Here is a 56,929-nt window from a genome sequence, read left to right on the forward strand (position 1 = left end):
TCGGACTCGGATTCCAGCACGCGCGTCTGCAACTGCAGAAGGTCACCGTCGCCGACGAGATCATGGCGGCCGGTGGTGAGAAGGTGGGCACCGCCGAGGTCGCCCGGGTCCTCGAACTCGTCGGGTTGCCGCGCCGGATGGCGGTCACCAAGGTCGACGCGCTGTCGGGCGGACAGATGCGACGCGTCGTGCTGGCCGGTCTCATCGCGCGCCATCCCGACCTGCTGGTCCTGGACGAGCCGCTGGCCGGTCTCGATCCGCCGGCACGCGAGGAGATCGTCGCACTGCTGGCCCGGCTCCGCGCCGACGGGATGACCATCGTGATCATCTCGCACGACTTCGAGTCGTTGGAGTCGGTGTGCACCCGGCGGGTCCGACTGGTCGACGGGCGTCTCCTGCCCGATTCGCAGCAGATGATCGACCAGGCTCACGGCTGGGACGGAGGAACCCGATGACGATGCGTACCGTCCCGCTGCGGCAGGTGCCCGGCGACTCGTTCGTGCACCGGCTGTGGGCGGGGACCAAACTCGTGATCGTGCTGATCCTCGGGATCATGACCTGGGTGCTGCCGTCGTGGCCGGCGCTGGGCATGGTCGCCGCGGTGGTGGTGATCACCGCCCTCGTCGCGGGAATCCCGTTGGGCGCCATACCTCGTCCGCCGTGGTGGTTCTGGGGTCTGATCGGCATCGGCGTCGCGTTCAACGTGTCGTTCGCCGGCATCCCCGGCGCCCTGGTCTTCCTGCGCGCGATCACCCTGGCACTCGTCCTCGTCGCCAGTTCGATCCTCGTCATCTGGACCACCCCCATGGCCGACGTGGCGCCGGCGCTGGCGCGGCTGATGCGCCCGCTGCGGTGGCTCCGGCTGCCCGTCGACGAGTGGGCGGTCGCGATCGCGTTGTGCCTCAGGGTCTTCCGCTGCTCATCGAGGAGTTGCGCATGCTGCGTGCGGCGCATCGCCTCCGGCCGACGGCCAAGGGCCGCAGCGACCATCCGTCGGCGGAGATGGGGATCATGGATCTGATCACCGCGGCGATGTCGTCGGCGCTCCGACGCAGCGCCGAGATGTCCGAGGCGATCACCGCCCGTGGCGGCACCGGCCGCCTGACCGCCCATCAGGCCGGCCCCGGGCGCGCAGATGTGGTGGCGCTCATCGTGATCGGCCTGGCCTGCGCGGTTGCCATCACGGTCACGCTCGTCCTGTGATCGGGAGTGGGCGTCAGCGTCCCTCGTTCACGCGCCCCGCTCCCTGAGGAGTGAGGAGCGATAGCGACGAGAGGGTCCTATAGCTTGTCAAGTGCTCCGAGGTCAGTGGTGAGGTCGCGGAACACTTCGCGGGCGATGTAGCGCTTGAGGCAGCGGAGGATGTCTTTCTTCGTTTTGTGTTCGGCGGAACGTCGCTCGACGTAGGCGCGGGTGGGGGCGTGGGATTTCATGCGTCCGACCGCGATCATGTGCAGAGCACTGTTGGCTTGCCGGTCCCCGCCCCGGTTGAGTCGGTGACGGCTGGTTTTGCCTGAGGATGCCGGTAACGGGGCGGCGCCGACGAGTTTGGCGAACCGTGCCTCGGTGCCCATCCGCTCGACGTTGTCACCGGCGGTGATCACCAGGCGGGCGGCGGTGATCGGCCCGATCTGCGGGCGCGAGAGCAGGGTGGGTACCAGCTTGCTCAGCAGTCGTGTGAGTTCGCGGGCCAAAGACCGGGCTTGTTGTTGGGCGAGTCGGTGTCGGTCGAGCAGCGACCGCGCAGCGCGCACGAACGCCGCGGCCGGCCCGGACAGATCAGCTTTCTCGGCTGGTACCGGCAAGTCTTTGATGAATGCTGCCCGCTTGGCGATGGTGCGGGCCTGGCGCGCTTGATCGGCGTACTCGGCTGGTGCGGTGGTACACAGGTCACGGATCTGGTTACCGATGCGGGTGGCTTCCTCGACGGCCGAAGCCCTTGCCACGGTGAGCATCCGAACAGATTCGACCGCGCCGCGGGTGTCTTTGGCCACCGCGGTCGCGCGGCCGGTGATGACTGCCATCGCTGCGGCGTAGGCATCGAGTTGATCGGTCTTACCGTGGGCGTAGCGGCGCGGCAGATCGGGGGTGTTGACCTCGATCACTCGCACCCCTTCGGCGGTGAGCATCCGGGTCAACCCGGCCCCGTAGGAGGCGCTCGATTCCACTGCGGCATCCTCGACGCGGCCGAAGCCACACGCCCACTGCCACAACTGGGTGTAGCCGGCGGTGGTGGTCGGGAACTCGCGATCGGCCAGCGGGCGGCCGTCGATGGCGACGATCGCGGCGTGGTGGGTCTGTTGATGGGTGTCGACTCCGAGTACGACCACTTGCGTGGTCACTGCTGTCTCAGCCATTCTGGCGGTGTCTCCTTCACTGCGGTGGTGGATGACCTCACCGGGGCGGGTGGACAGGACAGTGAAGAGTCACGGCCTACCAGCCAGACAGGGTCCTAATCAGGTCACACCCGCCCCGGTCCTCACAGGTCACTTGGTGCAGGTGATCGACCGGAGTTCCGGGCCGACACATCTCGCCCATGACAGCACCGTCAGCCACGAAGTAAGTCAGACCCAAACCCGGTCAACCACCCACACCCATTCTCACTGCCACGAAGGGCTGGCGAGGCACGTCACTGGGCCCTTCGTGGCTCGCTTCGCTCGCACCTCAGGGAGCAAGCGTTCAGCTTCGGGCGCTCCTCAGCTCACGGAGCAAGGGTTCAGCTTCGGGCGCTCCTCGGCTCAGTGAGCAAGGGTTCGGCTCCGAGCGCTCCTCAGGGGGCAATGGGGGTCGCTTCGCGTCGCGCAAAACAAACGGCGCCGGTCACCCGAAGGTGACCGGCGCTGTTGAGGTTCGGCGAACCGGGATCAGGCCGGGACGACCAGGCCGCTGCCCTGGCTCTTCGCGCGGGCGAGACGCTCGTTGGCGTCGGCCCAGTTCACGACGTTCCACCACGCCTTGACGTAGTCGGGCTTGACGTTCTGGTAGTCGAGGTAGAAGGCGTGCTCCCACATGTCCAGCATGACGACCGGGATGATGGCGGCGGGGATGTTGCCGCTCTGGTCGGTCAGCTGCAGGATGACGAGCTTGCCGCCGATGGTGTCGTAACCCAGGATCGCCCAGCCCGAACCCTGCAGGGTGGTGGCGGCGGCGGTGAAGTGGGCCTTGAACTTGTCGAAGCCACCGAACTGTTCGGTGAGGGCGGCCGCGAGGTCGCCGTCGGGCTCGCCACCGCCGTTGGGCGACAGGTTCTTCCAGAAGATGGAGTGGTTGGTGTGACCGCCCAGGTGGAACGACAGGGTGGCGGAGAGTCCGTAGACCTTGCCGGCGATGCTGTCGTCGTCGCGGGCCGCGGCCAGCTTCTCCAGGGTGTCGTTGGCGCCCTTGACGTAGGTGGCGTGGTGCTTGCTGTGATGGAGCTCCATGATCCTGCCGGAGATGTGCGGTTCCAGTGCCGCGTAGTCGTAATCGAGATCCGGCAAGGTGTATTCAGCCACGATGTTCCTCTCTGAGGTGCTACTCGTTTCCCTGTCCACGCATGGCCCCGACGACTCGGCCGGGCGCCACGCGAATGCTTCCAGCCTTCCCCAGAGCATGGGTGATTGCAACAATCCCGCGCCAAGAAACATCAAGTGCGGTTGAGATGTCAACGACGCGAGAGTGCGTCGGCTGAGAGCTGACCAGGCCGCATCGAGTCGGCTGGGTTCAGATGAGGACGAGCAGGATGAAGACCGCGATGAGCGCGAGAATGGTCAGGGCGCTTGTGCGGCAACTCCTCGCGACGTCGTAGTTGGCGCGTGGAGCGGTCCGACCGAGCCCGGGGGCGCGTCGGAGATCTCCGGTCGCGTGCGTCGCCATCGTCGCCTCTCGTCCCTGGAACGGCTGCACATCCCTGCCGGCGGACGGCCCGCGATGGCGTTCAAGTGATCGGTATCACAGTGCCACGGATGTGACCGCCATCATAAACAGACTCGAACGGTCAGCTCAACTCGTCGTCGCCGGGCCGTACCCCACCGCGCGTAGACTTGGCGCATGTCATGGCTCGACCAGCTCTTCGCCGCCGGTTCACGCAAACAGGATCTCGTCGCCGCCGACGCTGCACTGCCCGGCCGCTCGTCCGAGATCACGGTCCCGGGCGAGCACCTCGTTCTCGGAACGCCCATGCGCGGTCGGGCCGAGTCCGACGGCTCCCACGTACACGGCATCGGACGCTTCGACGACGGCCTCCACGCGATCGTCCTGGCCGGTGGCTGCTTCTGGGGGATCGAGGAGATCTTCTGGCAGGTCCCCGGTGTGTACACGACCGCGGTCGGATACGCGGGCGGGTACACGCCGAATCCGACCTACGAGGAGACCTGCACCGCGCGGACCGGTCACACCGAGTCGGCGCTGGTGGTCTTCGATCCGGCCGTCGTCGATCTCGAAGGCCTGCTGAAGGTCTTCTGGGAGTCGCATGACCCGACGCAGGAGATGCGTCAGGGCAACGACATCGGCACCCAGTACCGGTCAGCCGTGTACGCCCTGACCGACGCGGACCTTGACGTCGTCCGCAGCACCGCCGCAACCTTCCAGACCGCACTCGACGCTGCGGGCGAGGGTGCGATCGCCACCGAGATCAAGCCGCTGGCGCAGGCGGGCGACGGACGGTTCTACTACGCCGAGGACTACCACCAGCAGTATCTGGCGAAGAACCCGCATGGATACCGCTGCCATGCCGCGACCGGTGTCGCCTACCCCGCCTGACGTCGCGGTGCGCGGTCGTACCCATCGGTCGCAGACCCGACGAGACACGCGGTGACCGAACGGATCTCGCTGCGGCAGTGGAATCGCACCCTGCTGCAGCGCCAGCACCTGCTCACCCGCGTCGCGGAGGACGCCATCGAGGTCCTGGACCGCTGCGTCGGACTGCAGTCCCAGGACCCGCGGGCGGCGTTCTTCGGATTGTGGTCGCGGATCGCGGATTTCGATCCCCTCGAGCTGGACGATCTGTTGACCGACCGCGAGGTCGTGCGCATGACGCTGCTGCGCGCGACGATCTTCCTGATCGACGCCGAGGACGCACGCTGGATTCGTCCACTCGCCGAGCCCGCGCTGCGGCGTGGACTCACCGACATCCACGCCCAGCGACTGGTGGACGCCGACCCGACGCACGTCGTGCGGTCCGCCGCCGAGATTCTCGCGGGTCGCGAACTCGCCGTCGCCGACCTCGGGAGCGAACTGGTTGCCCGCCATCCGGCGGAAGATGCGTCGACCCTGACCGCCATCGCACGGTGCGGGCTGCCACTGGTCCAGGTCCCCCCTCGTGGTTTGTGGCGCGGGCGGGGCGCTCCGACCTACCGTCTGTTTGACGAGTGGGCCGGCCCGGGCGAGCCGGCCGTCGTCGACGACGAAGCCCGTGCCGATCTCGTCCGGATGTATCTGCGCGGGTTCGGCCCGGCCACCGTGAAGGCCATCCAGACGTGGTCCGGGCTCACCCGGTTGCGACCCCTCGTCGAAAAGCTGGAGGCGGACTGGGAGCTCGTCCGGCTCGACGGTCCGAACGGCGAGGTTCTCTACGACCTCGACGGTCTCGCCCTCGCCGACCCGGATGCGCCGGCGCCGGCGCGGCTGATCACCCCCTTCGACCACGTGATCGGCGCCCAGGCCGACCGAATCCGGGTCGCCGACCCGGAGATGTACCGGCGCACCGTGACTCCCAATGGCCGGTCGCCCGGATTCGTGTTCCTCGACGGATTCCTCGCGGGGACATGGTCTCTCGATGCCGAGGACGTTCCGGCGGTCGAGTACCTGCGTCCGGTGACCGCCGCCGAACGGCGCGAGGTCGACGCCGAGGTCGATCGGCTCCGTGAATCCCTGGTCGATACCTGAAGCTCGTCGCGACGGGGCCCGGCAGATGCCGCACATCGTGGCGCCGAGCGCAACGACACACTACGTCTGCGGACCGGATCGAAGGAGCCCGCGACTCAATCGCCGGTGCGCGGGTTCCGCGAGGTGATGCAGTAGCGGCGACCGACCGGATCCGCCATCGTCGTCCAGTGCGGGAAGTGCTCGATCGCGCGGGCGCCCCAGTCCTCGTGTCGTGCGACCTCGTCGGGGACGGAATTCGTGGCGATGTCGAGGTGCGCGGTTGCCACATCGCTGTCCGGCGACTCATTCTGCTTGCGCTGCAACAGGATTCCGAGGGTCACCGCGGGGTCGCGGCGAAGCGCGACCAGCTCGGGCCGACCCCGGGGCTTCGTGGGCCAGCCGGTGAACCCGGTCCAGAAGTCGACCTCGGCGTCGAACATGCCAGGGGGGATGTCGATGCACAGCTGGTCGATGATGCTGATGGCGTCGCCGGGCCAACGGATGGGTCGCGACCGCTTCGATTCGCCTTCCCACGGCACGAGGCAGAACACGAAACCGGCGGGTGACCGGAGGGTGAGGTGAGTCCCGGCGTCGACGACGAGGGTCGCACCGAGTGCCTGTGCCTCGGCGGTGGCGGCGTGCGGGTCGTCGGTGTGGATGTCGAGGTGCACTCCGCCCGGTCCGTCGTCGATGCGCTGGACTCGCAGATGCGGGTCGCCGTAGAAGGGCTCCAGCGAGGCGAACTCGCGGTGCTCACCCCGCGGCGGGGAGACCGTGCTGCCCGAGATCGCGCGCCAGAAGGTCACCTCGCTGCCGAACACCTCGGCGGGGAAGTCGAGGAATGCGCTGAGCCACCGCACCTGCACCCGGCAGATTCTACGGTGCGTCCCACGTCGCGGACTGTCGCGGCGCGTGGGAAAACAGCAGGCGGGTCGCCGTCGTTACACTCGGACAGATGACTGCAGGACCGCTGGGGGCGGTGGGGAAGAAATTCTCGAAGGCGCGGACCGAGCAGGTCGCCGTCGTCCGTCTCGACGGCCCGATCGGGATCGCGGGGATGGGCAAGCACGGCGTCAACACCGAGTCCGTCGAGCCGGTTCTGAAGAAGGCGTTCGCCACGGAGCGGTTGCGGGCCGTCGTGGTCGTCATCAACTCGCCCGGTGGCTCGCCTGCGCAGTCGGAGTACATCGCCGAACGCATCCGCCAGCTGTCGGCGGAGAAGGGCGTGCCGGTCCTCGCGTTCTGTGAGGACGTCGCGGCCTCCGGTGGCTACTGGATCGCCTGCGCGGCCGACGAGATCTTCGCCGCCCACACCTCCATCGTCGGCTCGATCGGGGTCGTGTCGTCGGGCTTCGGTTTCTCGGCCGTGCTCGACCGCTTCGGTGTACAGCGCAGGCTGTACACGACCGGTGAGAACAAGGCGCGACTCGACACCTTCTCGCCCGAACAGCCCGAGGACGTCGAATGGCTGAAGGAATTGCAGGGCCAGCTGCACGAGGCGTTCATCGCGTGGGTCCGGCAGCGCCGCGGGAAAAAGCTGACCGCTTCCGACGCGGAACTCTTCAACGGCGACGTGTGGATCGGTCACCGCGCCGCGGAACTCGGGGTCGTCGACGGGATCGGCGTGATGCGCTCGGTCGTCGCCGAGCGGTACCCCGACGCGGAGATCACCGTCGTGGAGACGCCGAAGCCGCTGCTCATGAGACTCGTGGGAAGCCAGACATCGGTTGCCGGATTTGCGGAGAGCGTGACGACCGGCGTTCTGGCGGCATTCGACCGCGCCCCGTCGTTGCGGCTGTCGCTGCTCCACCGGGACTGAAAGGCCCGATCACAGCCCGTTCACATGGTTTTGCTTGTGAATTGTCCCCACGTTATCCACAGGTGCTGTTCATCGAAGGAAGAGTTCACGACGTTCCGGCGTGTGCACTTTCGTGAATTTCCTACGCGCACATTCGGCTAAACGAGTGATCGCGGTCACAAGTCGCGGGCCGGTGGCCAGCGTTTTTCCACAATTCCACAGTCTCATCCCCAAGTAGACGGTCAGTGCGCGAACGAGGGACAAATGTCCAGGACGTACATGTGGATAAATTTATGTAGGTCTACATAGCGCCTTGCTCCACACCCGTCTCGGTGATGACAGCGGGGCGCGCGGGCAGTGGTCCGGTCGAGCTGCCGCCGCGCCCGGCCGTCTCTGTGCCACCATGGAAAACGTGAGCATGGGCGACATCACTCAGGTGCCGGTGACCGACCTTCCGGACGACTTCACCGGGCAGACCGACGCGGTGATGCTCGACGTCCGTGAGGACGACGAATGGGCGTCCGGTCACATCCGGGGCGCCGTGCACATCCCGCTGGCCGAGGTGCCCGGCCGCCTTGCCGAACTCGACCCCGATCACGATCTGTACGTGGTCTGCCACTCCAGCGGCCGATCGATGCGCGTGCTGCAGTACCTCGCCCAGGTCGGTTACGACGGGATCTGCGTCCGCGGCGGCATGCTCGCCTGGCAGGAACACGGCAAGCCCGTCGAGATCGGTGATACGCGACCCGAGGGCGACGCCGGCCGATGATCGACCTGTGCCCGCGGTGTCGAATCCAGGCACCGCACCGTCCCGGCCGTGAACACTGCCCCCGATGCGGCGGACCGCTCAGCGTCGTCGAGGATGCCGCGCGGGCGCTGGCCGCCCGGCAGACGCCGGCACGATCGTCGGCGCCCGGCGCGGTTCGCCCTTCGCACGTACCGTCTCGTCCCGGCCCGGCCCCGGTGTCCGCCGGACGTCTCTACCGCAGTCGCAACGTCCGGTGGGTGGCCCGCCGCCCACCCGAGGCGATTCCTGCCCGCCGCGGCCCCTCGGGTCGACGTGGCCCCCGACTAATTCCCCGGTACGTCTACATACCCACCTGGGGTCTCCACGACGAACCGGCGGAGGTCGACACCGCGCACCAGAAACTCGAGAGTTCGCGTGTCCGACTGCAGTTCGCCCTGAACGTGGCGGGCTCTGCGCTGGCCGCGTCCGCACTGGTCCATCTCGTGCGCTACCTCCTGCTGGTCGTCAACCGTGACCGTCCGCTGCCCGAATTCCTCATCGTCGCGTCCGACTGGCTGACCGTCTTCGTCGGTGTCGTCGCATTCCTCGGATTCGTCCTGGCGACGCTGGCTTTCATGCGCTGGGTCCTGGAGTTGCGCGCGGACACCTACGCCGCGGCCGGTCTCGTCGACCCGCGCCGGCCCGGTTGGGTCGCCGCGCTCGCCGGCCTGCCGCTGGTCAACCTCATCGGTGCGCCGCTGGTGGTGCAGGAGGTCGCCGTGCATCGGGTCGGCCAGGACCCCGCGCTCGATGCCGACCTCGTCGGCCGACGACTCCGCAAGTTGTGGGTCGCCTGGGTGGTGGTGAATGCGGCGGCCGGTGCGGCGATCATCGCCCGGCTCGTCGCGTGGCGCTCGGACTCGCTGCAGACCGGGGCGAACGCGATGGTGATGGTCATCGTCAGCGCAGCGGTCTCGGCTGCCTTCGCCTTCTGGATGGCACGCCGGGTGCGGACACTGTTCGACGCCGCCGCGGCGGCCCCGGTCCCGACGAGACGGTGGGTGGCGGTCGGATGAACTCAGGGGTGAACGTGGGCGCGGCCGAGAAGGTCTCCCGATCGGGCAAGCCGGCGGTGGTGGCGCACCGCGGGGCGTCGGGCGACTGTCCGGAACACACCCTGGCCGCCTACGAGCTGGCTCTCGCACAGGGTGCGGACGGCCTCGAGTGCGATGTCCGGTTGACCGCCGACCACGAACTCGTGTGCGTGCACGACCGGACCGTCGACCGGACGTCCGACGGCTCGGGGATCGTCAGCGAGATGACGCTCGCCGAACTGCGCGAGCTCGACTTCGGGAGCTGGCATGCGGCTGGTGGACCCGCGTCGATCCTGACGCTGCGGGAGCTGCTCACGCTGACCCTGGACTGGCGCCGACCCGTCCGCCTGTTCATCGAGACCAAGCATCCGGTGCGGTTCGGCAGTCTCGTCGAGCAGAAGCTCCTCGAGATGCTGCACGAGTTCGGGGTGGCGACGCCGCCGTCGGCCGATCACAGCCGCGCCGTGGTCATCTCGTTCTCGTCGGCCGGGGTCTGGCGGATCCGACGCCACGCCCCGATGCTGCCGACGATCCTCCTCGGTGACACCGCCCGGGTCCTGGGTGGGGGCGCCGCGACCGCCGTCGGGGCGACCGGCATCGGGCCGTCGGTGATGACCCTGCGGCAGTACCCGGACCTGGTCGATCGCGCCGCCGCAGCCGGTCGGGTCACCTACTGCTGGACCGTCGACGAGCAGGTCGACGTCCAGCTGTGTGCCGATCTCGGTGTGCGATGGCTGGCCACCAACCACCCGGCGAAGGTGCGCGACTGGCTGGTCACCGTCGACTGAGCTGCCGCCCGCACGACCTGTCGGGCGCCGCGGGCCGACGTGAGAGAGTGGACCGATGGGCAAGAAGAGCAAACGGGGTAGTGGACCACGTCCGGGAAGCAATCGCGCCGAGCGCGTCGCAGCACGTAAGGCACGCCAGGCCGCAGCTCTGGCGCCGCCGCCCCGGCCCTTCGCCGGGTTCGCGTCCGAATGCGATTTCGTCGCGCTGCGGACCTTCGTCGCCTCGGCGACTGCGCGGTTGGAGCTCACCGAGCCGGCCGGTTCCCGCAACGACGTCTCGATCGTGACGATCCTGCCGGGCGCGGTGCCTGCTCTCGCGCGCGACCTCGACGGTGCGACAGAGGGTTTCGTGGGTCTACAGACCGACCCCGATCGCTCGGCGCTGACCGTCGAACTCGCCGCGGCCATCGCGTGGGCCGCTCACGCCGACGCCGGCAGTGAGTTCGACCTCGAAGCTGCCGACGAGGCCCCCAGCCTCGACGAGGTCGTGAGAACCGACGCCACCCTGGACATCACGGTGCACCAGGACTTCGGCTGGTGGTTCGTGGAGGGCACCGAGGTCCCGGCGGAGATCACGGCCATGTTCGAGCGCGCCAACGACTCGGTGCTGCCGACCGCGCGGCTCGTGGTCGACAGCGGCGCCGGTGCGCCCTGGTGGGTCGATGCGGGCGAACGTGCGCACCTGCGCTGGATTCGACCCGAGCCGGAGGACGACCTGATGTCGGCGATGGCCCGGCTCCACGCGGCCGGTCATCTGACGATGGGTGAGGGTTCGCGGTTCGCCGGATCGTTCCGCACCCACGGATTGCTCGTCCCGGTCTTCGACCTCGACAACGAGATGCACCACGAAGAGTGGTACGCCGGTCTCAACGAGCTCGATCGCCGCCTCGGCGAAGCGCTCGCCGACACCTCGCCGCTGACGATCGAACAACGCAGCTCCCGCAACGGCATTCGCGGTCGCCAGGTCACGCTGCGCTGACCGGCGTGGTCCGTAACCGCGCTGTTTCTGCTCCCTGAGAGCCTTCTTCTGCTCCCTGAGGTGCGAGCGAAGCGAACCTTCTTCAGCTCCCTGAGGTGCGAGCGAAGCGAGCCACGAAGGGCGTGGTGACGTCCGTCGCCAGCCCTTCGTGGCTCGTCGCTTGCGCTCCTCGCACCTCAGGGAGCGAGGGTTATGTCGTTCTCTCGGATCTGGAGCGGGGGTTTCGCGGCTCTTTCGGATTGGGGCGGATGGAACTCCGTCAGATGTTCCCGCCGGCCGCGACCGGTGCGGTGGCGTCGGATGTCTTCTCGCCGTTGAACTCTCGCTCGACGAAGTTCTCCAGGTCGAAGAGGTTCCCGTTGCAGCGTTCGGCGATGGTCTGCAGGGTCGTCATGGTCGCGACCTCCTCGACCTGTTCCTTGAGGAACCACTGCACGAACTGCTCGCCGAGGTAGTCGCCGGTGTCGCGGGCCGACTTCGCCAGGTCGACGACCTGCTGGGTCACCGTCTTCTCCTGTGCGAGAGCGAGATCGATGGGCGCACGGTAGTCCTCGAACCGGTTGTTCGGTGCCGGGATGCCGGGGATCTCGACCTCCATGTCGCGGTCGAGGAAGTACTGCACGATCATCATCGCGTGATTGCGCTCTTCGACGGCCTGGCGGTAGAAGAGCTTTGCCAGCTGGGGCATGTCGTGGTTGTCGAAATAGGTGGCGACCGCGATGTACTGCTGCGAGGCGTAGAACTCGTTGCTGATCTGGTCGTGCAGCAGCTGATGGAACTTCGTGTGTTCGGACATGCGGCCCATCGTAGAGCCGAAAAATGGCTCTCACCAGCAAGTTCAGGCTAAGTAAGGCAAGTCTGGCCTGCGTTTGGCGACCCTTTCACGACGGCCCGCCGGTGTCGACGAGAAGCTCGTCGGGGACGGGCTGACCTGCGCGGAGGTAGCCGAAGAACTCCTCGGTCTGCTCGGTGACGGGCAACGCCAGTCCTTCGTCGGTGAAGGTGCCCTCGCCGGCCGGCGTCGTCGTCGTGATGGGGTCGCGCAGCGCGAACATGAGGGACGCGAGGTTCCAGATGTGATCTCGCTCGTCGACGGTGAGCGCGTCGATGGCGCCGCCGACGAACCCGAAGAGTCGGAACGGGTTGAGCAGGACCGACGGACTGGTCGCGCGAGACACGAGTGCGGCGAGGAACTTCCGCTGATTGACCACGCGCTCGAGGTCGGCGCGCGGGAATGCGCGGGTCCGGACCAGCCCGAGAGCCTGCCGACCGTCGAGACGATGACAGCCTTTCGCCAGGCGCAGACCGGCTTTGGGGTCGTTGAGCGGTTGGTCGAGACACATGTCGACGCCGCCGACCGAGTCGACGAGGGTGTCGAATCCGCCGAAGCCGATCTCGGCGTAGTGGTCGATGCGGATGCCGGTCAGGTTCTCGACGGTCTGCACGAGCAGCGCCGGACCGCCGATGCTGAACGAGGCGTTGATCTTCAGGCTGCCGTGGCCCGGCACCTCCACATACAGGTCGCGCGGGATGCTCACCACGATCGCCTTGCCGCCACCGGGTGGGTTGTGGACGAGCATGATCGTGTCGGTGCGGGAGCCGTCGGCGTCACCGGTGGCCAGCGCCCGGCGTTGTTCCTCGGTGAGATCGGATCGCGAGTCGGTGCCGACGATGAGCCAGTTGGTGCCGGGGGTGTCCGACGGGCGTCCGGCGTAGGCCGGCAGGGCGTCGATCCGGTCCAGTCTCGTGTCGTAGTAGAACAGCAGTCCCACACTGCCGAGGACGACGACGAGCAGCAGGATCATCAGGATCTTGCCCACCCGGACCGCGCGGCGCCCCGTGCGCCGGGGCCGGGGAGGACCGGCCGGCCGCGGGGGCGCGGGCGGACGTCCGACGGCCCGGTCGCGGTCGCGACGGTCGCCACGCGGCGGATGAGGTCCACGAGACCGATCGTCGGGGATCGGCTCCGGCTTCTGGGTGGGCGCATACCCGCCGGGAGCGGGCCGCGCCGACGGTGGCGGCCGATCGGCCGGGGACGGGTGCGGGGGCCGGCCGGTGGGACCGGGGCCCGGCGCCCGGCGCGGGTCGGGACCGCGTGCAGGGATCCGCGGCATGGCCTGCGGATGAGCGGACGGACCGACGGCACCGGGAGGCGGGCGGTGGCCTTGTCCGGGTGGCGGCCCCGGGCGCGGAGACGGGCCCGCTGGCCGCCCGGGCGGCATCGGCGGTCCGGGGCGACCTCGCCGGAGGATCGGCGGGTCCTGCTCGTTCATCCCAACCAATGTACGCATGGGCGGTGGCCACGGATGTCGGTCGGTTGGTTGCCGACGTGGGGTCGAACCGCCCACATGAGGTCTCGTTCCGGACCGAACGGGGTACAGGACACGCCATGACCGACAAACACGTCGCCGACGCGTCGCAGGACTCCGGGAACGATGACGCCCGGACCGACGGCGGGCACACCCCGCTGAATCGCGCCATCACCGGCAAACTCCTGTTCCTGTTCATCCTGGGCGACGTCCTCGGTGCGGGCATCTATGCCCTCGTCGGGGAGGTCGCCGGTGAGGTCGGGGGAGCGATCTGGGTGCCGTTGGCGCTCGCCCTCGCGCTGGCGATGCTGACCGCGGCGTCGTATGCGGAGCTCGTCACCAAGTACCCGCGGGCCGGCGGCGCGGCGGTGTTCGCGCGGCACGCCTACCGCCATCCGCTCATCTCGTTCCTGGTGGGATTCTGCATGCTGGCGGCCGGAGTGACGAGTGCCGCCGGGCTGGCGCTCGCCTTCGCGGGTGACTACCTGCAGGTCTTTCTCGACGTGCCCACCACCGCGGCGGCGCTGGTGTTCCTGCTCGCCGTCGCGGCGCTGAACGCCCGCGGGATCACCGAGTCCCTGCGGGCCAACGTGGTGATGACGATCGTGGAGGTCTCCGGACTCGTGCTCGTCGTCGTGCTGGCCGGGATAGTGCTGGGTCGCGGTGACGGTGAGCCGCAGCGGGTGCTGGAGTTCACCGACGAGACCACTCCGGCTCTCGCCGTGCTGGGCGCGGCGTTGCTGGCCTACTACTCGTTCGTCGGGTTCGAGACCTCCGCGAACATGGCCGAAGAGGTCCGTGACGTGCGGCGGGTCTACCCGAAGGCGCTGTTCGGTGCGCTGCTCGCCGCCGGCGTCGTATATGTCCTCGTCGGTCTCGCCGTGTCGGTCGTCGCGCCACCCGAGCGCCTGGTGGAGTCGTCGGGCCCGCTGCTCGAGGTCGTCTCGATCGCCGATGTCGGAATACCCGACCAGCTGTTCTCCCTGATCGCGCTGATCGCCGTCGCGAACGGCGCGCTGCTCACGATGATCATGGCGTCGCGCCTGACCTTCGGCATGGCCCGCGACGGGCTGCTGCCGGGTGCGCTGGCGAAGGTGCTGCCCGGTCGTCGGACGCCGTGGACGGCGATCGTGGCCACCACCGCCGTCGCGATGATCCTCTCGGCAACCGGGACCGTCGCGGCACTCGCCGAGACGGTGGTGCTCCTACTGCTGTTCGTGTTCGTCAGCACCAACGTCGCTGTCCTCGTCCTGCGCCGCGACCGCACGGACACCGACCACTTCCGGGCGCCGACGATCCTGCCCGTGCTCGCGGTGATCTCCTGCATTGTCCTGATGACGCAGCAGAGCGCGTCGACCTGGGTGCGCGCGGGCATCCTGATCGTCGTCGGACTCGTGCTCTATCTCCTCGCGCGCGTGACCGGGTCGGGTGGGCGCCGGGTCGACGACGACATCGACGACGATGACATCGACGACGACATCGACGACGGCGATCGCTCCGGACGCCTCACCTGACGCGGATGTTGTTAGCGCGGTAGTCGTATCCGTCCTGACTCGCTCGCTCGTATTGGAATTCGACGGTCTGCCCCGGCACCAGGTCCCGGAAACCGGTACCGACGATCTCGCTGTAGAACGCCCACGCCCCGCCCGGGGTGGCGCCGGAATCGATTACGCCCCATCCCTCTTCGCCGTTCCACGACCGAACGGTCCCGGTGGTGTTCGGGCTGCTGAGGGCAGTTGGTGGCGGTGACGTCGGTGTGTCGGTGAGGGCGGTCTCCTCGATCGTCGTGAGTCCGTCCGGTCCGGCGTCACCGACGCTGTGCCACAGGGCAGTTCGGAACACGCCATTGTGCTTCGGATCCGGCCGGGCCACCTCGGTCGGCCAGACCGAGAGCGCCACATATCGGCATCCGCTTTCCGGTGGCACAGCTATCGCATGGTCGAAGTCGACGACGGTCCCCGGACGCAAGCCCGGCAGGGACAGCTCGTCGAGATTCTGAACGGCCCGAACACGGACGACGAAGGTGGACGCGTGAACGGTGCCGGACAACGCCGGTGACTCGATGACACCCCAGCCCTCGCCGTGGTGCCATTCTCGGATCGTCCCGGTCGTCGACATCGGTCCACCGTAGGCGCCGGACCCGTGGCGCGACAGTGAATTACCGTTGGGGCACTTCGCCTCCGGGCGGGCCGACATGCTGCAACGTCGGGGAATCAGGCCTGCCAGATCCGTATGACTTCGAGCCCGGAATCCGGGCACGTCGTCATACGGCTTCTCAACGCTCGGCGAGTGATCCGATCTCGGGGGCGTCGGGGCCGAAGTGGCGGAAGAGTGCGCGGCGTCGGGAACGGGCGCCGGTCCATTCCAGATAGCGCGGACCGGCCGGTGTTCGTGCGATGACCTGGTAGACAACAGTGTTGCGGACCCACGCGAGACCGAACGCCCACGGCACCGCGGGGCGGAGACCGAGGTCGCGCATGCCGCGCACCCCGAGAAAGCCCTGCAGCATGCTCAGCAGGCGGGCGCGGGTGTAGCGCGCGGCAAGGCGGGGGAACAACCGGTAGTGCACGCGGCTCTGGGCGTCGACGATCGCCGTCGTGAGGGCCGCGCCGGCGTCGGTCACGTCGTGCTGCGCGAGTAAGACCGCATAACTCAGCTGATGCTGGTCGCGTTCGGAGTCGAAGAGCCAGTCGTCGTCGACGCCGATCAGCCACCCGACGTACTTCCAGAGGTGCATGAGGGCGCGGGAGTCGTCACGGCTCACCGGGACGCCCAGGGCGCGGACCCCCATCATCAGTGCGCCGCTGAAGAGGTTCAGCGTCGCGGCGAGGTCGGACTGGTTGATCGGCAGACCCCACTGGTCGATGTCCCAGCGGCCGTTGTGCTCGTACCGCTCGTTGACCAGGGCGTGCATGAGGCGCACATGGACGGTGAGTCGCCAGCCGTCGCCGACGCGTGCCATCCCACCCGGTTCGCCGACCGCGATGGCCCAGGTCTGCGTCTCGCCGAGTCGTCGGATGACCGTGTTCCCGGTGAGGCCGCCGGTCGCGACCAGCAGGTCGGCGGGCCCGCCGAAGCGGTAACCGCCGATCAGGGAGAGCTGGAGCAGGACGTCGTTGGCGTTCTGGCCGAACCGCCGATAGACGGCGGCCCCGCGGTCGCAGAGAGCGGGATCGACCCAGTCCGGTGTCTTCTCGACGAGTGCGAAGAAGTCGCGCAGGGCGTCGGGCGCATCGGAGGGCATGTCACCGCCAAGTGCCTGCTCGAACTGGCGCATCGTGACACGGCCGTCGGCGTCCCGCGGGAGGCGCATGGCCCGGACCAGCGCCGCGGCGGGTTCGTCCCGTGTGCGCAGCCGACGCCCGAGCTCCGCGAGCTCGTCGTCGCCGGGTTCACGGAGGTGGTTGTAGACCTTGAGCAGTCTGCCGATGCGTCGGCCGCGGGACTCGGCGGCTCGATGGCGTCGCGGGAATGGGAGGCTCGCCAGGTCGGCGGTCGGGTCGGACGGCGCATCGACGGTCATGAGACGAATCTAGCGAATCATCTCACCCCGTTCAACGGTGGCGGTAGGGGCGCACGGTCGGAGTGCACAGTCGACGGGAAAGGCCGCAGGGTCGACGATGTCTCGGTTCTCAGCCGACCCAGGACAGATGGTCGCGGAGCAGTCCGTAGCCGACGAAGGCGACCACATCGATGACCGCGTGGGCGATCACGAGGGGCCAGACGCGGCCGGTGACCTGGAAGAAGCGCCCGTAGACCACGCCCATGACCAGATTCCCGAGTCCGCCGCCGAAGCCCTGGTACAGGTGATAACCGCCGCGGAGGATCGCGCTGGCGGCGAGCGACGCGTTGTCGGACACGCCGAGTTGTCGCAACCGGGTGATGAAGTACGCGACCACCACGATCTCCTCGGCGGCGGCGTTGCCGATCGCGATGAGCACCAGAACCGGCCACTCCCACCAGGTGTCGGCCTGGCTGGGCACCAGGCTTGCGTTGAGGCCCAGGGCCCGGGCCACGGCGACGAGTCCCAGGCCGGGCAGACCGATGACGGCGGCGAGAACCAGTCCCGAGGGGATGTCGCGGCGCGGGGTCCACCGACCCAGACCGACGCGCGACAGTCCGATCCCGCTGCGCCACAACAGATATATCCCCAAGGCGGCGATGGCGAACAGTCGGAGGCTGCCCATGATCTGCCGGACGGCGTCGATGAGACCGAGGTCGGAACGGCTGGGATTGAGTGCGACCGTCGTCTCGCCGATACCGCCGGCGAGCTGCGCCTCCAGCAGTGCGAGTGCCGCGGACAGCGCAGAGAACGCGAATGTGAGGACGCCGACGATGACCAGTTCGACGATGATGCCGCGTCGTTCGGTCCGGTCGGTGACGACCGGGATGCCGTGGGGCGACGGTGTGAGGTACTCGCGCAAGGCCATGCCGGTCAGCCTAGGACCCCGCGATCCGTGGTGCGGATGCGTGATCCGCGGGCGGCGTTGCTACGGAAGCCGGGTCAGTCGGGCATCGAGTTCAGGAACGGGCAGCCCGCGAGATTCCGCAGCGCGCGGGACAGTTCGAACACGTCGGAGACCGGCCGCGCGAACGGGAGGCGGACGTCGGAGTCGCTGTCGAGTCCCTCGATGCGGAACCGGATGCCGAAGCGATCGAGGCCGAGCGGCCGCACCCGTCCGGTGCGCAGCTCTACGGGAAGCTTGCGGACCAGTTGTCCGACGATGTCGGCGTGGTCGCTGTCGAGATGTTCGAGCCAGCTGCCCTCGTGCTCCCAGAAGGGGTCGGGGTCGGCGTCGGCGAGCTCGGTGGCCGACACCGACGCCGCGCCGTCCGAGGACGCGATGACCGCGGTGTCGACCTGCAGACGCATCATCGACGCGCCGTGTCCGATGTCGAGGAGACCGTCGTCGGGGTGCTCGCCCGCGATCTCGATGGCCAGGTCGCGTTCCAGGTCGCGCGGGACCTCGTGCAACGTGCCGTTCAGCCAGATCACTGAACGCACGCGTTCACGCAGGTCGATGGGTGCCCAGTCGGTGACCTCGAGCATGGCGGGCACACCCTCGGCGCCGTCGACGGTCCGCATCGCATCGCCGTCGGTGGGGACGAGGACGAAGGCCTGGGACTCGAAGAGGTGCACGACGTCGATCGGGGTGGCGTCCGCGCCCTCGACAGCCAGGATGGCGGAACCGCCGCGACGACACGCCGTCTGGATCATCTCGGCATCCGTGGGGCGGTCGGTCGTCGTTCTCGTCATGACAGTCTCTCCGGTCGGCGTCGCGGGGCGCGGGTCGTATAGAAGGTAACCCTAACCTAAATACCCGGAGTGCACGCGTCAATGGTTTCGACACCCCTGCGTAGAGCCTGGGACACATGCGCGAAAGGGTCTCGGCAGGCCTGTTCCACTAGGCTCGTGTGGTGCCTGTGATCGCCTACTTCGGCCCGCCCGGAACCTTCACCGAGATGGCGCTCGACGCGGTCCTCGCCGAACAACAGTCCGCGGACGGCCTCGACCTGTCGGGCGGGGTCGACCGGGTCGCCGCGTCGAGTCCTGCCGCCACCATCGCCATGATCCGCGCCGGAGATGCCGACTACGGCTGTGTGCCGATCGAGAGTTCGTTGGAGGGTTCGGTGCCGGCGACGATGGACGCACTGGTGCCGCCCGCGGCCGACGCCGTCGACGGTCGGGTGCAGGCGTTCGCCGAGACGGTGCTCGACATCTCGTTCGCCATAGCCGCAGCCGCGCCGATGGCCGCGGCCGATGTCCGCACGATCGCCGCCTACCCGGTTGCCTCCGCGCAGGTGCGTCAGTCGATCGGTGGGCTCTTCCCGAACGCCGAGTTCGTGATCTCGAGCTCCAATGCCGCTGCCGCGCAAGATGTCGCGGCCGGGAGAGCGGATGCCGCGGTCACCACGGGGCTCGCGGCGCGTCTGTCCGGACTCGTCGTGCTCGCCGACGGTGTCGCCGACGCGCGGGAGGCGACCACGCGGTTCCTCTTGCTCGGCCGACCCGGGGTGCCGTTGCCCCGCACCGGCGCCGACCGCACCTCGGTCATCCTCGAGCTGTCGAACGAGCCGGGCAGTCTCATGGCGGCAATGAACGAATTCGCCTCGCGCGGAATCGACCTCACTCGTATCGAGTCGCGCCCGCAGCGTGACGAGGCCGAGGGTCGCAGCATCGCCGGCCGATACCGGTTCTTCCTGGACGCGGTCGGACACATCGACGACGCGGCCGTCGCCGAAGCCCTTGCCGCTCTTCACCGCCGGTGCGAGCGGGTGGTGTTCCTCGGCTCGTGGCCCGCGGTGCGCACCACCGGCTCCGCGCCACCGGACCACACCGAGTCGCTGGCCTGGGTCGACTCGATGCGTCGGGGAGGCAAGTGATGGCGCGCCTGCATCTGGTCCGTCACGGTGAGACCACCTCGAACGTCATGCGCCGCCTCGACACCGCTCTCCCCGGTGCCGCACTCACCGATTTCGGTGCGCGACAAGGTGTTCGGTTCGGTCTCGAGAACGTGCCGGAACAGCACGCGGTGCTGCTCAGTTCACGCGCGCTCCGCGCCCGGCAGACCGCCGAGCTGATCGGGTCGGTGTGGGATGTGGAGACCGCGGCGATCGACGGCGTGCACGAGGTCCAGGCCGGCGAGCTCGAGGACCGCTCCGACCGCGAATCGCATGAGGTCTTCCAGGACATCATGCACCGCTGGCACGACGGCGACCTCGACGCACGCATCCCCGGTGGCGAATCCCTCGCGATGGTCTACGACCGGTACCTGCCGACGGTCGAGGACCTCGCCGACATGTACCTCACCGGACCGGACCAGCGCGATGTGTTCCTGGTGAGTCACGGTGCGGCCATTCGCCTGATCGCCGCCCGGCTCGCCGGGATCGACTCCCGGTTCGCCGCGGCGACCCACCTCGGCAACACCGGTTCCATCGAACTCGAGTACTCCGACGGCATCTGGGTGTGTACGCGATGGGGCGCCTCGACGGCCCCGTTCGAGATCGCCGACGAGCCGCTGGTCGACGAACCGATGGGCTGACGGCGTCCCTCCGTTCCCTGAGGAGCGAGCTTGCGACGTCACCCCGTTCCCTGAGGAGCGAGCTTGCGAGCGTCACGAAGGGTTACTTGATGATGGCGTCGACCGTCTTCTTCAGCGCCGACGGTTGCGACGGGCGTCGGGGAGCCTTCTCCCGGCGACGCAGCATCTCCTCACCGATCTCCCGGAGTTCCTTGCGGCTCAGCGCCTCTCGGACCTTCGGGAACCACTCGTCCTCTTCCTCCTCGATGTGGTGCTCCACGTTCTCGATCAGGACGGTGGTCTTGGCGTCGAACCGCTCGTTGTCCGGCGAGAGAGCGGCCAACTCGACGACCAGTACGTCGGCGACGTGGTGCTCCTCGTAGGACTCGAGGATGTCGTCCTCGAGATCGGGGACCCGCTTGCGGATCTCGGGGTACATCACCTCGTTCTCGATGTAGGTGTGCACGGTGAGGGCCTCGATGATCTTGTCGACGATCTTGCCCTTGGTCTTCACGGCGTTGTCGCCCTGCGACCTGAAGTCGCGGAACAGTTTGCGGATCTCCTTGTGGTCGTCCCGGAGGATGACGATGGCGTCTGAGGACATGGACGTACTCCTGAGATAGAGGGCTGCTCGATCTGCTACCCCTCATACCGCGTTCCGCCGCAGGTCAAACATCGAGTCGGCGGCATCGGGGCGCCGGCCACACCACTAGCCCCAGCCGTTGGCGTGCAGCCACTCGTCGTCGATGCCGAAGTGGTGTGCGATCTCATGGACGACGGTGACCGCCACCTCGTGGACGACCTCCTCCCGCGAGTGGCACATCGCGAGGATGGGGTCGCGGTAGATGGTGATGGTGTCGGGCAGGAATCCGCCGTAGTCGGTGGTCCGCATCGTCAGTGCCACACCGTGATACAGCCCGAGGATGCCGGGTTCTTCCGGGTTGTGCGGTTCGACGAGGATCACGACGTTGTTCATCGCGTCGGTCAGTTCGCCGGGGATGGTGTCCAGCGCGTCGGACACCAGCCCGTCGAACTCGTCGTCGGACATGTACACGGCCATCGGGTCAACCCGCCGGGGCCGGTGCTTCGGCGGGGTTGGGCGCGATGCCCGGCGGGAGCGGCACCGGCGTCGGCAGGGCCCGGCCCGGGGGCGCTTCCGGAGGTGCGACCGGCGCGCGCCCGTTGATCAGCAGCGCGCCGCCCTTGGCGTCGCCCACCAGGGTCGCGAAGCCGCCGCGCTTGTCGGGTAGCCCGAGGTAGCACACCACCTTGCGGCTTCCGGCGAGCCAACTCGGCTCGCTGAGCACCGACCACTGGACGTTGAGCGTGGTCGCGTCGAGCTGCTTGCGCCCGCCCACGAACCGTTCGGCCTGGACCGGGCAGATCGAGCCGAGGTAGCTGTTCTGCGCGCCGGTCGGCGGCCACGGCCTGTTCGACATCCGGTCGCCGAAGCGGACCGACAGATCGACGATCCCGGTCGTCTGGAAGGCATGCGGCTCAGCACAACTCACCGCGAAACCGGTCGGGGTGCGGGTTTCGGGATCGATGCCGACGCAGGTGCCCTCGGGCCAGACGTACGACTGGTTCTGGTCGGCGACCCGGCCGGAGAACTGGACCGGGGCTCCGTCGGCGCCGTTCTCCTGGACCCCGCACCGCAGCTGACGTGCGCCCTTGTCCCACTGCACCTGGGAGGGGTACATCATCCCGACGGCGAAGCGTCCCTGCGGGTCGAGGCGCCCGGCGAGATACTGGTCCACCATCACCGGGCACTGTTCGTCGCGGATCGTCGCGAACCGCTCGGCGCCGGGCCAGAGGGCGTCTTCGCCGAACTCCGCGCCGGGGATCAATGCGGTGTCGATGGCTCCCGCGACCTCGAAGCGGTGTTTCTGCTCGCACGGCACATCGACCGGCTGGCCGGGGTTGCCGGCCGGCCAGTCCAGACAGTCGCCCGCGACCGACTTCGTGAAGGCGTTCTCGACCAACCGCTCACCCTCGCCGATGTTGCTGCCGCCGACGCTGCCGCTGTCGTCGAAGACCCCCGCAGCGAAGGCGATCCCGCCTGCCACGAGTGCGCCGACGACGATCGCGCCCAGGACCACGAAGACCGGGTTGCGGGCGAAAGCGCCTGGTCGGCGGGGTCCGCCGGCCGGTGCGTCGGCGTCGGCGGGGTGGCTGCGGTCGGGGTCGGGCGCGTTCATCGGGATCCATCATGCCTAACGGATCGGACGGGGCACACCCTCGTGCGCCGATGGCCGGACCGGGCCGATGCACCGCATGACCGCGCCGGTCGGGTTCGGAGACCCGGTTCCTCACTCCCCGTCGGGTGCCAGGTGCCGGGCGGTGAGTCCGGTGAGCTCGCTTCGAAAGCCCTCGTACCCCTCGCGGAGCCGATCCCCGGGCCAGGCGTCGGGGAGGAGTTCCGCGGGCAGAAGCGGGTCGCGGAGGATGTGCCGCACGATGGCGGCGGCGACCTCGAATCGATCGGCGACCGTCGCCGCGGCGGCGAGTGCGTCGAGCAATTCGTCCGCGGCCCCCGCCCAGGTCGACGGGGTGAACAGTCGTGCGGCCAGCTCGGTCGACGCCTCCTCGGGAGCCGCCCGGAAGAGACTCAGACGGCGGCGCAGTGCGGGCGGGAGCTCGATGTCGAGGTTGGCCGGGCGGGCCCAGACGCCCTCCCGGATCTCGCCGATCCGGGCCTTCCGCAGCGTGTCGCGCAGCAGGGCTCGTTCGGTCGAGCTCTCCGAACCGATCGTCACGACGGCGAGATCCCAGCTGCCGTCCCAGTCCCGTCGTGCGGGATGCAGGGCCCGGTCCTGGCGCTGCTGTCGTTCGACCAGGCGGGGCGAGAGTCGGCATCTGCCGTCGATGCGTTCCAGGTCTCCCGCCGCGACCAGTCGCGTCAGCGCCACCCGGACGGTCGATTCGCGGAGCCCGAGCTCGGTGGCCGTGGCCAGGAGCCCGTTGATCGACGCATCGGGGGAGTCGAGGCCGAGGAGGGCGCTGAGGATGACCGATCGCGCCGTGAGCTTGGGAATGTCCACGCGTCCGGGCACGGCGTCGATGCTATCGGGCGGGATCGGCTCGGCGGCGACGACGGGTATTACAAGGCTCTGGCGCACAGCAGAATCATGTAATACCGTGGATCACGACCTCCACCAGGAAGCGGGTTCCGCCATGTCCACCCACGTCGTCACCAATCAGGTCCCCGAACTCGTCGACTTCGACGCCGCGGACAATCCGGCCATCTCCGAGGCGGTTCACCGCGCGGGCGCCGACCACATGCTCGAGGACCTGCACCGGATCGGCCGTCTCGCCGGTGGTGCGGAAGCGCTCGGATGGGGCGACCTCGCCGAGTCCCACCCGCCGGAACTGCGGACCCACGACCGCTACGGCAACCGGGTGGACGAGGTCACCTACGACCCCGCCTATCACCACCTCATGCGGACGGGTATCGGTTTCGGTCTCGGTGGTACCGCATGGTCGGACCCGAGTCCGACGGCGCACTTCGAGCGTGCGGTGAAGTCGAGCGTGTGGGGTTCGGTGGACGCCGGGCACAGCTGCCCGTTGTCGATGACCTACGGGGTGGTGCCGGCACTGCGGGCCAACCCCGAACTCGCCGGGCTGTACGAGCCGCTGCTCGTCTCGACGACCTATGATCCCGGTCTCCGGGCGCCGCTGTCGAAAGCGGGGCTGACCGCCGGAATGTCGATGACCGAGAAGCAGGGCGGCTCCGACGTTCGCGCGAACACCACGACAGCCGTCGTCCAACCGGACGGGACGTACCGCATCACCGGCCACAAATGGTTCACCTCCGCACCCATGTGCGATGTGTTCCTGGTGCTGGCGCAGGCGCCGGGAGGTCTGTCGTGCTTCTTCGTGCCGCGGGTGCTGCCCGACGGATCCCGCAACACCTTTATGCTGCAGCGGCTGAAGGCCAAGCTGGGCAACCACTCCAACGCGAGCAGCGAAGTCGAGTACGACGACACGGTCGGGTGGCTCGTCGGTGACGAGGGCCGCGGGGTGGCGACGATCATCGAGATGGTGAACATGACCCGCCTGGACTGCACCCTCGGCTCGGCGACCGGCATGCGGGTCGGCGTCGCCCAGGCCGCCCATCACGCCACCCACCGCCGGGCCTTCGGCGCCGCGCTCGTCGACCAACCGCTGATGCGCAACGTGCTCGCCGATCTCGCGGTCGAGTCGGAAGGAGCCACGATGACGGCACTGTGGCTCGCGGAACTGACCGACAAGGCGACCGCAGGCGACACTCGGGCGGATGCGCTGCGGCGGATCTCGCTCGCGGTCAGCAAGTACTACGTGTGCAAACGCGCCCCGATCCATGCCGCCGAAGCGCTGGAGTGCCTGGGCGGCAACGGATATGTGGAGGAGTCACGGATGCCGCGGCTCTTCCGGGAGTCGCCGCTCATGTCGATCTGGGAGGGGTCGGGGAATGTGGCTGCGCTCGATGTGTTGCGGGCGATGGCCAAACAGCCCGACACGGTGACCGTGTTCCTCGACGAGATCGACAGTGCAGCAGGGGCGGACCGGCACCTCGACGCCGCGGCCGACGAACTCCGGCGCGAGCTGGGCGACCTCGACGCGATGCAGTACCGGGCCCGGCGGGTCGTCGGCCGGATGGCCCAGCTCCTCCAGGCCTCCCTGCTGGTGCGGTACGGGCATCCGGCGGTCGCCGACGCGTTCGCCGCGAGCCGGCTCGCCAACGACCGGGGCGACGTGTTCGGCACCCTGCCGTCGGGGATCGACACGGCATCGATCATCGAACGGGTGACGCCGAAGACCGTGCAGGACAACGCCCGTGGATGAGCCGTCCGGCTCGCGGCCGGCGGCGTGGCGCGACGACCTGCGCGGCGGTCCGGACTCGTTGTTCGCCGGCCGCGCCGGACGTGAACCGGATGTCGACTACCGCACGCTCACCTACGAGGTCACCGGCCGGATCGCCCGTATCACCTTCAACCGGCCCGATCAGGGCAACGCGATCACCGTCGACACCCCCGTCGAACTGTCGCACGCGGTGGAGCGCGCCGACCTCGACCCCGGTGTCCACGTGATCGTCGTATCCGGGCGGGGCAAGGGTTTCTGCGGCGGATACGACCTGTCGATCTTCGCCGAGAACGGCGGCGACCCGTCCGAGGCCGTCGATCCCCGGACCGGCACCGTCCTCGATCCCGTTGTGCAGGCACGTAATCACGACCCGGGCCGCACCTGGGATCCCATGATCGACTACGCGATGATGAGCAGGTTCAACCGCGGTTTCGCCAGCCTGCTCCACGCGAACAAGCCGACGGTCGCCAAGCTGCACGGGTTCGCCGTCGCCGGCGGCACGGACATCGCCCTCTACGCCGACCAGATCATCTGCGCCGACGACACCAAGATCGGCTATCCGCCGACCCGGGTGTGGGGCATCCCCGCCGCGGGGATGTGGGCTCATCGGCTCGGCGATCAGCGCGCCAAGCGACTGCTGTTCACCGGCGATTGCCTGTCGGGCACACAGGCGCACGAGTGGGGGCTGGCTGTCGAGGCGCCCCCGGCCGACGAGCTCGACGACCGGACGGAGGCATTGCTCGAGCGGATCGCCCGCATGCCGATCAATCAACTCGTGATGGCCAAACTGGCGCTCAACAGTGCGCTCCTGGCTCAGGGCGTCGCGAATTCGGGGATGATCAGCACGGTCTTCGACGGCATCTCCCGCCACACCCGCGAGGGCTACGCCTTCCAGCAGCGGGCCGCAACCGTCGGGTTCCGGGACGCCGTCCGCGAACGCGATGAGATCAACGGCGACTGGAAGCGTGCTCAATTCCGCGCGCCGACAGAGTGATCGACGCCGCACTGGCGTGAGCGAACTGCGCCCCCGCCCTGCTCCCTGAGCTGAGGAGCGTCCGGAGCTTGCGGAGGGCGCGGCCCCCACCGCCCCCTGAGGAGCGTCCGGAGCTTGCGGAGGGCGCGTCACGAAGGGCCCGGCGTCCGAGGCGGTGCCCCCCGGTGCACCCGTCCGGCGTCTGTGACTGGTGGGGTTTCTGTTCACCACAGTCCACCACAGTTCACCACTGGGGAGCGATTGACGGCGACTGCTGCGCAACAGGATTCGCGACAATGAGGGCTGTGGAGAAATCTCTTCGTCGAACGTGATTGGCTCTTCTGACGTCGAAGTGGGTTCCTTTTCGCGAGCCTAACGCACGCAACGCCCAGTCTCGCTTAGGTTTTGATTTGCGAAGAACAAGACCAAAGGAGTGGGCGTTGCGCACTGTCAGAGTACTGCAGAAGTTGCTCGGAATCGAGCGTGCCCGTGTTGTGGGTGTCAGGTTCGATGAGGATGACCGCGGGCAGATGGTGGTCGTGTCGCTGGAACTGCACAAGAACGCACGATCACGGTGCCCGCAATGTAAGAAGCGCTGCCCTGGTTACGATCAACCTGCGGCGCCGCGACGGTGGCGACATCTCGACATGGGCGGTTGGCGGTGCTTCCTCGAGTTGCCCGCCAAGCGTGTGCAGTGTCCTCGCCATGATGTGAAGACTGAGTTGGTTCCGTGGGCACGTCCGGAAGCGAAGATGACCAGGGCGTTCGACGACACCGTCGCATGGCTGTGCGCGCACGCCCCGATGACCGCGGTCAGTGCCTATCTGCGGGTCTCCTGGCGGACGGTATCTCGTATCGTCGAGCGCGTGGTCGACGACCATGTCGGACTCACTAAACGCTTGAACGGGTTGCGGCGCATCGGTATCGATGAGATCGCCTATCGCAAGGGCCGCCGGTACCTGGTTGTCGTGGTCAATCATGACACAGGTCAGTTGGTATGGGCGGGTGAGGGCGCCAAAAAGGAGACGATCGAGCGGTTCTTTGATGAACTGGGTGATGTGCGCGCACGCAGGATCACCCATATCAGTGCTGATGGCGCCGAGTACATCGGTGCGGTCCTCGCCGAGCAGGCGCCGGGGGCGTACTGGTGTATGGACCCATTTCATGTGCTGCAGTGGGTCAATCAGGCGTTGGACCGGTGCCGGTCTCGGGTGATGAGTCGGATAGCCGGCTTGTCGAAGGTGGAACGTGGCCGGTTGAGGTGGGCGTTGTTGAAGAATCCTGACAGCCTCACCGAGAACCAGGAGCGGTTGCAGTCCATCGTGGTCAGCGATGCCAACAGTGTGCTGGCCCGTGCGTATCAGATGAAAGAAGAGATACGGCACATACTTTCAGGTGCCTACTTGTCATGTTGGGCGCCGTTGCGGCGGTGGTTGAAGAAGGCGGAGGCTTGTGACATACCAGAGATTCGCACCCTGGCGCCGAGTATCCGTAAACGTGAGGTCCAGATCTTTAACGCGGTCGAGTGTCAGATGAGCAATGCGCGAGTCGAAGCAACGAACTGCCATCTGCGGTCATTGACAAAGCGGTCGTACGGATTTCACACTCCCGACGCTTTGATCGCGATGGCGAACCTCACCAGGGGCGGCGCATGCCCAGAACTCCCACATCGAAACTGACCGAAAACCGCCCACTTTCAGATCAGGAGATCCACGTGATTGCGAGTATCTTGATGTCATGCCCTCGATCATCGAACTCCGCGACACCCTCACCGTCCTGCAACCGCCGCCCGACGACGGCAGTGGCCGCGCGCTACACGAGAGGCTCGACGAACTACGGATGTTGCGCAACGTGCTCGATCACCAGATCGCCGTGCACACAGCACTATTCGACGACACAGGTGCGGCAGCGCGGGCGGGGTCGACCACACGAAACGCACTGATCGAGATGGGCATGCCACCCGCGGCCGCGTACCGCTATGTACGCACCGCCAGCGGGCTGAAGTCGGTGCCGAAGGTGTCCGACTGTGCCGCCGAGGGTTATCTGTCTGCCGAGTGTGTTGATGCGGTGATCCGTGGAATCACCATGGTGAACAAGCGGTCCGCGTCACCGCTGTCCGACGACGATCGCAGCGGATATGAGAGTGAGTTGCTTGCGCAGGCATTCTCCGGCGCCACCCCGACCGAGATCGACGACCACGCCCGCGGGATCGCCCAGCGGGTCGCCACCGACCCCAGCACCGTGGCGGCGGCCGATGACGCATCGCTGAACACCGTGCACACCAGGATCACCGAAGACGGGCGGGTCGCGATCGCCGGAGATGTGACCGCGGTGATCGGAGAGAAGTTCGTGTCCATGATCGACGAACGGTCCTGTCCGCGTCCTGAACCCGACGGCGCGACGGATCGTCGCGGTGCGGCCGAGCGGCGTGCCGATGCGCTGGAGCTGTTGTTGGATCAAGCTGCAATCGGCGCGGCGATGACCTCGGCCGGCGCACCACGCACCCAACTCCTGGTGACCATCCCCGCCGACGGGACTGATTCAGCGCGACTGCCCTGGGTCGGGGCGGTCTCAGAGTCGACGACGCGGCGGCTGTCGTGTGATGGTGGGGTGGCGGAGATCGTGCTCGACGACGAGGGCGTGCCGCTACAAATGGGAACCACGAAACGCCTGTTCCCGCACCATCTGCGGCAGGCGATCATCGTGCGCGACCAGTGTTGCGTGAAATGCGGTGCCCCCGCAGCGCATACCCAGGTACACCACCTCGTGCACTGGGCCGATGGTGGTCCCACCGATCTCGACAACGGGTGCCTACTCTGCCAGCGCTGTCACACCCAGGTGCACCACCACGGCTGGCAAGTGGTGATGGGTCCCGACCGGCACCCGTGGCTGATCCCACCCGCCGACATCGACCCGCGACGCCTACCCCGGCCGGCCTACAACCGACGCACCATGCGGCTCGACGACGCTCCCGTCTAGACAGTCCACAGACCAGACCCTCCGGCGTCGACCCGGCGCCACACGACCTTTGACAACTCCACAGTGTGAAACGGAATCACCGGGATCTCGTAGCAAGGACACGGCCTATGGCGCGCCTTTGCGCTACGAGATCCCGGAGAGGATCAGGGTGCGTCGGGCACGAGGTCCGTGTCGCCGGGGGCGGAGAGGGTGAGTACCGCCTCCGTGATCCGCGGGTCGCGCTCCAGCTCGTTCTCGAGTCGCCGGAGAGCGACGGCCACCGAGGACTCGGCGTCGTCACCCGTGAAATCGACGGCGGCGACGAGGAACAGCTGAACGGGCCCGGTGTACTCGACGTGCAGGTAGGTGACGCGCTCGATGTTGTTGTGCGCGAGCAGGTCCCGGAGGACGCGCTGCTGGACGGCGTCGTCGACCGCCTGCCCGAGCAGGAACCGCCTGTTCTGGTTGATCAGGACGATGGCGACGACTCCGAGGAGCACGCCCACCAGGATCGACCCGATCGCGTCGTAGGTGGCCGACCCGGTGACCTGGTGCAGGAGCACTCCGACGAAGGCGATGGCCAGACCGATGAGCGCGGCCGCGTCCTCGGCGAAGACGGCACGGAGAGTCGGGTCGGAGGTGCGGAAGACCTGTCGTAGCAGACCGATCCGACGCATGACCGCGCCGCGCTTCGCCTGTTGATACGACCGCACGAACGAGATGCCCTCGAGTACCGCGGCGATCGTCAGGACCGCATAGGCGATGCCGTAATCCGTCGCCGGCTCCGGTGACAGCAGTTCGGTGATGCCGTGCTGCACCGACACCGCGGCTCCGACCGCGAACAACCCGAACGCCGCGAACATCGACCAGATGTACGCCTCGCGTCCGTAGCCCTGTGGATGACGGGCATCCCGGGGCCGATGCGCGCGTCGTTCCGCGATCAGCAGCAGGATCTCGTTCCCGGTGTCGGCCCACGAGTGGGCCGCTTCGGCGACGAGCGACGCGGAGCCGGTGACCATCGCGGCGCCGGTCTTGGCGACGGCGATCAAGAGGTTCGACACGAACGCGATGACGACCGTCAGGAAACTCTCGCCGGGTCCGCCGGATTCGTGCTGCGCGTCGGGAGGAGTCACTGCGCCGAGTCTCCCACACGATGCGGTGCCCGCGGCCTCACCCAGATCGAGGGAGTGTCGGCCGCGCCTACACTCGCGGGAGTGGCAACCCATTCCGACGATGCATCCGAGGCCGGGCCCGGCATCGACGCCCCGGGCCCCGAGGTCGTCGAACTGGCCACCCGACTCTTCGACATGGCGCGGTCCGGTGCCACCGACACGCTCGCCGGTTACCTCGACGCCGGCGTCCCGGCCGATCTGCGTAACCAGTCCGGTGATTCGCTCCTGATGCTCGCGGCCTACCACGGCCACGCGTCGACGGTGTCGGCCCTCCTCGACCGCGGTGCCGACGCCGACCTCGCCAACGACAAGGGGCAGACGCCGTTGGCAGGCGCGGTGTTCAAGGGTTTCGACGACGTGGTGCGGGCGCTCGTCGACGCCGGGGCGGACCCGCATGTGGGGACTCCGGCCGCCGATGCCGCGGCAGCGATGTTCGGCCGTGAGGACCTGCGTCGTCTGTGGAGCTGAGACCTCCCCGGGGACCGCGGCGGCGTGATCGGGTTCGCATCGCGCTCTCAAGTAGGGTTTGAAGTCGTGATCGACCTGAAGACTGTTCGCGACAACCCCGACCTCGTCCGCACCTCACAGCGCTCTCGCGGTGAGGACCCGGGCCTGGTGGACGCGCTGCTCGCCGCCGACGCCGAGCGCCGGGCGGCCATCGTCGAGGCGGACGCGTTGCGCTCCGAACAGAAAGCTCTCGGCAAGCAGGTCGGCAAGGCACAGGGCGACGACAAGCAGGCGCTGCTGGCCAAAGGCAAAGAGCTCGCCGAGCAGGTCAAGGCCGCGGTGGCGCGCCAGTCCGAGGCCGATGCGGCCGCAGCGAAGGCCCATCGGGCCATCTCCAACATCGTCGCCGATGGGGCGCCCGCCGGCGGTGAGGACGACTACGTGGTCCTCGAGCACGTCGGCGAGCCCCGCGCCATCGAGAACCCGAAGGATCACCTCGAACTCGGTGAGTCGCTCGGACTGCTCGACATGGAGCGCGGCGCCAAGGTGTCGGGCTCGAGGTTCTACTTCCTCACCGGCCAGGGTGCGCAGCTCCAGCTCGCACTGCTGAACATGGCCGCGGCGAAGGCCACCGCGAACGGGTTCACCTTGATGATCCCGCCGGTGCTGGTCCGGCCGGAGGTCATGGAGGGAACCGGGTTCCTCGGCGCCCATGCCGACGAGGTCTACCACCTCGACAAGGACGACGACCTGTACCTGGTCGGCACGTCGGAGGTGCCGCTCGCGGGGTACCACATGGACGAGATCCTCGACCTGTCCGACGGTCCGAAGCGCTACGCCGGCTGGTCGACCTGTTTCCGACGCGAGGCCGGCAGCTACGGCAAGGACACCCGGGGCATCATCCGCGTCCACCAGTTCGACAAGGTCGAGGGCTTCGTCTACTGCCGGCCCGAGGACGCCGAGGCCGAGCACCAGCGCCTGCTGGGCTGGGAGAAGGACATGCTCGCCGCCATCGACGTGCCGTACCGCGTGATCGATGTCGCCGGCGGCGACCTCGGCTCGTCGGCCTCGCGGAAGTACGACTGCGAGGCCTGGGTACCGACGCAGGGCACCTACCGCGAGCTGACCTCGACGTCGAACTGCACCACGTTCCAGGCACGACGCCTCTCGATCCGCTACCGCGACGAGAACGGCAAACCGCAGACCGCCGCGACGCTCAACGGAACGCTGGCGACCACCCGCTGGCTGGTCGCGATCCTCGAGAACCACCAGCAGCCCGATGGTTCGGTCCGGCTGCCCGCCGAACTCGCCAAGTTCGTGGGCACCGACGTGCTCACGCCGCGTTGAGCTGAGCTCCTGTCATGACCGCCGGCATCGTGATCGCGGTGATCGGTTCGCTGGCGTTCGCCGCGGCAGCGGTGCTGCAGGCGCTGGGCGCCGAGCAGGTCGCGCAGCGAGCGGCGATCCGTGAGGAGCGCCGTCGGTCCGCCGCCGCGCATCCGTCGTTGCGCTCCACGGCGGCCACCATGCTCACGGTGCCGTTCCTCGTCGGATTCGCCTTCGACATCATCGGTTTCGTCGCGACCATCGCGTCGGCACGGCTGATCCCGCTCTTCTTGTCGCAGACGATCATCTCCGCACGGCTGGTGGCCACCGCGCTGCTGGCGATGGTGGTCCTGAAAGTCGGCTTGACGCTGCGGGATTGGATCTCCGGGGCGGTGATCGTGCTGTCGTTGGTGCTGCTCGCGCTCTCGGCGGGCCGCGAAGGCGTGGAGCACGATGCGTGGATGCACTGGGCGGTACTCGTTGCCGGACCGGCGCTGATCGCGCTGGGCGTCATCGTGATGCGCCGCTTGCGTAAGCACATCGCGGCGGTGACCGGTCTCATCGCCGGGGCCGTCTTCGGTGTGATGGCGGTGGCCTCTCGCATCCTGGACGGTCTCGACCCACTCGATCTGTCGGTGTTGTTCACCGACCCCGCGCTGTATGCGTTGCTGCTCAGCGGGATAGGCGGTTTCTACCTGTTCACGGTGGCGCTGCAGACCGGCTCGGTCAACGGCGCGGCCGCCGCGCTGGTCGTCGGCCAGACGGTCCTGCCCGGGGCGGTCGGCATCGCGTTCCTCGGCGACGTCACACGTGCCGGATGGGGTCCGGTCGCGATCGTGGCCTTCCTCGGCGCAGTTCTCGGCGGCGTCGTACTGGCGTCGTCGGGTGCGGTCACCGCGGTCGAGACGGCCGATGCGACGAATGCGCCTCGCGGGTACGGCCATCCGCCGCGCGGAGTCGAGCGGCGATAGGCCACGAGGCCCACAGCTCGCGTTGCGTTCCATCCCGCCTTCCGGGACGAATCGCAACGTGGTCTCATCGGATCTCTCACACGATCGCGGCCAGCAGCCGATCCAGTGCGCGGTGGGCGCGTTCGCGTGCGGTGTCGTCGTCGGGATGCCGGGCGAGCCAGAGGGCGGCCTCGTTCATCGCACCCGACAACAGCATCGTCATCACGTCGACCAACTCGCCGTCGACGCCGACCGCCACGAGGGCCTCGCGCAGATGGGTCGCCGACCCGGCCTCGTCGAGTCGGCGCCACTCGTCCCAGCCGACCACCGCAGGTCCGTCGATCAGCAGGATGCGCACGGCGGCTCCACTGGTGATCGCGTCCACGAACGCGTGCGACCCGGCACTCAACTGACCCGCCGGGTCGGTGCCGGCGGCTTCGGCCGCCGCGACGACCGCATCGGCGACCTGCTGGTGGCAGGCCGCGGCGACCGCCGCGAACAGCGCGCCCTTGTTGCGGAAGTGGTGATAGACGGCGCCGCGGGTGACGCCCGCGGCTTCGGCGACGTCGTCGAGGGACACGTCGGAGAATCCACGATCGGCGAACTGACGGGTGGCGGCGGCGAGGACGGCACGGGCCGTCTCGGCTGCGGCCGCGGCGGAGGCTCTCGGCACGGAAGGTTCCTTTACGTACGCTGCGTATGTATAGTCGGTTATACAAACGCATCGTACGTAAAGGAGCTCCATCATGAACGTCACCAGCGTCTACCCGGTTCTCATGACTACCGACGTGGCTGCGTCCTCAGACTTCTACCAGCGCGTTCTCGGGTTCGAGGTCACCTTCTCCGCGGACTGGTACGTCAGCATGCGCACCGGCGTGTTCGAGCTGGGGCTCGTGGGTGCGACTCATCCGACGATCCCCGAGGGTCACCGCCGACCCGCCGCCGGGCTGCTGGTCAACATCGAGGTCGACGACGTCGATGTGCTCTACCGGCGTCTCACGGACGAACACGGACTCCGTCCGGTACTCCAGTTGCGCGACGAGGACTTCGGTCAGCGGCACTTCATCGTCGAAGGCCCCGACGGGGTTCTGCTCGACTGCATCCAGCCGATCCCCGCGGTCGGTGAGTTCGCCGACGCCTACGTCGCCGACGCGTCGACGAACTGATCGCGATCGTCATCGTCCCGCGTGACCGCCCGGCGGTGGTTACTGTTCGACCATGCTGATCGGGATCCTCGCGGCGGTGTTCGCGGCGCTGGCGTACGGCACCGCGTCGGTGTTGCAGGCGCGTGGCGCGCAGAGTGTCGAGGACGCCGGCGCGCCGGGGGAGGCGCCGTCGCTGCGGTCGACGATCACCGCGATGCTGACGGTGTCGTTCCTCGCGGGCACGGCGCTCGACGGCATCGGATTCCTGGGCAACATGGTCGCCGCCCGCATGATCCCACTGTTCCTGGCGCAACCGATCGTCAGTGCGAACCTCGTCGTGACCGTCGTGCTCGCCACGCTGTTCCTGCACGCGCGGTTGTCGGTCCGCGACTGGACGGCGATCGCGGTCGTCGTCGTATCGCTGGTCCTGCTGGGCTTCTCGGCCGGCGACGAGGGTCACGAGCACGAATGGTGGCTGCACTGGGCGGTGCTCGTCGTGGGGGCAGCGATCCTGGGACTCGGCGCCGCGATCCTGCCGCGGATGCAGAGTCGTGTCGCGGTACTGGCGGGCCTCTCCGCCGGCGTGCTGTTCGGGGTCCTCGCGGTCGCGGTGCGCATCCTCGACGGCCTCGACCCCTTCGATCTCGGTGAACTGCTCACCGACCCGGCGCTCTACGCGATCATCCTGTGTGGCCCGGGTGGCTTCTACATGTTCACCGTCGCCCTGCAGAAGGGGTCGGTCAGCGCGGCGTCGGCCGCTCTGGTCGTCGGCGAGACGGTCGTCCCCGGCGTCATCGGCATCCTGGTGCTCGGCGACACCACGCGTGCTGGTTGGGGCGCCGTCGCCGTGATCGCCTTCGTCGCTGCCGTGGCCGGCGCGGTGGTGGTGGCGATGTCGCCGGTGGTCGAGGCGGTCGAGCGGGCCGGCGAGAACCCGGTGCCGGACGCCACCTCCGGGGGCGCCTCGGGCCAGTCAGACCCGAAGGCGAAACGAAAGACGCCGTAGACGCCGCATATCGGGCATGATGACGATCCATGCGGCCTCTCTCCCGCGGCCTCGGAACGCTGACCGCGATCCTCGGGCTGACGACGACCCTGTCCCTCCTCGCGCCCACGGTGTCGGCGGCGCCCGTTCCGGTACCCGCGGCAGCGCCGGCGCAGTTGCCGTCGCAGGACCCGTTCTACGATCCGCCCGCGGGCTACGAATCGCGGTCACCAGGCGCAGCGCTGCGGACGCGTCAGGTCGAGTTGGGTTGGCGCGGAACCAGTATCCCGATCTCGGCCACCCAGATCCTCTACCGGACGACGAACCAGTTCGGCAGGCCGACGGCGACGGTCACCACGGTCATCTCGCCGCCGGGCGCTGCCGCCGGGGCGCCGCGCCGCGTCGTCTCCTACCACTCGTTCTACGACGCCCTCGGCTCGCAGTGCGACCCGTCGTACACGCTGCGCGGCGGTAATGCCGCGGAGGCGCCGATCGACATCACGCTCATCTCCGGGCTCCTCGCCGCCGGTTACACCGTCGCCGCCCCCGACTACGAGGGCCGCGGGCTGCGCTGGACGATGGCGCGCGAATCGGGGTACTCCGCGCTCGACAGCGTGCGTGCCGCACTCGGTCACCTGCGGGCGCCGGCCCGGACACCGATCGGACTGTTCGGCTACTCCGGCGGATCGATCCCCACCGGCTTCGGTGCAGAGCTGGCGCCGCGCTACGCGCCGGAGCTGAACATCGTCGGGGCCGCCGCGGGTGGCGTGCTGGTGAACCCGGCGAACAATCTGGGCTACGTCAACGGCAGCGAGAACTGGGCCGGCGTGATCCCGGCGCTGATGGCGGTCTACGCCGAGACCTACGGCATCGACATGCAGTCCTACCTCTCCCCGAAGGGCAAGCAGGTCCTCGGACAGGTCGCGGGGGAGTGCATCGAGGCGTTCGCCGACAAGTACCCGGGTCTGACCGATCACCAGCTCCTCGTGCCGACGGTCGGCGGCCTGCTGGACGTTCCCGGTGTACGACAGGCGATCTCGCAGAATGTGATGGGGACGCTCGGCACCCCGCGCAGCCCCATGATGCTCGGGGTCGGCAACGTCGACGGCACCGGTGACGGTGTGATGATCGCGGCCGATGTCGCGCGCCTCGCCGGCTCGTTCTGCAACCGCGGGGTGCCGACGACATTCACCGAGTACCGCGGCTCGAACCACACCCGGGCGTTCATCCCGTGGAGCGCCGAGGCGCTCGGCTTCCTCAACAGTCGCTTCTCCGGGCAGCCGGCCGGCGGGTGCGGCCGGTGACAGCGACCGGCGCGGCATCACGGCGGCGTACGGAAAATCTGTGAGCAGGTGGACGACCCGCGCCGAGCGTGACGGGGACGCCGACGCGATCCGCGACGTGGTGCTCGCGGCGTTCCCGACCCCCGACGAGGCGCGGATCGTCGATGAGCTGCGGGCCGACAGCGACGCCTGGATCGACGGGCTCTCCATCGTCACGACCGACGCCGACGGCACGATCGTCGGGTACGCGTTGTATTCGCGGTGCCGCGTCGACGCGGCACCGGCGCTCACGCTCGGACCCTGCGCCGTGTTGCCGTCGTGTCAACGGTCCGGGGCGGGCTCCGCGGCCATCGTCGCGGGTCTCGACGTTGCCCGCGCACACGGCGAGAACTTGGTGGTCGTGCTCGGCCACGCCGAGTATTACCCGAAGTTCGGTTTCGTCCCCGCGTCCCGATTCGGAATCCGCGCACCGTTCGACGTCCCGGACGAGGCGATGATGGCGCTGCGTCTCGACGATGCGCGCCCGGTGCCGAGCGGGACGATCGCCTACCCGGCTGCGTTCGGGGTCTGAGAACGACTTCGCGCGGGAGACCCGGGGCGCGAAGGGTGGCCGACCTCGTCCTGCCGAGGGGAGGCGGTTCAGTCGGCGTCGGCGGACGGGCTGGCGTTGGTGCCCCCGTCCGAGACCTCGAAGTTCTTCCACTCGCCGTCGTCGTGCACCTGCATGACGGTGCCGAGGCTGTCGTCCGGTGCGGCGACGGTCTTGAACCAGTCGTATGCGCCGGTGGCATCGTCGAACTCTTTCTCTTCGACGACGTTCTCGCTCGAATCGATGACGCGGTACTTGGCCATGATGTTCTCCTCACGGTCGTTGTGTGCGACTCGCGGTCCGACGTCGTGTCCGGCCGTGAGCCCTGTTCCTCATCGTAGAAATCTGTCCGCGCCCGGGACCCCCTTGCCGAGGTCGTCGAGCTCGGATCGTGTCGCGCGCAACGGGTCGGTAACGGGTCGCGAGCGAACGTGCCGGAGGGCTACCCACAATCGCGTCGGAGTAATCGGCCGGCGTCGAATCGCGGCCCACGGACGACGAATGACTCCGGACGCGGTTGGGTACACCCCGACGGTCCGAAGGCGTCGTCACGTCGTAGGGAGGGAATCGTGGCCGATCGCATCGACGACCTCTGGGGTGGACGCACTCCGTACGCGCCGGGTGAGCAATGGCCCGTGCGGGTCGATCAGCATCTGGGCGACGGGATCAGTCCTGACGAGGTGCAACGATGGGTTCGCTCGGCGTCGGTCCTGCATTCCAACGGCGATGCCCTCGACATCGCGGTGGTCGACGACCGGATCGTCGGCGTCCGCGGCCGGGCCGATGACCGTGTCAACCGCGGTCGCGTCGACGTCAAGGATCTCTACGGATGGCAGGCCAGTTCGTCTCGGGACCGACTGACCCGCCCGCTCGTGCGGCAGCACGGTCGGCTGGTTAGAGGCGACGTGGGACGACGCCATGGGACGCATCGTCGAACGGTCCCGGTCCCTGCTCGACGAACACGGACCCGCGGCAATCGGCTTCTACACGTCCGGACAGCTCTTCTTGGAGGAGTACTACACGCTCGGGGTCATCGCCCACGGAGCCATCGGCACCGACCACGTGGACGGCAACACCCGGTTGTGCACCGCGACGGCCGCAGAAGCGCTGAAGGCCTCGTTCGCCAGCGACGGTCAGCCCGGCACCTACACCGATTTCGACCATGCCGACACCATCGCGCTGTTCGGTCACAACATCGCCGAGACCCAGAGCGTCACATGGATGCGCATCCTCGACCGACTCGCGGGTCCACACCCGCCGGCCATCGTCTGCGTCGATCCGCGGACGACGCCGGTGGCCCGGCATGCCACCGTCCACCTGGCACCGCTGCCCGGCACGAACGTCGCGCTGATGAACGGGCTGCTGCACGAGATCATCGCCAACGACTGGGTCGACCACGACTACATCGACGCGCACACAGTCGGTTTCGACGACCTGCGTCGGATGGTCGACGACTATCCACCGGAACGTGTCGCCGAGATCTGCGATGTCCCGGCCGACGATCTCCGTCACGCCGCACGTCTGTTGGGCAGCGCCGAACGACTGGTGTCGACGGTGTTGCAGGGCTTCTACCAATCGCACCAGGCGACCGCCGCGGCGGTTCAGGTCAACAACATCCACCTCATCCGGGGGATGCTCGGGCGGCCCGGTTGCGGTCTGCTGCAGATGAACGGCCAGCCCACCGCCGAGAACACCAGGGAGTGCGGGGCCGACGGCGATCTCGCGGGGTTCCGCAACTGGGAGAACGACGCGCACGTGCGCGAACTGGCCGACCTGTGGAACATCGAGAAAGACCGGCTCCCGCATGAAAACCCGCCCACCCACGCGATGGAGATCTTCCGCCTCGCCGAGAAGGGGACGATACGGATGCTGTGGATCAGTGCCACGAATCCCGCCGTGTCGCTGCCGGAGCTGGGGCGAATCCGGGCGATCCTCGAACGGGACGATGTGTTCGTCGTGGCGCAGGACATGTTCCCGAATGAGACGACCGCACTCGCCGATGTCGTACTCCCGGCCGCCGGATGGGGTGAGAAGACGGGCACGTTCACCAACGCCGACCGCACTGTGCACCTGTCGGAGAAGGCGGTCGATCCACCCGGCGAGGCCAGAGCCGACCTCGACATCTTCCTCGACTACGCCCGTCGCATGGATTTCCGCGACCGGGATGGGAAGCCGTTGCCCCCGTGGACGGATGCCGAATCCGCTTTCGACGCCTGGCGGGCGTGCAGCGCAGGCCGGCCGTGCGACTACAGCGGGATGACGTACGAGCTACTGCGGACTCGCGGTGGCGTGCAGTGGCCGTGCACCGCGGACGCTCCCGGCGGTACCGAGCGTCTCTACGCCGACGGTCGGTTCTACAGCGCGGCGGACTACTGCGAGTCGTACGGCAAGGATCTGCTCACCGGCGAGCCGCTGCAACCCGACGAGTATCGCGACCTCAACCCGGGGGCGCGGGCGCTGATCAAGGCGGCGCCACACCTGCCACCTCCCGAGAGTCCCAGTGCCGACCACCCTTTCGCGCTGATCACGGGACGAACGGTCTACCACTTTCACACCCGAACCAAGACGGGCCGCGCACCCGAACTCGACGGGGCGGCGCCGGATGTGTGGGTGGAGGTCAACGCACTGGATGCCGCGCGCAGCGGTGTGCACGACGGTGACCTCGTCGAGATCGCCAGCCCGCGCGGCGCGATCACCGCAACGGTGCGGATCGCCGCCATCCGTCGCGGCGTGCTGTTCGTGCCCTTCCACTACGGGTACTGGGACGCCGACGACGACACCGGGAACCATCGCGCGGCCAACGAGCTGACCATCACCGACTAGGACTCGGCGTCGAAGCAGCCGATCTTCAAGATGGGTGCCGCGTCGATGACGCTCGTGACTGCGAAGTGAGGGATTCGTACCGGAATCCGGTACGAATCCCGCACTCCTCGATCCGGCTACGAGTCGAGCTTCGACGCGCGGAGTTCATGCCCCTTCGACGTCAGGCAGCGTCCCGTGGGCAGATCCCACTGCCATCCGTGCAGATTGCAGGTCAGCTTTTCGCCCTCGATGACCCCGAACTTGCCGAGATCGGCCTTGAGGTGCGGGCAGCGCCGCTGGATCTCCCAGCCGTCCTTGGTGATCGACGCCGAGTCGTCGTGTGCTTCGGCGAACCAGCCGTCGGCGTAAGCGATCCGTTCGTCGGTCAGGCACTTGAAGAAGGTGTAGAGGAACTCGTTGTAACCGCCGATGCGCCAGGTGGTGAACCGCGTCGACAGGAAGATGGTGTTGACCCAGTCGGGCTCGTTGTCGCGCAGGACGGTCCGGACCAGCTCGGTGGCGATCCGGAAACCGTAGCGGTACTTGCCCTCTCCCTCCTTGGGCTCGCGCACGATGCGGTTCGGGAAGTCGATCACGACGGTCTCGGTGGCCTCGATGACCGGGCCGCCGCCGGGGGTCATCACCAGTCCGACGGGGTAGCCGATGCCGTCGCAGATCAGATCCGACTGCGCCATGATCGGCTCGAACAGCTCGCGGAGCGCGCCGATCAGCGGCTCGCCCTCGGCCGGCGCCCACGTGGCCTTCTCCGCGGCGATGACCGGTGCGAACTTCTCCTTCATCCGCTCGAGGTAGGCCCGCTTGTTCTCGCCGAAGACATCGGCGGGCGCGTAGGGATGGGTGACCTCGTTCAGCGTCGGTCCCGAGAAGTCGGCGACCGAACCCGACACCATCATCAGGCCGCGGTGCTTCTCGCCGTCGTCGGTGCCGTGGATGCGCATCTGCTCCAGGAAGGTCTCCTGGTCCGGGAAGATCGACGTGGTGTCCGCGGTCTCGCCGGACCCGAAGTCGTTGAGGTAGAACAGGTCCTCGTCGAGGAACATCGGCGGTCCGGCCGACGGCACCACCCACGTCGCCCCGACCTGCTCGATATAGGAACGCGCACGGTCCATTCCGCGCTGACGTTTCTGAGAGGCGAAGTTGGCCTTGGACTTCCGCGGAATGTCGTAGACCATCGGGTACCAGATCGCGCCGGAGTACTGCAGCAGGTGGACGTCGACGTGCCCGAACGCCTCGTCGACGACGTCCAGGTCGATCGGCCGGGCGTCGTTCATGTTGAAGCACACCGTCTCGCCGTCGGAGACGATGAGTCCACTGTCGCCGATCGGGCCGTCGGCGGGCGCCCGCAACGCGATGATCATGACGTCCAACGAACCCTTGTCGTTCGTCACCGTCGTCTTGACCGAGTCGGTGGTTTCCACGAACTTGGAGAATCCGAGCTTCTCGAGTTCGCGGCGCAGGTCCGGCACCGGGTAGTCGGGGAGCAGGACGGTGGCGTCCTTGTTCACGTTCTCGCGCAGGTTCCGCTCGTCGAAGTGATCGCGGTGCAGGTGCGAGACGTAGAGGTAATCGCAGTCGCCGAGCGTCTTCCAGTCGAGTTCGGAGTTGTCCGGGAAGGGCACCCAGGAGGCGAAGTACGTCGGGTTGACCCAGGGGTCGCAGAGGATCGATCCGGCGGTGGTCTGGATGTGGAAACCGGCATGACCGATGCTGGTGATCTGCACGAAGGGGCCTTTCATGGTGTGCGCGGGGCTGCGCGGCAGGGCACGACAGACGTCCAGGGTATCGAGCCGTGCCGGACTGGTGCGTGGGCCATGAGTCCCGCGGGATGCTCACCGTGAGGAGTCTCACGGGTCCCGTCGTGATGAACGTCGGTCACGGCGACCAGGCTGCCGACGGCGGCGAGGGCGCCGAGGAGAGTGGCTAAGCTCTCTCGCATGGAACCCGTGTACGACACCGTGATCACCGCCGCCCGCCTGTTGTGGCTGGCCGAAGGTCTGAAGTTCAAGGTGTCGGGTGTGGAACACGTACCGGCCGACGGCCCCGGCGTCGTCGCGATCAACCACACCGGCTACCTGGACTTCACCTACGCGGGTATCCCGGCCTACCTGCAGGGCCGTCGCAAGGTCCGCTTCATGGCGAAGAAGGAGGTCTTCGACAACAAGATCTCCGGGCCGATCATGCGTTCGCTCAAGCACATTCCCGTCGACCGCGCGCAGGGTGCGGACAGCTACCGCAACGCGGTCGAGTACCTCAAGCGCGGCGAGCTCGTCGGGGTCTACCCCGAGGCGACGATCAGCCGGAGCTTCGAGCTGAAGGCCTTCAAGTCCGGTGCCGCCCGCATGGCGATCGAATCCGGCGCGCCGATCGTCCCCACGGTGATCTGGGGTGCGCAGCGCGTGTGGACCAAGGGGCACCCCAAACAGCTGGGGCGCACCGGGTACAAGATCTCCATCGGCGTCTGCGAGCCCCTCGAGGCCACGGGCAGCGCCGACGCCCTCACGGCCAAGCTGCACGAGGTCATGAGTGCGAAACTCCTCGAACTGCAGGATGCCTACGGCGAACACCCGAAGGGTGAGTTCTGGGTCCCCGCCCGGCTCGGCGGTTCGGCGCCGACACTCGAGGAGGCCAACCGGATGGACGCCCAGGAGCAGGCCGAACGTGCCGCCAAACGCGAGCCGCGGAAGGACGACCCCGGGGTCGTCTGATCGACTGCCGGCCGGTGAGGCGGCGTTAACCTGGACCCATGAGCGCAGCCAGGCACGGACACCGCGAGCCGGTGTATCGCACCTTGGAGCTCATCGCCAACGGGATCGTCCGGGCGCAGGCTCTCGACCTGCACTTCACCGGCATCGAGAACATCCCCGACTCCGGCGGCGCCGTGCTGTGCGTCAACCACACCGGCTACGTCGACTTCCTGCCGCTCGCGCTCGGGGTGCAGCGGGCCGGACGCCGGACCCGTTTTCTCATCAAGTCCGAGGTCATGGACATCGGGATCATGCGGTTCCTGGTCAACCACACCAAGACCGTCCCGGTGGACCGGTCGCGCGGCGCCGAGGCGTATCGAGCCGCGCTCGGTCGGCTGCGGGACGGCCACATCGTCGCGGTCTATCCGGAGGCGACGATCAGCCGCAGCTTCGAGCTCAAGGAGTTCAAGAGCGGTGCGGCCCGGATGGCCGCCGAGACCGGGGTGCCCATCATCCCGGCGATCGTGTGGGGTGCCCACCGCCAGTGGACGAAGGGCGGACTGCGGAACATCGGCCGGAGCCGGCTGCCGGTGCATGTCCGGTTCGGTCTGCCGTTCACCCCAGCTCCGGGCGAGTCCCCCGAGCGTGAGACCCTGAGGCTCCGCGACACCATGAACTCGATGCTCCTCGAGGTCCAGGACGCCTACGGTCCGCACCCGCCAGGTGAGTTCTGGGTTCCGTCGCGACTGGGCGGTTCGGCACCGACACCTCAGGAAGCCGCGCTGATCGAAGCCGACGAGGCGCTCCGCAAAGCCGAGGCGCGGGCGAGACGAGCCGCCGAGAGATCACGGTCGAGAGAAAGCAGACGCTGATGACATTCGGTCCACCCACACTCATCGCCAGCGACGTGGACGGAACCCTCATCGACGACGAGAACCGGGTCTCCCCGCGCACGCTGGCCGTGCTCGCCGCCGCCCGCGCCGCCGGTACGGAATTCGTGCTGGCCACCGGTCGACCCCCGCGCTGGATCGCCGAGATCACCGACCAGTTCGCCGGCACCGACGCGTACGTCCGGTATGCGGTGTGCGCCAACGGCGCCATCATCTACGACGCCGAGCACGACCGCGTGCTGTGGTCGGCCAATCTCGAACCCGACGCCCTGGTCAAACTCGGCGAGATCGCCTACCAGCAGATCCCGGGATGCGGCATCGCGGCCGAGCGGGCGGGCCGTTCCGCACACGACGCCGCGACCGCACCGTTCGTCGCGAGCGCCGGCTACGAACACGCATGGCTCAACCCCGACCACGTCGAGGTCGGTGACGACGAGGTGTTCGGCGATCCGGCCGTGAAACTCCTGGTCCGTAAGCCGGGCATGGCCTCCGACGAGATGGCTCGTCGTCTGGAGCCGATGGTCGGCGACCTCGCCCAGGTGACCTTCTCCACCGACAACGGGCTCATCGAGCTGTCCGTACCGGGCACACACAAGGCGTCTGGACTCGCCCGGCTCGCCGAGCTCACCGGACTCCCCGTCGATGCGGTGATCGCGTTCGGCGACATGCCCAATGACGCCGAGATGCTCACCTGGGCGGGCCACGGGGTCGCGATGGGACACGGTCATCCGACCGCACTCGACGCCGCCGACGAGGTCACCGTGGGCAACAACGACGACGGCGTCGCGAAGGTGCTCGAGCGTTGGTTCGCCGGAACCTGATCCGTCCCCGCGAATCGCCGGACCCGGCTCAGGCCGCCGGCGGCACCGGGGCGGGGGCACCCGGTTCGACCGGCGGCGCGGGGGCACCGGGTGCGGCCGGTGGAGGTGCCGGGGCTGCGGGATCGGCGGGCGGCGTCGGTTCGGGTGCCGGCGGGGCGCCGCCGGCGAGCGCCCGGATCGCGGTGAGCGCCGCGTAGCCGTGGACTCCCGGACAGCTGGTGCTGTTGTAGTCGCGGTGCCCGGAGATGACCGGCAGGTTCGACTGCGTGCCCGCCGCGAACTTGGTGCCCGCGAACCCCTCTGAGGTCAGCGTCGCCGTGCCCGCCGGGTTGAGTCCGGCCTTGCCGAGGCGCCAGCGCAGGAACTTGCCGGTCGCCGACACCATCGCCGCGGTCGGCGGCGCCTCCTCGAGGTTGCCGATCATCGACACCCCGAGGGTCTCCTTGTTGAACCCGCCGGTGTGCGTGCCCTCGACATTGCGGTCGAGTCCGCCGAACGCGCCCTCGAAGATCTGGCCGTACTTGTCGATGAGCACGTTGTACCCGATGTCGCACCAGTTCAGGCTGCGTGCGTGATAGGCGTAGATGCCCCGGACGATCTCCGCGGACTGCTGCGGGGTGTAGTCGTTGCTGCCGGCCGTGTGGTGCACGATCGCACCGCGCATCTGCGGCGAGTACACCGGCTGCGAACACCGGATGGACTCGTCGGCGCCCCAGGCCTGGCGGGCCACGACCTGCGGTCCGCCGGTCAGCGGCGACAGCAACGACGAACCCAGGCCGAGCAGGCTCTCGGGGCTGATGAGCGTCGCCTTCAGCGCATTGAGGGCAACCGTGGCCAACTCCGTCACCACCGTGCTCGCGGTGCCGACGGCCAGCTGGGCGAGATCGCCGCCCTGGGTTTCCGCCGCCGGGATCGCGAGGCCGTCCTTGCTCGCGGCGACCTGCACCTCACGTGCGTCGCCCACCCAGACCGGTTCGGTACCGACCGGGTTCTTCGCGCTGGGCGCCTGTCCGCGGGAGATCTGCTCCAGGACCGTCCACGGTCCCCACTTGCCGTCGGGGTTCTTCGCACGCAGCTTGAGGTCGACGTCCACGGGTCGCTCCCAGGTGAACGCCACCATCTTGATCGGCGCCTCGCGCACGATGTGCGTGACCGCCGCCCCGACCTCGCGGCCGTCGGCCATCGTCGGTGTCGCCGGGGTCGTGCTGCTCGGGTTCGATCGGGTCGGGGTCCCCGGTGCCCGGTCACCTCGAGGCGCCGGCTGTTCCCGCGTCGTCGACGGTGCCGACCGCTCGCTGCTGCTGGGCGCCTCGGTCGTCGGGGTGGCGGCGGGTTCGGTTGTCTCCGAGCTGGTTTCCGGCGGCGACGATTCTGCCGAGGGGGATTCCGGCGGCGACGATTCTGCCGATGACTCCCTCGACGGCGATCCCGACGGGGCAGAGGGATCGGTGCTCGACGATGAGCCGGCTCCCGGGACGAGACCCTTCGGCAGCGGGACCGTCAGATCCGGCAGCGGGAACGCGTCCGGATCGATCGGCGGCAGTTCGACCCCCGCCGCGGCGAGGCCGGACGTCGCCACGTCGACGATGGCGGCGGGCAGTTCCCGTAACGGGACCTGCTCGATCTCGGTGTTGGAGACCGTCTGCTTGTTGTCCACCAACTGTGGTTCGGACTGGCTCGCGATCACCACGAACGGGCTCGCGACGACCGCGGCGGCGATCGCGGCGAGCGCGATCGAAGGTTTCGGTCTGGGGTAACGCACTCAGGTCTCCTCGCAGGTTGGTCGGACCGCGGCGCTGGTGCTCCGGGGGTGTGGTCGGGTCCGCTCAGCCGTCGACATCAGCGCAGCCGACGGCGTCGAAGCCACCAGGACTTCGAAGTCGTCGACTGTGCTCGGTACGGCGGTCATCGTCGCCGTCAGGCATCGACGACGGCGGCGACACACGCCGCGCATCGGTAACTCGTGATGTTCTTGTTATCTGTGTGACGGATGTGACTGATGTGTTGATGCTCGACGATGAGGTGGCAATGAATCCGGGGACCTGACCCCCGCGCCAGAGGTCACGGCGGCCCGGGCAACTCGTGATCCGGTTGTGATCCCCTCGGGTTGGTGATCGGCATCTGAATTCACTAGGGTCACTTAAGTCCCAATCGTCACATCAGTCACAGGCGTTACGAGCGGTGCAGAAGTTCGCCGCCCGCGGCTGGTGTCGTCGCGACCGAAGGATGTGTTCTGCAGTGACCAAAGCCCGACCTACACGGCTTCTGCCGCGATGGCCGGCGAGCGGTGCGCGGCCCGGACGGGCCCGCAACCGCGCGTTGACCTGGGCCGCGGCGGGGCTGGCGCCCGCACTGCTGGCCGGTGGACTCGCTGTCGCGAGCTCATCGGAATCGGCCGAACAGGTCGAGCTCTCGGTCGGGTCGACGGTGACGCTGATCGGGCACGGTCATGGCCACGGCCGCGGAATGGGGCAATGGGGAGCGTACGGCTACGCCCGCAAGGGCTGGACGGCACAGCAGATCTTGCGCCACTACTACGGTGGCACCACCGCGGGGAAGGTGGACAGGCCCGAGATCCTGGTGGCCCTCACGGGTCAGGGCTCGGTGAATGTGCACGCGGACGCCGGCATGCGAGTCGGTGGTCAGACGGTGGCTCCCGGGCAGGCGGTCAGCCTGTCCGGGGGCACGGCCACCATCCGCAGCGGGTGCGGCGGCGGTGTGGTGCGGTCGGTGCCGGCCACCTTCGTCGAACCCCTCAGCATGGCGCCCAACCGCCCGGCCGGTGAATTCCTCAAGTTCTGCGGATCGAACAAGGCCTACCGCGGGGCCATGGGACTCGAAGGCGGGCGCGTGGTCAATCGCATCCACATCGACGACTACGTCAAGGGCGTCATCCCGCGCGAGAGCCTGCCCGCCTGGGGCGACTCCGGCGGCGCGGCGGCGCTGCAGGCGCAGGCCGTGGCGGCCCGCACCTACGCACTAGCGGCGATCGCGGGCGGCAAGAAGATCGACGACACCCAGAATTCGCAGGTCTACGGCGGTGTCTCGGGCGAGGACCGCCGGACCAACGCGGCCGCCGACGCCACCGCCGGCCAGATCCTGTTGCAGAACGGTCAACCGGCCTTCACCGAGTTCTCCGCGTCGACCGGCGGCTACACGGCCGGCGGACGTTTCCCGGCCGTCGTCGACGAGGGCGACACGGTCTCGCCCAACCACAACTGGACCGCCACCGTCAGCGCGGGCAGCATCGGATCGGCGTTCGGAGTCGGTGCGCTGCGGAGCTTCGAGGTGATCGAGGCCAACGGCCTGGGCGCCGAACACGGACGCGCGATCAAGGTGCGCGCGGTCGGCTCCGGCGGGACCGCGGAGGTGAGTGGCGAGGAAGCTCGAACCAAGCTGCAGCTGAAGTCGTCGTGGTTCGCGGTCCAGGGTCAGCCCTCGCCGCCGCGGATCGTCAAACCGCCCACCGGCCCGGCGTCGCCCGGCGGCGGGGGTATCGATTTCGGCAGCCTCAACCAGCTCGCCGAACAGATCCTGCCGGGATCGTCGAAGTTCCTCGACATGGCGACGTCGGCGATGAACGGACGTTTCGCTGACCTGGGCGGGATCACCGGACCGCTGGGCCAGGCGCTCGGTGTGCCGACCCTGACCCCCGACGCCGCGGGCGTCACCCAGCTCTTCGAGAAGGGGATGATGTTCTTCACCCCGGGCACCGGACCGCGGGTCCTCGTCGGCAAGGGGCTCGAGCGCTACCAGGATCGCGGCGGCATCCCCGCGCTGGGATTCCCGAAACGCGACGCGTTCCGCTGATCGGTCAGGGCTCCGGCCCGGCCTCCACGATCTGGACGGCGACATCGACGAGCTTGGTGTTGGTGTCCTGTGACAGGCGCGCGAGCAGTGCGAACGCCTCGCCCGCGTCGAGCTTGTAGCGCTCCATGATCATGCCCTTCGCCTGGCCGATGATGTCGCGCGAGCCGAGCGCGGCGCGCAGTTGCTGCTTCTCCTGGATGGCCCCGAGGGCGGTCGCGGCGTGCGCGGCGAACAGCTCGCCGAGTTGACGGGCCTCGGCGGTGAATGCCGCCGGTTCGGTGCTGTGAAGATTCAGCGCGGCCGAGTCATCGCCGTCGATGTAGAGGTAGAAGCAGGCCATCGACCGGATACCGAGATCGGCTGCCGCAGCCGCGAAGTTCGGCCAGCGCGTCTCGGTCCGCATGTCGTCGATCCAGACGGTGAGATCGGAGACCGCAGCCCGGATGCACGGGCCCTCGCCCAGTTCTCGCTGCAGATTGTCGGCCTGGCCGCCGAGGTCGCCGACCATCACCGGCGTCTCGATGGTGCCGTTCGCGACGAGGGTCACGGTCGCGTACTCGGCTCCCGGAATGGCGTCGACCGCGAATTTGGTCATCGAACGCAGCGCTGCTTCGGTGTCGTCGCTCTCGCGGCGCATCTCGCCGGCGATGCGCGTCATCTGAGCCCCGAAGTCCGCCAACTCGGTCACTCCTGCCTCCTCGTGAGACGTTGTTCAGAGCGCTTCGACTGGACCGACAGCAAAGCGCAGGCTTCGAACTCCCCCAGGCGTTCAAAGAGATCATTATGCCGTACGGTGCGCGTCCGCGACGGTGACGAGTCCTTCGCGTTGCGCGACCGACCCGATGGGTGACGAAGTCATCACGTCGACGCAGAAGTCCGTGTCCGAGTACGACGCTGACGGGTGCAACGCCGACGACCGCAGGGCCGCGTGCACCTCGTCACCGGTTCGCGGGTACTCCTCGACCCGCCACCGCCAGTGCACCGCGAGCACCTCGCCCGTCGGGGTCAGACATTCCGGCAACCGCGCGATCAGTTCGTCGAGATCCGCGTCACCGAGGTAGTAGAGGACCTCACTGAGGACGATCAGGTCGAACCGGCCGGGCGGCCAGTCGGAGACGATGTCGCCGACGCGCACCTCGACGGAGTCGTGGCCGTCGAGTCGCTCGCGTGCGAGCTCCACCGCGCGCGGACTGACGTCCGTGCACAGCAGATGATCGGCGCGCGTGGCCAACTGCGCGCTGAGCACGCCGACCGAGCAGCCGGGCTCGAACACCGACCCGTACCGGGGAGAGCTCAAGGCCGCCAGGCTGAGGGCGTACTTTCGTTGTTCGTACCACCGCGACGTGAAGCCCCAGGGGTCGTCGCTGTCTCGGTACATGTCGTGGAAATAGTTGTCGGCGAGCCCTTCTCGGCTCCCGGCGGTGTGGTCGTCGGCCATGTCATCCGTCCTGATGATCGTCGGTGTCGAGTGCCGTCCCGGGCCCTCGTCGATGCCGATGTCGTGAGCGTCTTGAGTTCACACGAAGACGAACTCCCGATCGCGGAGCAGGCGGTCGAGGATGTGCCGTCCGAGGACGGTGGCGTCTTCGGGGGCGGGTGACAGCGGGCGGATCTGGGTGTCGAAGGCCTGCACGGCCTCTCGTTTGGCGGCCTCGAGATCGTCGTCGAGGACGAAGGTCCGCATCCGCGCCCACGGGATGTCAGGATCGTCGGGTGTCGCCCAGTGCCACATCCAGATCGGATACATCCAGACGGGGACGCCACATCGGTCGCCGACGCGTCGGGCACCCCGTCCGACGGCCTCGTGGTCGGGATGACCGTCGTGCGCCCACACCGCCAGCAGGGCCGTCGGGGTCTCGGGCTGCTCGGCGAGGGTGTGCTCGACGATGGCCTCGATCTCGTCCTCGTGGTCGGCGAGCGTGCCGTCGCCGAGCCCGCACCATCGCGTCGGTTCGATGCCCAGAACCGATGTCGCGGAGTCCACTTCGGCGCGTCGTCGGATCGCCAGCTCGGCGGGCGAGAGCGTGGGCGAACCAGGGTGCGACGCCGAGCCGTCGGACAGGCAGAGCGCGACGACCTCGATGCCACGTCGGTGGGCAGCCGCCATCAGCCCGCCGACCCCGAGTACCTCGTCGTCGGGATGGGCGGCCAGGACCACGAGCCGCCGGACGCCCGGCTCGAAGTCGGGCCACGGACCCCGCGCGGCGAACCACCGTTGCCATTCGACTTCGGGAGTTCCCTCCGCCGAGGTGGGGGTGGCGCCGAAGCGGTGCGTCGAGGGGGAGCCGTCGGCGGTCATGGACCCGCCGATCCCGGTCCGGGTGGGACGCCGTCGGTCAGTGCGCCGAGTACTGCGAGGTCTCGATCGGCGTGGGACTGCCGGATGTAGACGGTGAGATCGGCGGCGGCCTGCGCGTGGCCGGCGTCGGCGGACAGCGGGCCGGGACCGAGCGCGCGTCCCACCCGGTCGATCACCGCGGTCGCGACCTGTTCGACCGACCAGCGCACGGCGAAGGCGAGTCGTTTCGACGGCGCGCCCGGGTCGGTGTCGATCTCGCGTGCCGCGGCCTGCAGATGCGCCCAACCGGACGCGAGATGGGCGTCGACCGCGCCGGCGTGCATCAGCAGCAGCGGGTCGTCGGAACGGGCGGCCGCGCGGTAGAGCGGCGCCGCGACCTTGCGGGCCCCGCCGAACCAGCATGCCGCGACCCCGATCCCGCCGTGCCAGAATCCCGGCCGGTCGAGGTATGCGCCCGGTTCGCCGATCGCGTCGGCGGGCACGGCGTCGAACGTGACGGTCCCGGTGTCGGAGTCCCGCATGCCCGCGTTGGCCCACCCGGAGCTGTCCGCGGACACCCCCGGGTGGCCGAGGTCGACGCCGAACAACCGGTTGCCGGTGTCGGTGCGCGCGGTGACCAGCGCGTGGGTGCACGACGACGCGCCCGAGCACCACTCCTTGGTCCCGTTCAGTTCCCAGCCGTGTGCGCCGCGGCGGGCGTCGACGCCGCTCCCGCGGGTCTCGGCCGCCCACACACCCCAGAACTCGCCCGGGGCGGTCCCGCCGTCGCAGATCTCGGCGAGGATGGCGTCGGCGTCGGCGTGCGCCTCGACGAGGCGACCCGTGCTGATGTCGTCGGAGCAGGCCCGGACGAGGGCGGCGAACCGGTCGAGGGTGCGTCCGCCGCCCGGGCGGGGGAGCGCGAAGGACGGGTCGCCGACGATCGCGCGTGCCCGTGCGGGCGTCACCCGGCGACCTCGTCGGGCCGGGCCCCGGACAGTTGCCGCAGGTAGCCCGCGAAGCCGTGCCGTGCGCGCCCGTCGCGTCGCGTCGAGGTGCGGACCGGCGCGTGCGCACCCCGTTCGATGACCGCGTCCGCGGCATGCAGGCGGTCGACGAGATCAACGTCCTCATCGGTGTCGACCTCACGGAACCCGCCGACGTCGGCGTAGGTCGAGGCGCGGACGCCGAGATTGGCGCCGTGGACGTGACCGTGCCCGGGGGACGGGTCGTACTCCCGGAGGTACATCTCGCCGGTTCCCGCCGGCCACTCGTCGAAACCGTCCGGGGTGACCGTGCCCACGTACGCGTCCGCCCCCGCGTCCGCGGCGGCGACATGCTCGGCGAGCCAGTCGCGCGGAACCGTCGAATCGGCATCGGTGGTCGCGAACCACGTGGTGGCCGGTTCCGACGACGACGGACCCACGGACGCGAAACCGGCTCCGCGCGCCGCGCCGACACAGCGGACATCGACCACCACGGTCGACACCTCGTCGGTGACCAGCGTCGCGGAGTCGTCGTCGCAGGCGTCGAGCACCACGATCACCTCCACGGGGATCGGCACCGCCGTGGCCGCGGCCTGCAGGGCTTCGAGGCACGCGGGCAGACGCTCGGCCTCGTTGTGGACGGGCACCACGACGACGATGCGCTCGACCGGAGCCGTTGCCTGGTGTTCCTTGGGGAGCCCCGGAGCCTGCGAGGACACCCGGTCGTCGGGCGATCGTACGAACAGCGGCGTCACTCAAACCCCGAACTGGTCACAGGAGAGGATGGGGCCCGGGGGCTACAGGCCGACGTTCGAAACAATACCCGGCTTCCGTGCCAGGCCACGTGGCTCGGAGATTACTCAGGGAGGGTCCGTTACCCTGAGGACCCGTGGCAACCAGTAGCAGCTATGACCTGATCGTCGTCGGCTCCGGATTCTTCGGCCTCACCGTCGCCGAGCGGGCCGCGACGCAGCTGGGCAAACGGGTCCTCGTGCTCGACCGGCGCGACCACCTCGGTGGCAACGCGTACTCCGAAGCCGAGCCGACGACCGGCATCGAGATCCACAAGTACGGGGCACACCTGTTCCACACGTCCAACGAGCGGGTGTGGGAGTACGTCAACCAGTTCACCGACTTCACCGGCTATCAGCACCGGGTGTTCGCGCTGCACAACGGGCAGGCCTACCAGTTCCCGATGGGCCTCGGGCTGGTCAGCCAGTTCTTCGGCCGCTACTTCAGTCCCGACGAGGCGCGGAAGCTGATCGCCGAGCAGGCCAGCGAGATCGAGACCGCAAAGGCGCGCAACCTCGAGGAGAAGGCGATCAGCCTGATCGGCCGCCCGTTGTACGAGGCGTTCATCAAGCACTACACCGCCAAGCAGTGGCAGACCGATCCCAAGGAACTGCCCGCGGGCAACATCACCCGGCTTCCGGTCCGCTACACCTTCGACAACCGCTACTTCAACGACACCTACGAGGGTCTACCGGTCGACGGTTACACCGCGTGGCTCGAGAACATGGCGGCCGACGACCGCATCGAGGTGCGCCTGTCCACCGACTGGTTCGACGTCCGTGAGCAGCTGCGCGCCGACAGTCCCGACGCCCCGGTCGTCTACACCGGCCCCGTGGACCGTTACTTCGAGTACTCGGCCGGCCGACTCGGCTGGCGCACACTCGACTTCGAGACCGAGGTGCTCGACACCGGCGACTTCCAGGGCACACCGGTGATGAACTACAACGACGCCGACGTCCCGTTCACCCGTATCCACGAGTTCCGGCATTTCCATCCCGAGCGGGACTCCTACCCCGACGACAAGACGGTCATCATGCGGGAGTTCAGCCGGTTCGCCGAGAACGACGACGAGCCGTACTACCCGATCAACACACCCGAGGACCGGGCGATGCTGACCACCTACCGTGACCTCGCCCGCACCGAGACCGCAAGTGCCGGAGTGTTGTTCGGCGGTCGCCTGGGCACCTATCAGTACCTCGACATGCACATGGCGATCGCGAGTGCGCTCACCATGTTCGACAACACCCTGGCACCGCATCTGCGTGATGGTGCGCCGCTGGTGGCCGACCCCGCAGGAGCCGAATAGATGACGGTGACTCCCGTGAACCAATCCGAGATCCCCGACGCCGGAGTGGGGCCGTCGAAAGCGAAATCCCTTCTGCAGCGGGTGATCTTCCCGCGCGCAGGCGAACCCCTCGACGTCCGGTCGCTGTACGTCGTGGAGTCCGAGAGCAACAACCGCCGGGCGCACGCCCCCAGCCGGACCTCGGTGCTCCTCGGTGCCGAGTCCGAGGTGAGTTTCGAGACCTACTTCAACGCCTTCGCCGCGGCCTACTGGCGCCGCTGGAGCATCCTCGACTCCGTGGTGCTCCGCGTCGAGGTGATCGGCACCTGTCGCGTCGACCTGTACCGCTCCAAGATCGACGGGTCGCGTATCGGCATCGGCGGTGATCTCGTCGACACCGACGAAACCGGCCGCGGCGTAGTCGAATTCGAGCTGGACCTCGGCCCCTTCGAAGACGGCGGCTGGATCTGGTTCGACGTCACCACCGACACCGACACCGAGATCGTCTCCGCCGGTTGGTACGCGCCCGTCGAGGCGCCGACCCCGGACGCGGAGACCAAGCGCGTCACGGTGGGCATCCCGACCTTCAACCGCCCCACCGACGCGGTGAACGCGTTGGCCGCGTTGACCTCCGACCCCATGGTCGACGAGGTGATCGACGCGGTGATGATGCCCGACCAGGGCACCAAGAAGGTCGTCGACGAACCCGGGTACACCGCGGCCGCGGCCGCTCTCGGCGACCGGCTGCACATCTTCGACCAGGGCAACCTCGGCGGCTCGGGCGGGTACGCGCGCATCATGTACGAGGCGCTGCGGCTCACCGACTCGCCCTACGTCCTCTACATGGACGACGACATCGCGATCGAACCCGACTCGATCCTGCGGGCGCTGGCCATGTCGCGATTCGCGAAGGCGCCCATGCTCGTCGGCGGTCAGATGCTGAACCTGCAGGACCGCAGTCACCTCCACTGCATGGGTGAGGTCATCCGGCGCGACACCTTCATGTGGACCGCGGCGCCGTTCGTCGAGTACGACCACAACTTCTCCAAACACCCACTGCGCGACCGCGAGAACTCGAAGAACCTGCACCGGCGGATCGACGTCGAGGGCAACGGTTGGTGGATGTGCATGATCCCGCGCGAATGTGCGGAGCAGATCGGCCTCCCGATGCCCCTGTTCATCAAGTGGGACGACTGGGAGTTCGCACTCCGCGCGTCGAAGGCCGGTTACCCCACCGCCACCGTGCCGGGTATCGCGATCTGGCACATGGCCTGGAGCGACAAGGACGACGCGATCGACTGGCAGGCGTACTTCCACCTGCGCAACCGGCTCGTCGTCGCTTCGATCCACCACGACGGTCCCATCAAGGGGATCGTCCGGTCGATGACCAAGGCGACCGCGAAACACCTCCTCTGCCTGGAGTATTCGACGGTCGCGATCCAGAACGAGGCGATCCGGGACTTCCTCGCCGGACCCGATCACATCCGCAGTCTGCTGCCCACCGCGCTGCCGAAGGTCGCGCAGATGCGCAAGCAGTATCCGGACGCGGTCGTCCTCCCCTCGGCGACCGAGCTGCCGCGGACCTCGGGCGAGGCAACGCATCTCGGGACCTCGATACCGCTGAACCCGATCAGCAAGATCAAGGCGCTGACCGCCGCGGTGGTGAACAATGTCCGCCCGGCCGATCCCCGGCATCACGAGGTGCCGCAGGCCAACTTCCCTCCGATCGAGGCGCGATGGTTCTCCCTCGGACGGGTCGACGGTGTCACGGTCACCACCGCCGACGGCCGCGGCGTCGTCTACCGGCAGCGCGACCGCGAGAAGATGATCGAGCTCGCCCGGGAACATTTCGCCCTCGTGAAGGAATTGCAGGACAAGTTCCCGGAGATGAAGCAGCAGTACAGGTCCGCACACCGCGACCTGACGTCGAAGGAGAGCTGGGCGGGTGTCTTCGGAATCTGATGGTCCGGTGATCGGCAGCGGGGGCGACACGGTCCTGGAGGACCGTGCGGAGACGGGGAAGGTCCCGGCCGACGACACCCCGCGTCCCCTGAACGGCGAGGAGAAGGCGCTGGTCGCCATCCAGGCCGGGCTCGGCGCCCGCCCGGGCGTCCGCCCGGCCGCGCGCGGACTGTCGCACGTGGGCGAGCACGCGCTGGGCTGGCTCGCGATCTCGGGGACCGGTTGGGCCCTGGCCCGCCGCCGCGGTGACGTACGGGCGCAACAGCTCTGGCTCGAGGCGGGAGTGGGCGCCTTCGGCGCGCACGCCGCGTCGGTGATCATCAAGCGGATCGTGCGCCGCCCGCGGCCCGCACACCCGGCGATCGCCATCGGGGTGTCGACGCCGAGCAAACTGAGTTTCCCGTCCTCACACGCCACCTCGACCACCGCGGCCGCGATCCTCATCGGCCGCGCCGCCGGCTGGGACCCGAAGGTGCTGCCCGCTGTGCTGGTCCCGCCGATGCTGCTGTCCCGACTGGTGCTGGGCGTGCACTACCCGACCGACGTCACCGCGGGTGCCGCGATCGGTGCCGCGAGCGCAGCGGCGGTCATCGTGGGCGATAAGGTGCTGCTCGAACCCACCCGGAATGACCAGGAGTCCGGACGTGCCCGCCGCGCGGCGCGCGTCCTGGCCCGGCTCGGCCTGACGGCCGCGGTCCCCGGCGGGACGCTGCGTCTTGCCGCGTCCCCCGTCATCGCGCGGGTGACACGACACAGGGAGAGTGCATGAGCGAGGAGCCGATCGAGCACGGGAAGGTTCTCGGACCGCCGAAGAACCTGACGTCCGGGCTGATCAAGGCCGTCCGGCCGCGGCAGTGGGTCAAGAACGTCCTGGTGCTCGCCGCTCCGCTCGCCGCGGGCAACATCACCGACGTCTCGGTGCTGGGCTCCGCCGGTATCGCCTTCGTCGCCTTCTGCCTCGCCGCGTCGAGCATCTACCTGGTCAACGACGCGATGGACGTCGAGTCCGACCGCAACCACCCGACCAAGCGGTTCCGGCCGATCGCGGCCGGCGTCGTCCCGGTGACCCTGGCCTATGTCCTCGCCGTCGTCCTCCTCGTCGGCTCGATCGGCATCGCGTTCCTCGCCAACTGGCAGACGGCCGTCGTCATCGCCATCTACCTGGTGATCCAGCTCGGCTACTGCTTCGGCCTGAAGAACCAGGCCGTCATCGACATCTGCATCGTGTCGTCGGGCTTCCTGCTGCGCGCCATCGCCGGTGGTGTCGCCGCCGAGATCGTGCTGTCGCAGTGGTTCCTGCTCGTGATGGCCTTCGGGTCGCTGTTCATGGCGGCGGGTAAGCGCTACGCCGAGCTCCAGCTCGCCGA

At 68.4% G+C, this 56,929-nt stretch carries 54 protein-coding genes and 2 pseudogenes (2 of these 56 cut by a window edge); 32 read left to right on the forward strand and 24 right to left on the reverse strand.

Features of this window, described 5'->3' with window-relative positions; all coding sequences use genetic code 11:
- Both QAD21_RS01065 and QAD21_RS01070 read left to right on the forward strand, forming a co-directional pair.
- Window positions 1-455, forward strand: the 3' portion of a protein-coding gene (locus tag QAD21_RS01065; protein ID WP_280360388.1) for a DUF2232 domain-containing protein. It extends 1,687 nt beyond the left edge of the window; 455 of the gene's 2,142 nt are visible here — the last part of the coding sequence; its start codon lies off the left edge, out of view; its stop codon occupies window positions 453-455.
- Window positions 452-1,203, forward strand: a pseudogene (locus QAD21_RS01070) (energy-coupling factor transporter transmembrane protein EcfT). Before QAD21_RS01065 ends, QAD21_RS01070 begins: the two are co-directional and overlap by 4 nt.
- 77 nt (window positions 1,204-1,280) lie before the next feature.
- Here the strand turns inward: QAD21_RS01070 and QAD21_RS01075 are convergent.
- The 3 genes from QAD21_RS01075 to QAD21_RS01085 form a co-directional block, all read right to left on the reverse strand.
- Window positions 1,281-2,357: an IS110 family transposase gene (locus QAD21_RS01075; protein WP_068971204.1), complete on the reverse strand. Its 1,077-nt coding sequence runs from the start codon at window positions 2,355-2,357 to the stop codon at window positions 1,281-1,283.
- Window positions 2,358-2,864: 507 nt separating this feature from the next.
- Window positions 2,865-3,494 carry a superoxide dismutase gene (locus QAD21_RS01080; protein ID WP_004021423.1) on the reverse strand — a complete coding sequence of 210 codons (630 nt, stop codon included), beginning with the start codon at window positions 3,492-3,494 and terminating at the stop codon, window positions 2,865-2,867.
- A 208-nt stretch (window positions 3,495-3,702) separates the two neighbouring features.
- Window positions 3,703-3,855: a hypothetical protein gene (locus QAD21_RS01085; protein ID WP_165629232.1), complete on the reverse strand. Its 153-nt coding sequence runs from the start codon at window positions 3,853-3,855 to the stop codon at window positions 3,703-3,705.
- Between the two features lie 174 nt (window positions 3,856-4,029).
- Between QAD21_RS01085 and msrA the strand changes: the two genes are divergently transcribed.
- Window positions 4,030-4,740: a peptide-methionine (S)-S-oxide reductase MsrA gene (gene msrA / locus QAD21_RS01090; protein ID WP_165629231.1), complete on the forward strand. Its 711-nt coding sequence runs from the start codon at window positions 4,030-4,032 to the stop codon at window positions 4,738-4,740.
- A gap of 51 nt (window positions 4,741-4,791) precedes the next feature.
- Entirely contained in the window at window positions 4,792-5,865 is a 1,074-nt protein-coding gene (locus QAD21_RS01095) for a winged helix DNA-binding domain-containing protein (protein WP_165629230.1), read from the forward strand.
- Between the two features lie 95 nt (window positions 5,866-5,960).
- Here the strand turns inward: QAD21_RS01095 and QAD21_RS01100 are convergent, their stop codons facing one another.
- Entirely contained in the window at window positions 5,961-6,710 is a 750-nt protein-coding gene (locus QAD21_RS01100; protein ID WP_165629229.1) for a VOC family protein, read from the reverse strand.
- 89 nt (window positions 6,711-6,799) lie between these two features.
- Between QAD21_RS01100 and QAD21_RS01105 the strand changes: the two genes are divergently transcribed.
- The 5 genes from QAD21_RS01105 to QAD21_RS01125 all read left to right on the forward strand — a co-directional run bounded on the left by QAD21_RS01105 (window position 6,800) and on the right by QAD21_RS01125 (window position 11,230).
- Entirely contained in the window at window positions 6,800-7,663 is an 864-nt protein-coding gene (locus tag QAD21_RS01105) for a S49 family peptidase (protein ID WP_137809856.1), read from the forward strand.
- Between the two features lie 397 nt (window positions 7,664-8,060).
- On the forward strand, window positions 8,061-8,411 hold the full coding sequence (locus QAD21_RS01110; RefSeq protein WP_065631386.1) for a rhodanese-like domain-containing protein: 351 nt from the start codon (window positions 8,061-8,063) through the stop codon (window positions 8,409-8,411).
- Complete coding sequence (locus QAD21_RS01115) at window positions 8,408-9,445, forward strand: DUF4328 domain-containing protein (RefSeq protein WP_280360389.1); 1,038 nt, start codon at window positions 8,408-8,410, stop codon at window positions 9,443-9,445. Before QAD21_RS01110 ends, QAD21_RS01115 begins: the two co-directional genes overlap by 4 nt.
- A complete protein-coding gene (locus QAD21_RS01120) occupies window positions 9,442-10,251 on the forward strand; it encodes a glycerophosphodiester phosphodiesterase family protein (RefSeq protein WP_058253733.1) in 810 nt (269 codons plus the stop codon). Before QAD21_RS01115 ends, QAD21_RS01120 begins: the two co-directional genes overlap by 4 nt.
- Window positions 10,252-10,306: 55 nt before the next feature.
- Complete coding sequence (locus QAD21_RS01125; RefSeq protein WP_205333323.1) at window positions 10,307-11,230, forward strand: DUF5926 family protein; 924 nt, start codon at window positions 10,307-10,309, stop codon at window positions 11,228-11,230.
- A 259-nt stretch (window positions 11,231-11,489) separates the two neighbouring features.
- Here QAD21_RS01125 and QAD21_RS01130 read toward each other — a convergent pair whose 3' ends face one another.
- A complete protein-coding gene (locus QAD21_RS01130) occupies window positions 11,490-12,026 on the reverse strand; it encodes a ferritin (protein ID WP_058253734.1) in 537 nt (178 codons plus the stop codon).
- A gap of 85 nt (window positions 12,027-12,111) precedes the next feature.
- Entirely contained in the window at window positions 12,112-13,503 is a 1,392-nt protein-coding gene (locus QAD21_RS01135) for an LCP family protein (protein WP_280360390.1), read from the reverse strand.
- A gap of 116 nt (window positions 13,504-13,619) precedes the next feature.
- Between QAD21_RS01135 and QAD21_RS01140 the strand changes: the two genes are divergently transcribed.
- Window positions 13,620-15,053, forward strand: coding sequence for an APC family permease (locus QAD21_RS01140; protein WP_280360391.1), 1,434 nt, complete (start codon window positions 13,620-13,622; stop codon window positions 15,051-15,053).
- Here the strand turns inward: QAD21_RS01140 and QAD21_RS01145 are convergent.
- From QAD21_RS01145 to QAD21_RS01160, 4 genes are all read right to left on the reverse strand, one after another.
- Window positions 15,046-15,657 carry a cold shock domain-containing protein gene (locus QAD21_RS01145; RefSeq protein WP_280360392.1) on the reverse strand — a complete coding sequence of 204 codons (612 nt, stop codon included), beginning with the start codon at window positions 15,655-15,657 and terminating at the stop codon, window positions 15,046-15,048. The genes QAD21_RS01140 and QAD21_RS01145 overlap by 8 nt on opposite strands.
- Before the next feature lie 157 nt (window positions 15,658-15,814).
- The gene (locus tag QAD21_RS01150) at window positions 15,815-17,062 is read right to left on the reverse strand and encodes an oxygenase MpaB family protein (protein WP_280360393.1); all 1,248 of its coding nucleotides are present in this window, start codon (window positions 17,060-17,062) and stop codon (window positions 15,815-15,817) included.
- 109 nt (window positions 17,063-17,171) lie between these two features.
- Window positions 17,172-17,969 (reverse strand): type II CAAX endopeptidase family protein, encoded by a 798-nt coding sequence (locus QAD21_RS01155; RefSeq protein WP_280360394.1) that lies wholly within the window; start codon window positions 17,967-17,969, stop codon window positions 17,172-17,174.
- Window positions 17,970-18,043: 74 nt separating this feature from the next.
- Window positions 18,044-18,796, reverse strand: a complete 753-nt coding sequence (locus QAD21_RS01160) for a DUF2470 domain-containing protein (RefSeq protein WP_058253724.1) — start codon at window positions 18,794-18,796, stop codon at window positions 18,044-18,046.
- Window positions 18,797-18,954: 158 nt separating this feature from the next.
- Between QAD21_RS01160 and pheA the strand changes: the two genes are divergently transcribed.
- Both pheA and QAD21_RS01170 read left to right on the forward strand, forming a co-directional pair.
- On the forward strand, window positions 18,955-19,923 hold the full coding sequence (gene pheA / locus QAD21_RS01165; RefSeq protein WP_269555612.1) for a prephenate dehydratase: 969 nt from the start codon (window positions 18,955-18,957) through the stop codon (window positions 19,921-19,923).
- A complete protein-coding gene (locus tag QAD21_RS01170) occupies window positions 19,923-20,582 on the forward strand; it encodes a histidine phosphatase family protein (RefSeq protein WP_280360395.1) in 660 nt (219 codons plus the stop codon). Before pheA ends, QAD21_RS01170 begins: the two co-directional genes overlap by 1 nt.
- Before the next feature lie 82 nt (window positions 20,583-20,664).
- Here the strand turns inward: QAD21_RS01170 and QAD21_RS01175 are convergent, their stop codons facing one another.
- From QAD21_RS01175 to QAD21_RS01190, 4 genes are all read right to left on the reverse strand, one after another.
- A complete protein-coding gene (locus QAD21_RS01175) occupies window positions 20,665-21,165 on the reverse strand; it encodes a hemerythrin domain-containing protein (protein ID WP_058250908.1) in 501 nt (166 codons plus the stop codon).
- A gap of 105 nt (window positions 21,166-21,270) precedes the next feature.
- Window positions 21,271-21,621 carry a metallopeptidase family protein gene (locus QAD21_RS01180; RefSeq protein ID WP_058250909.1) on the reverse strand — a complete coding sequence of 117 codons (351 nt, stop codon included), beginning with the start codon at window positions 21,619-21,621 and terminating at the stop codon, window positions 21,271-21,273.
- Between the two features lie 4 nt (window positions 21,622-21,625).
- Complete coding sequence (locus QAD21_RS01185; RefSeq protein WP_065631274.1) at window positions 21,626-22,759, reverse strand: septum formation family protein; 1,134 nt, start codon at window positions 22,757-22,759, stop codon at window positions 21,626-21,628.
- Between the two features lie 111 nt (window positions 22,760-22,870).
- Window positions 22,871-23,614 carry a PaaX family transcriptional regulator C-terminal domain-containing protein gene (locus QAD21_RS01190; protein ID WP_280360396.1) on the reverse strand — a complete coding sequence of 248 codons (744 nt, stop codon included), beginning with the start codon at window positions 23,612-23,614 and terminating at the stop codon, window positions 22,871-22,873.
- A 121-nt stretch (window positions 23,615-23,735) separates the two neighbouring features.
- Between QAD21_RS01190 and QAD21_RS01195 the strand changes: the two genes are divergently transcribed.
- The 4 genes from QAD21_RS01195 to QAD21_RS01210 all read left to right on the forward strand — a co-directional run bounded on the left by QAD21_RS01195 (window position 23,736) and on the right by QAD21_RS01210 (window position 29,355).
- Window positions 23,736-25,385, forward strand: coding sequence for an acyl-CoA dehydrogenase family protein (locus tag QAD21_RS01195; RefSeq protein ID WP_280360397.1), 1,650 nt, complete (start codon window positions 23,736-23,738; stop codon window positions 25,383-25,385).
- Window positions 25,378-26,397 (forward strand): crotonase/enoyl-CoA hydratase family protein, encoded by a 1,020-nt coding sequence (locus QAD21_RS01200; RefSeq protein ID WP_280360398.1) that lies wholly within the window; start codon window positions 25,378-25,380, stop codon window positions 26,395-26,397. The genes QAD21_RS01195 and QAD21_RS01200 overlap by 8 nt, the downstream gene beginning before the upstream one ends.
- Before the next feature lie 311 nt (window positions 26,398-26,708).
- On the forward strand, window positions 26,709-28,055 hold the full coding sequence (locus tag QAD21_RS01205; RefSeq protein WP_280360303.1) for an ISL3 family transposase: 1,347 nt from the start codon (window positions 26,709-26,711) through the stop codon (window positions 28,053-28,055).
- Between the two features lie 58 nt (window positions 28,056-28,113).
- Entirely contained in the window at window positions 28,114-29,355 is a 1,242-nt protein-coding gene (locus QAD21_RS01210; RefSeq protein ID WP_280360399.1) for an HNH endonuclease signature motif containing protein, read from the forward strand.
- A 143-nt stretch (window positions 29,356-29,498) separates the two neighbouring features.
- On the opposite strand, the gene QAD21_RS01215 is transcribed toward QAD21_RS01210, so the two are convergent.
- Window positions 29,499-30,467: a cation diffusion facilitator family transporter gene (locus QAD21_RS01215; RefSeq protein WP_280360400.1), complete on the reverse strand. Its 969-nt coding sequence runs from the start codon at window positions 30,465-30,467 to the stop codon at window positions 29,499-29,501.
- An 81-nt stretch (window positions 30,468-30,548) separates the two neighbouring features.
- Here QAD21_RS01215 and QAD21_RS01220 point away from each other — a divergent pair, with 81 nt between their 5' ends.
- The 3 genes from QAD21_RS01220 (at window position 30,549) to QAD21_RS01230 (ending at window position 33,250) form a co-directional block, all read left to right on the forward strand.
- Window positions 30,549-30,974, forward strand: coding sequence for an ankyrin repeat domain-containing protein (locus QAD21_RS01220; RefSeq protein WP_223259060.1), 426 nt, complete (start codon window positions 30,549-30,551; stop codon window positions 30,972-30,974).
- Between the two features lie 66 nt (window positions 30,975-31,040).
- Window positions 31,041-32,300, forward strand: coding sequence for a serine--tRNA ligase (gene serS, locus QAD21_RS01225; protein ID WP_058250914.1), 1,260 nt, complete (start codon window positions 31,041-31,043; stop codon window positions 32,298-32,300).
- 14 nt (window positions 32,301-32,314) lie between these two features.
- Window positions 32,315-33,250 (forward strand): EamA/RhaT family transporter, encoded by a 936-nt coding sequence (locus QAD21_RS01230; protein ID WP_280360401.1) that lies wholly within the window; start codon window positions 32,315-32,317, stop codon window positions 33,248-33,250.
- Between the two features lie 76 nt (window positions 33,251-33,326).
- Here the strand turns inward: QAD21_RS01230 and QAD21_RS01235 are convergent, their stop codons facing one another.
- Window positions 33,327-33,902, reverse strand: coding sequence for a TetR/AcrR family transcriptional regulator (locus QAD21_RS01235; RefSeq protein WP_058250916.1), 576 nt, complete (start codon window positions 33,900-33,902; stop codon window positions 33,327-33,329).
- Window positions 33,903-33,975: 73 nt separating this feature from the next.
- On the opposite strand from QAD21_RS01235, the gene QAD21_RS01240 reads away from it, so the two are divergent.
- Genes QAD21_RS01240 through QAD21_RS01255 form a run of 4 tightly spaced genes read left to right on the forward strand, consistent with a single transcriptional unit; the run spans window position 33,976 to window position 37,213 of the window.
- On the forward strand, window positions 33,976-34,395 hold the full coding sequence (locus QAD21_RS01240; protein WP_280360402.1) for a VOC family protein: 420 nt from the start codon (window positions 33,976-33,978) through the stop codon (window positions 34,393-34,395).
- A gap of 52 nt (window positions 34,396-34,447) precedes the next feature.
- Window positions 34,448-35,380, forward strand: a complete 933-nt coding sequence (locus QAD21_RS01245; RefSeq protein WP_280360403.1) for a DMT family transporter — start codon at window positions 34,448-34,450, stop codon at window positions 35,378-35,380.
- Between the two features lie 29 nt (window positions 35,381-35,409).
- Window positions 35,410-36,663, forward strand: coding sequence for a lipase family protein (locus tag QAD21_RS01250; protein ID WP_226512097.1), 1,254 nt, complete (start codon window positions 35,410-35,412; stop codon window positions 36,661-36,663).
- A gap of 40 nt (window positions 36,664-36,703) precedes the next feature.
- Window positions 36,704-37,213: an N-acetyltransferase gene (locus QAD21_RS01255; protein WP_159369812.1), complete on the forward strand. Its 510-nt coding sequence runs from the start codon at window positions 36,704-36,706 to the stop codon at window positions 37,211-37,213.
- A gap of 68 nt (window positions 37,214-37,281) precedes the next feature.
- On the opposite strand, the gene QAD21_RS01260 is transcribed toward QAD21_RS01255, so the two are convergent.
- Entirely contained in the window at window positions 37,282-37,494 is a 213-nt protein-coding gene (locus QAD21_RS01260) for a hypothetical protein (RefSeq protein WP_058250921.1), read from the reverse strand.
- 303 nt (window positions 37,495-37,797) lie between these two features.
- Here QAD21_RS01260 and QAD21_RS01265 point away from each other — a divergent pair.
- Window positions 37,798-40,051: pseudogene (locus tag QAD21_RS01265) on the forward strand (molybdopterin-dependent oxidoreductase); the annotation flags it as partial.
- A 119-nt stretch (window positions 40,052-40,170) separates the two neighbouring features.
- On the opposite strand, the gene QAD21_RS01270 reads toward QAD21_RS01265, so the two are convergent.
- Window positions 40,171-41,775 (reverse strand): Rieske 2Fe-2S domain-containing protein, encoded by a 1,605-nt coding sequence (locus QAD21_RS01270; RefSeq protein ID WP_165629214.1) that lies wholly within the window; start codon window positions 41,773-41,775, stop codon window positions 40,171-40,173.
- Between the two features lie 213 nt (window positions 41,776-41,988).
- On the opposite strand from QAD21_RS01270, the gene QAD21_RS01275 reads away from it, so the two are divergent.
- The 3 genes from QAD21_RS01275 to QAD21_RS01285 are packed head-to-tail and all read left to right on the forward strand — an operon-like array spanning window position 41,989 to window position 44,449.
- Complete coding sequence (locus QAD21_RS01275; RefSeq protein ID WP_058250924.1) at window positions 41,989-42,759, forward strand: lysophospholipid acyltransferase family protein; 771 nt, start codon at window positions 41,989-41,991, stop codon at window positions 42,757-42,759.
- A gap of 38 nt (window positions 42,760-42,797) precedes the next feature.
- On the forward strand, window positions 42,798-43,610 hold the full coding sequence (locus QAD21_RS01280; protein WP_165629213.1) for a lysophospholipid acyltransferase family protein: 813 nt from the start codon (window positions 42,798-42,800) through the stop codon (window positions 43,608-43,610).
- On the forward strand, window positions 43,610-44,449 hold the full coding sequence (locus QAD21_RS01285) for an HAD family hydrolase (protein ID WP_159369814.1): 840 nt from the start codon (window positions 43,610-43,612) through the stop codon (window positions 44,447-44,449). The genes QAD21_RS01280 and QAD21_RS01285 overlap by 1 nt, the downstream gene beginning before the upstream one ends.
- Before the next feature lie 28 nt (window positions 44,450-44,477).
- Here the strand turns inward: QAD21_RS01285 and QAD21_RS01290 are convergent, their stop codons facing one another.
- Window positions 44,478-46,211, reverse strand: a complete 1,734-nt coding sequence (locus tag QAD21_RS01290; protein WP_065631259.1) for an N-acetylmuramoyl-L-alanine amidase — start codon at window positions 46,209-46,211, stop codon at window positions 44,478-44,480.
- A gap of 464 nt (window positions 46,212-46,675) precedes the next feature.
- Between QAD21_RS01290 and QAD21_RS01295 the strand changes: the two genes are divergently transcribed.
- Window positions 46,676-48,259 carry a SpoIID/LytB domain-containing protein gene (locus tag QAD21_RS01295; protein ID WP_242697016.1) on the forward strand — a complete coding sequence of 528 codons (1,584 nt, stop codon included), beginning with the start codon at window positions 46,676-46,678 and terminating at the stop codon, window positions 48,257-48,259.
- A 4-nt stretch (window positions 48,260-48,263) separates the two neighbouring features.
- On the opposite strand, the gene QAD21_RS01300 is transcribed toward QAD21_RS01295, so the two are convergent.
- The 5 genes from QAD21_RS01300 to QAD21_RS01320 all read right to left on the reverse strand — a co-directional run bounded on the left by QAD21_RS01300 (window position 48,264) and on the right by QAD21_RS01320 (window position 52,242).
- Window positions 48,264-48,947, reverse strand: coding sequence for a GAF and ANTAR domain-containing protein (locus QAD21_RS01300; protein ID WP_165629211.1), 684 nt, complete (start codon window positions 48,945-48,947; stop codon window positions 48,264-48,266).
- A 93-nt stretch (window positions 48,948-49,040) separates the two neighbouring features.
- Window positions 49,041-49,697, reverse strand: a complete 657-nt coding sequence (locus QAD21_RS01305) for an SAM-dependent methyltransferase (protein WP_165629210.1) — start codon at window positions 49,695-49,697, stop codon at window positions 49,041-49,043.
- Window positions 49,698-49,775: 78 nt separating this feature from the next.
- A complete protein-coding gene (locus QAD21_RS01310; protein WP_165629209.1) occupies window positions 49,776-50,558 on the reverse strand; it encodes a PIG-L family deacetylase in 783 nt (260 codons plus the stop codon).
- On the reverse strand, window positions 50,555-51,505 hold the full coding sequence (locus QAD21_RS01315; protein ID WP_165629208.1) for an acyl-CoA dehydrogenase family protein: 951 nt from the start codon (window positions 51,503-51,505) through the stop codon (window positions 50,555-50,557). The genes QAD21_RS01310 and QAD21_RS01315 overlap by 4 nt, the downstream gene beginning before the upstream one ends.
- A complete protein-coding gene (locus QAD21_RS01320) occupies window positions 51,502-52,242 on the reverse strand; it encodes a glycosyltransferase (RefSeq protein WP_242697015.1) in 741 nt (246 codons plus the stop codon). The genes QAD21_RS01315 and QAD21_RS01320 overlap by 4 nt, the downstream gene beginning before the upstream one ends.
- 170 nt (window positions 52,243-52,412) lie before the next feature.
- Between QAD21_RS01320 and glf the strand changes: the two genes are divergently transcribed.
- The 4 genes in view from glf to QAD21_RS01340 are tightly spaced (at most 34 nt apart) and all read left to right on the forward strand, a layout consistent with a single transcriptional unit that may run on beyond the window.
- Window positions 52,413-53,621 carry a UDP-galactopyranose mutase gene (gene glf / locus QAD21_RS01325; protein ID WP_165629206.1) on the forward strand — a complete coding sequence of 403 codons (1,209 nt, stop codon included), beginning with the start codon at window positions 52,413-52,415 and terminating at the stop codon, window positions 53,619-53,621.
- Window positions 53,622-55,562 (forward strand): glycosyltransferase, encoded by a 1,941-nt coding sequence (locus QAD21_RS01330; protein ID WP_165629205.1) that lies wholly within the window; start codon window positions 53,622-53,624, stop codon window positions 55,560-55,562. It abuts the gene before it with no gap.
- Between the two features lie 34 nt (window positions 55,563-55,596).
- Window positions 55,597-56,331 (forward strand): phosphatase PAP2 family protein, encoded by a 735-nt coding sequence (locus QAD21_RS01335; RefSeq protein ID WP_165630746.1) that lies wholly within the window; start codon window positions 55,597-55,599, stop codon window positions 56,329-56,331.
- Window positions 56,328-56,929: the 5' portion of a decaprenyl-phosphate phosphoribosyltransferase gene (locus QAD21_RS01340; protein ID WP_165629204.1), read on the forward strand. 310 nt of this gene lie beyond the right edge of the window; 602 of the gene's 912 nt are visible here — the first part of the coding sequence; it begins with the start codon at window positions 56,328-56,330; the stop codon falls past the right edge of the window. Before QAD21_RS01335 ends, QAD21_RS01340 begins: the two co-directional genes overlap by 4 nt.

Origin of the sequence: Gordonia sp. SMJS1, from assembly GCF_029866425.1 — a bacterium.
GTDB lineage: Bacteria > Actinomycetota > Actinomycetes > Mycobacteriales > Mycobacteriaceae > Gordonia > Gordonia hongkongensis.

Excerpts from the sequence above, each read along its gene's own strand:
- QAD21_RS01075 (WP_068971204.1), bottom strand. The coding sequence starts at position 2,357 with ATGGCTGAGACAGCAGTGACCACGCAAGTGGTCGTACTCGGAGTCGAC.
- QAD21_RS01085 (WP_165629232.1), bottom strand. The coding sequence starts at position 3,855 with ATGGCGACGCACGCGACCGGAGATCTCCGACGCGCCCCCGGGCTCGGT.
- msrA (WP_165629231.1), top strand. The coding sequence starts at position 4,030 with ATGTCATGGCTCGACCAGCTCTTCGCCGCCGGTTCACGCAAACAGGAT.
- QAD21_RS01105 (WP_137809856.1), top strand. The coding sequence starts at position 6,800 with ATGACTGCAGGACCGCTGGGGGCGGTGGGGAAGAAATTCTCGAAGGCG.
- QAD21_RS01110 (WP_065631386.1), top strand. The coding sequence starts at position 8,061 with ATGGGCGACATCACTCAGGTGCCGGTGACCGACCTTCCGGACGACTTC.
- QAD21_RS01115 (WP_280360389.1), top strand. The coding sequence starts at position 8,408 with ATGATCGACCTGTGCCCGCGGTGTCGAATCCAGGCACCGCACCGTCCC.
- QAD21_RS01120 (WP_058253733.1), top strand. The coding sequence starts at position 9,442 with ATGAACTCAGGGGTGAACGTGGGCGCGGCCGAGAAGGTCTCCCGATCG.
- QAD21_RS01125 (WP_205333323.1), top strand. The coding sequence starts at position 10,307 with ATGGGCAAGAAGAGCAAACGGGGTAGTGGACCACGTCCGGGAAGCAAT.
- QAD21_RS01130 (WP_058253734.1), bottom strand. The coding sequence starts at position 12,026 with ATGTCCGAACACACGAAGTTCCATCAGCTGCTGCACGACCAGATCAGC.
- QAD21_RS01135 (WP_280360390.1), bottom strand. The coding sequence starts at position 13,503 with ATGAACGAGCAGGACCCGCCGATCCTCCGGCGAGGTCGCCCCGGACCG.
- QAD21_RS01140 (WP_280360391.1), top strand. The coding sequence starts at position 13,620 with ATGACCGACAAACACGTCGCCGACGCGTCGCAGGACTCCGGGAACGAT.
- QAD21_RS01145 (WP_280360392.1), bottom strand. The coding sequence starts at position 15,657 with ATGTCGACGACCGGGACGATCCGAGAATGGCACCACGGCGAGGGCTGG.
- QAD21_RS01150 (WP_280360393.1), bottom strand. The coding sequence starts at position 17,062 with ATGACCGTCGATGCGCCGTCCGACCCGACCGCCGACCTGGCGAGCCTC.
- QAD21_RS01155 (WP_280360394.1), bottom strand. The coding sequence starts at position 17,969 with ATGGCCTTGCGCGAGTACCTCACACCGTCGCCCCACGGCATCCCGGTC.
- QAD21_RS01160 (WP_058253724.1), bottom strand. The coding sequence starts at position 18,796 with ATGACGAGAACGACGACCGACCGCCCCACGGATGCCGAGATGATCCAG.
- QAD21_RS01170 (WP_280360395.1), top strand. The coding sequence starts at position 19,923 with ATGGCGCGCCTGCATCTGGTCCGTCACGGTGAGACCACCTCGAACGTC.
- QAD21_RS01175 (WP_058250908.1), bottom strand. The coding sequence starts at position 21,165 with ATGTCCTCAGACGCCATCGTCATCCTCCGGGACGACCACAAGGAGATC.
- QAD21_RS01180 (WP_058250909.1), bottom strand. The coding sequence starts at position 21,621 with ATGGCCGTGTACATGTCCGACGACGAGTTCGACGGGCTGGTGTCCGAC.
- QAD21_RS01185 (WP_065631274.1), bottom strand. The coding sequence starts at position 22,759 with ATGAACGCGCCCGACCCCGACCGCAGCCACCCCGCCGACGCCGACGCA.
- QAD21_RS01195 (WP_280360397.1), top strand. The coding sequence starts at position 23,736 with ATGTCCACCCACGTCGTCACCAATCAGGTCCCCGAACTCGTCGACTTC.
- QAD21_RS01210 (WP_280360399.1), top strand. The coding sequence starts at position 28,114 with ATGCCCTCGATCATCGAACTCCGCGACACCCTCACCGTCCTGCAACCG.
- QAD21_RS01230 (WP_280360401.1), top strand. The coding sequence starts at position 32,315 with ATGACCGCCGGCATCGTGATCGCGGTGATCGGTTCGCTGGCGTTCGCC.
- QAD21_RS01240 (WP_280360402.1), top strand. The coding sequence starts at position 33,976 with ATGAACGTCACCAGCGTCTACCCGGTTCTCATGACTACCGACGTGGCT.
- QAD21_RS01245 (WP_280360403.1), top strand. The coding sequence starts at position 34,448 with ATGCTGATCGGGATCCTCGCGGCGGTGTTCGCGGCGCTGGCGTACGGC.
- QAD21_RS01250 (WP_226512097.1), top strand. The coding sequence starts at position 35,410 with ATGCGGCCTCTCTCCCGCGGCCTCGGAACGCTGACCGCGATCCTCGGG.
- QAD21_RS01260 (WP_058250921.1), bottom strand. The coding sequence starts at position 37,494 with ATGGCCAAGTACCGCGTCATCGATTCGAGCGAGAACGTCGTCGAAGAG.
- QAD21_RS01275 (WP_058250924.1), top strand. The coding sequence starts at position 41,989 with ATGGAACCCGTGTACGACACCGTGATCACCGCCGCCCGCCTGTTGTGG.
- QAD21_RS01280 (WP_165629213.1), top strand. The coding sequence starts at position 42,798 with ATGAGCGCAGCCAGGCACGGACACCGCGAGCCGGTGTATCGCACCTTG.
- QAD21_RS01285 (WP_159369814.1), top strand. The coding sequence starts at position 43,610 with ATGACATTCGGTCCACCCACACTCATCGCCAGCGACGTGGACGGAACC.
- QAD21_RS01295 (WP_242697016.1), top strand. The coding sequence starts at position 46,676 with ATGTGTTCTGCAGTGACCAAAGCCCGACCTACACGGCTTCTGCCGCGA.
- QAD21_RS01305 (WP_165629210.1), bottom strand. The coding sequence starts at position 49,697 with ATGGCCGACGACCACACCGCCGGGAGCCGAGAAGGGCTCGCCGACAAC.
- QAD21_RS01310 (WP_165629209.1), bottom strand. The coding sequence starts at position 50,558 with ATGACCGCCGACGGCTCCCCCTCGACGCACCGCTTCGGCGCCACCCCC.
- QAD21_RS01330 (WP_165629205.1), top strand. The coding sequence starts at position 53,622 with ATGACGGTGACTCCCGTGAACCAATCCGAGATCCCCGACGCCGGAGTG.